General features: G+C 71.3%; 52 protein-coding genes, 2 tRNA genes and 1 pseudogene (1 of these 55 running past the window's edge). 34 read left to right on the forward strand and 21 right to left on the reverse strand.

The window, feature by feature from the left end; genetic code table 11:
- From DC432_RS09035 to DC432_RS09045, 3 genes and pseudogenes are all read left to right on the forward strand, one after another.
- Positions 1–1064, forward strand: a pseudogene (locus DC432_RS09035) (primosomal protein N'); the annotation flags it as partial.
- 60 nt (positions 1065–1124) lie between these two features.
- Positions 1125–2042 carry a methionyl-tRNA formyltransferase gene (gene fmt / locus DC432_RS09040; protein WP_116537615.1) on the forward strand — a complete coding sequence of 306 codons (918 nt, stop codon included), beginning with the start codon at positions 1125–1127 and terminating at the stop codon, positions 2040–2042.
- Positions 2039–3409 carry an RsmB/NOP family class I SAM-dependent RNA methyltransferase gene (locus tag DC432_RS09045; RefSeq protein ID WP_116537616.1) on the forward strand — a complete coding sequence of 457 codons (1371 nt, stop codon included), beginning with the start codon at positions 2039–2041 and terminating at the stop codon, positions 3407–3409. The genes fmt and DC432_RS09045 overlap by 4 nt, the downstream gene beginning before the upstream one ends.
- Positions 3410–3452: 43 nt before the next feature.
- On the opposite strand, the gene DC432_RS09050 is transcribed toward DC432_RS09045, so the two are convergent.
- On the reverse strand, positions 3453–4649 hold the full coding sequence (locus DC432_RS09050; protein ID WP_116537617.1) for a hypothetical protein: 1197 nt from the start codon (positions 4647–4649) through the stop codon (positions 3453–3455).
- 71 nt (positions 4650–4720) lie between these two features.
- Between DC432_RS09050 and rpe the strand changes: the two genes are divergently transcribed.
- The 16 genes from rpe to DC432_RS09130 all read left to right on the forward strand — a co-directional run bounded on the left by rpe (position 4721) and on the right by DC432_RS09130 (position 21226).
- The gene (gene rpe, locus DC432_RS09055; RefSeq protein WP_108320485.1) at positions 4721–5386 is read left to right on the forward strand and encodes a ribulose-phosphate 3-epimerase; all 666 of its coding nucleotides are present in this window, start codon (positions 4721–4723) and stop codon (positions 5384–5386) included.
- A 139-nt stretch (positions 5387–5525) separates the two neighbouring features.
- The gene (locus DC432_RS09060) at positions 5526–5789 is read left to right on the forward strand and encodes a phosphoribosyl-ATP diphosphatase (RefSeq protein ID WP_116537618.1); all 264 of its coding nucleotides are present in this window, start codon (positions 5526–5528) and stop codon (positions 5787–5789) included.
- Positions 5790–5863: 74 nt separating this feature from the next.
- Positions 5864–6706 carry an ATP phosphoribosyltransferase gene (gene hisG, locus DC432_RS09065; protein WP_116537619.1) on the forward strand — a complete coding sequence of 281 codons (843 nt, stop codon included), beginning with the start codon at positions 5864–5866 and terminating at the stop codon, positions 6704–6706.
- Positions 6706–7470, forward strand: a complete 765-nt coding sequence (gene hisF, locus DC432_RS09070; RefSeq protein ID WP_108320482.1) for an imidazole glycerol phosphate synthase subunit HisF — start codon at positions 6706–6708, stop codon at positions 7468–7470. Before hisG ends, hisF begins: the two co-directional genes overlap by 1 nt.
- Positions 7467–7805 carry a phosphoribosyl-AMP cyclohydrolase gene (gene hisI / locus DC432_RS09075; RefSeq protein WP_056231816.1) on the forward strand — a complete coding sequence of 113 codons (339 nt, stop codon included), beginning with the start codon at positions 7467–7469 and terminating at the stop codon, positions 7803–7805. Before hisF ends, hisI begins: the two co-directional genes overlap by 4 nt.
- On the forward strand, positions 7805–8392 hold the full coding sequence (locus DC432_RS09080; protein WP_116537620.1) for a Trp biosynthesis-associated membrane protein: 588 nt from the start codon (positions 7805–7807) through the stop codon (positions 8390–8392). The genes hisI and DC432_RS09080 overlap by 1 nt, the downstream gene beginning before the upstream one ends.
- 241 nt (positions 8393–8633) lie before the next feature.
- Entirely contained in the window at positions 8634–8864 is a 231-nt protein-coding gene (locus tag DC432_RS09085; RefSeq protein WP_108320480.1) for a DUF6704 family protein, read from the forward strand.
- 2 nt (positions 8865–8866) lie between these two features.
- Entirely contained in the window at positions 8867–9643 is a 777-nt protein-coding gene (gene trpC, locus DC432_RS09090; protein WP_116537621.1) for an indole-3-glycerol phosphate synthase TrpC, read from the forward strand.
- On the forward strand, positions 9640–10983 hold the full coding sequence (gene trpB, locus DC432_RS09095) for a tryptophan synthase subunit beta (RefSeq protein WP_116537622.1): 1344 nt from the start codon (positions 9640–9642) through the stop codon (positions 10981–10983). Before trpC ends, trpB begins: the two co-directional genes overlap by 4 nt.
- Positions 10980–11771 (forward strand): tryptophan synthase subunit alpha, encoded by a 792-nt coding sequence (gene trpA / locus DC432_RS09100; RefSeq protein WP_116537623.1) that lies wholly within the window; start codon positions 10980–10982, stop codon positions 11769–11771. Before trpB ends, trpA begins: the two co-directional genes overlap by 4 nt.
- Positions 11772–11781: 10 nt before the next feature.
- On the forward strand, positions 11782–12786 hold the full coding sequence (lgt, locus tag DC432_RS09105) for a prolipoprotein diacylglyceryl transferase (protein WP_116537624.1): 1005 nt from the start codon (positions 11782–11784) through the stop codon (positions 12784–12786).
- A gap of 52 nt (positions 12787–12838) precedes the next feature.
- Positions 12839–17416: a glutamate synthase large subunit gene (gene gltB, locus DC432_RS09110; protein ID WP_116537625.1), complete on the forward strand. Its 4578-nt coding sequence runs from the start codon at positions 12839–12841 to the stop codon at positions 17414–17416.
- Positions 17409–18875 carry a glutamate synthase subunit beta gene (locus DC432_RS09115; protein ID WP_116537626.1) on the forward strand — a complete coding sequence of 489 codons (1467 nt, stop codon included), beginning with the start codon at positions 17409–17411 and terminating at the stop codon, positions 18873–18875. The genes gltB and DC432_RS09115 overlap by 8 nt, the downstream gene beginning before the upstream one ends.
- Before the next feature lie 55 nt (positions 18876–18930).
- Positions 18931–20376 carry a pyruvate kinase gene (gene pyk, locus DC432_RS09120; protein WP_116537627.1) on the forward strand — a complete coding sequence of 482 codons (1446 nt, stop codon included), beginning with the start codon at positions 18931–18933 and terminating at the stop codon, positions 20374–20376.
- An 89-nt stretch (positions 20377–20465) separates the two neighbouring features.
- Positions 20466–20546, forward strand: a tRNA-Leu gene (locus DC432_RS09125).
- Positions 20547–20605: 59 nt separating this feature from the next.
- Complete coding sequence (locus tag DC432_RS09130; RefSeq protein WP_076675473.1) at positions 20606–21226, forward strand: ANTAR domain-containing response regulator; 621 nt, start codon at positions 20606–20608, stop codon at positions 21224–21226.
- A 75-nt stretch (positions 21227–21301) separates the two neighbouring features.
- Here the strand turns inward: DC432_RS09130 and DC432_RS09135 are convergent, their stop codons facing one another.
- Positions 21302–21733, reverse strand: a complete 432-nt coding sequence (locus DC432_RS09135) for a hotdog fold thioesterase (RefSeq protein ID WP_116537628.1) — start codon at positions 21731–21733, stop codon at positions 21302–21304.
- A 59-nt stretch (positions 21734–21792) separates the two neighbouring features.
- On the opposite strand from DC432_RS09135, the gene polA reads away from it, so the two are divergent.
- The 7 genes from polA (at position 21793) to DC432_RS09170 (ending at position 31012) form a co-directional block, all read left to right on the forward strand.
- Positions 21793–24429, forward strand: a complete 2637-nt coding sequence (polA, locus tag DC432_RS09140; RefSeq protein WP_116537629.1) for a DNA polymerase I — start codon at positions 21793–21795, stop codon at positions 24427–24429.
- A 92-nt stretch (positions 24430–24521) separates the two neighbouring features.
- A complete protein-coding gene (locus DC432_RS09145; protein WP_116537630.1) occupies positions 24522–26198 on the forward strand; it encodes a DUF885 domain-containing protein in 1677 nt (558 codons plus the stop codon).
- Positions 26199–26305: 107 nt separating this feature from the next.
- Positions 26306–27376, forward strand: a complete 1071-nt coding sequence (locus DC432_RS09150; protein ID WP_116537631.1) for an LLM class flavin-dependent oxidoreductase — start codon at positions 26306–26308, stop codon at positions 27374–27376.
- A 7-nt stretch (positions 27377–27383) separates the two neighbouring features.
- Positions 27384–28718, forward strand: coding sequence for an MFS transporter (locus DC432_RS09155; protein WP_116537632.1), 1335 nt, complete (start codon positions 27384–27386; stop codon positions 28716–28718).
- A 30-nt stretch (positions 28719–28748) separates the two neighbouring features.
- Positions 28749–29522: an SGNH/GDSL hydrolase family protein gene (locus tag DC432_RS09160; protein ID WP_207770787.1), complete on the forward strand. Its 774-nt coding sequence runs from the start codon at positions 28749–28751 to the stop codon at positions 29520–29522.
- Positions 29519–30034, forward strand: coding sequence for a hypothetical protein (locus tag DC432_RS09165; protein ID WP_116537633.1), 516 nt, complete (start codon positions 29519–29521; stop codon positions 30032–30034). The genes DC432_RS09160 and DC432_RS09165 overlap by 4 nt, the downstream gene beginning before the upstream one ends.
- A 165-nt stretch (positions 30035–30199) precedes the next feature.
- Positions 30200–31012 carry an SDR family NAD(P)-dependent oxidoreductase gene (locus tag DC432_RS09170; RefSeq protein ID WP_116537634.1) on the forward strand — a complete coding sequence of 271 codons (813 nt, stop codon included), beginning with the start codon at positions 30200–30202 and terminating at the stop codon, positions 31010–31012.
- 25 nt (positions 31013–31037) lie between these two features.
- On the opposite strand, the gene DC432_RS09175 is transcribed toward DC432_RS09170, so the two are convergent.
- From DC432_RS09175 to DC432_RS09180, 3 genes are all read right to left on the reverse strand, one after another.
- Positions 31038–31295, reverse strand: a complete 258-nt coding sequence (locus DC432_RS09175; protein ID WP_116537635.1) for a hypothetical protein — start codon at positions 31293–31295, stop codon at positions 31038–31040.
- A 61-nt stretch (positions 31296–31356) separates the two neighbouring features.
- Positions 31357–31557, reverse strand: coding sequence for a hypothetical protein (locus tag DC432_RS16180; RefSeq protein WP_133177907.1), 201 nt, complete (start codon positions 31555–31557; stop codon positions 31357–31359).
- Positions 31558–31706: 149 nt separating this feature from the next.
- Positions 31707–32306, reverse strand: coding sequence for a TetR/AcrR family transcriptional regulator (locus DC432_RS09180; protein WP_116537636.1), 600 nt, complete (start codon positions 32304–32306; stop codon positions 31707–31709).
- Between the two features lie 108 nt (positions 32307–32414).
- Between DC432_RS09180 and DC432_RS09185 the strand changes: the two genes are divergently transcribed.
- The gene (locus DC432_RS09185; protein WP_116537637.1) at positions 32415–33383 is read left to right on the forward strand and encodes an alpha/beta hydrolase family protein; all 969 of its coding nucleotides are present in this window, start codon (positions 32415–32417) and stop codon (positions 33381–33383) included.
- A gap of 127 nt (positions 33384–33510) precedes the next feature.
- Here the strand turns inward: DC432_RS09185 and DC432_RS09190 are convergent, their stop codons facing one another.
- Positions 33511–34284 carry a dienelactone hydrolase family protein gene (locus DC432_RS09190; protein ID WP_243393083.1) on the reverse strand — a complete coding sequence of 258 codons (774 nt, stop codon included), beginning with the start codon at positions 34282–34284 and terminating at the stop codon, positions 33511–33513.
- 164 nt (positions 34285–34448) lie between these two features.
- On the opposite strand from DC432_RS09190, the gene DC432_RS09195 reads away from it, so the two are divergent.
- Both DC432_RS09195 and DC432_RS09200 read left to right on the forward strand, forming a co-directional pair.
- The gene (locus DC432_RS09195) at positions 34449–35378 is read left to right on the forward strand and encodes an AEC family transporter (protein ID WP_116537638.1); all 930 of its coding nucleotides are present in this window, start codon (positions 34449–34451) and stop codon (positions 35376–35378) included.
- 84 nt (positions 35379–35462) lie between these two features.
- Complete coding sequence (locus DC432_RS09200; protein ID WP_116537639.1) at positions 35463–36011, forward strand: HdeD family acid-resistance protein; 549 nt, start codon at positions 35463–35465, stop codon at positions 36009–36011.
- A gap of 49 nt (positions 36012–36060) precedes the next feature.
- Here the strand turns inward: DC432_RS09200 and DC432_RS09205 are convergent, their stop codons facing one another.
- Together DC432_RS09205 and DC432_RS09210 are read right to left on the reverse strand one after the other, a co-directional pair.
- Positions 36061–38031, reverse strand: a complete 1971-nt coding sequence (locus tag DC432_RS09205; protein WP_116537640.1) for an alpha/beta hydrolase family protein — start codon at positions 38029–38031, stop codon at positions 36061–36063.
- Between the two features lie 2 nt (positions 38032–38033).
- On the reverse strand, positions 38034–38798 hold the full coding sequence (locus DC432_RS09210) for an SDR family oxidoreductase (protein WP_108319925.1): 765 nt from the start codon (positions 38796–38798) through the stop codon (positions 38034–38036).
- A 197-nt stretch (positions 38799–38995) separates the two neighbouring features.
- Between DC432_RS09210 and DC432_RS09215 the strand changes: the two genes are divergently transcribed.
- The gene (locus DC432_RS09215) at positions 38996–39808 is read left to right on the forward strand and encodes a glycerophosphodiester phosphodiesterase family protein (protein ID WP_116537641.1); all 813 of its coding nucleotides are present in this window, start codon (positions 38996–38998) and stop codon (positions 39806–39808) included.
- Positions 39809–39901: 93 nt separating this feature from the next.
- Positions 39902–40273: an RNA polymerase-binding protein RbpA gene (locus DC432_RS09220; protein ID WP_108319929.1), complete on the forward strand. Its 372-nt coding sequence runs from the start codon at positions 39902–39904 to the stop codon at positions 40271–40273.
- A 120-nt stretch (positions 40274–40393) separates the two neighbouring features.
- On the opposite strand, the gene lnt is transcribed toward DC432_RS09220, so the two are convergent.
- The 9 genes from lnt to DC432_RS09265 form a co-directional block, all read right to left on the reverse strand.
- On the reverse strand, positions 40394–41968 hold the full coding sequence (lnt, locus tag DC432_RS09225) for an apolipoprotein N-acyltransferase (protein WP_207770788.1): 1575 nt from the start codon (positions 41966–41968) through the stop codon (positions 40394–40396).
- On the reverse strand, positions 41965–44448 hold the full coding sequence (locus DC432_RS09230; RefSeq protein WP_116537642.1) for a DEAD/DEAH box helicase: 2484 nt from the start codon (positions 44446–44448) through the stop codon (positions 41965–41967). The genes lnt and DC432_RS09230 overlap by 4 nt, the downstream gene beginning before the upstream one ends.
- A complete protein-coding gene (gene tatC, locus DC432_RS09235; RefSeq protein WP_116537660.1) occupies positions 44445–45206 on the reverse strand; it encodes a twin-arginine translocase subunit TatC in 762 nt (253 codons plus the stop codon). Before tatC ends, DC432_RS09230 begins: the two co-directional genes overlap by 4 nt.
- Positions 45207–45269: 63 nt before the next feature.
- Entirely contained in the window at positions 45270–45524 is a 255-nt protein-coding gene (tatA, locus tag DC432_RS09240) for a Sec-independent protein translocase subunit TatA (protein ID WP_108319931.1), read from the reverse strand.
- A gap of 85 nt (positions 45525–45609) precedes the next feature.
- Entirely contained in the window at positions 45610–46620 is a 1011-nt protein-coding gene (locus DC432_RS09245; protein ID WP_243393085.1) for a helix-turn-helix transcriptional regulator, read from the reverse strand.
- Complete coding sequence (locus DC432_RS09250) at positions 46617–47609, reverse strand: helix-turn-helix transcriptional regulator (protein WP_116537643.1); 993 nt, start codon at positions 47607–47609, stop codon at positions 46617–46619. The genes DC432_RS09245 and DC432_RS09250 overlap by 4 nt, the downstream gene beginning before the upstream one ends.
- A gap of 114 nt (positions 47610–47723) precedes the next feature.
- Entirely contained in the window at positions 47724–48668 is a 945-nt protein-coding gene (locus DC432_RS09255; protein WP_133177908.1) for an FKBP-type peptidyl-prolyl cis-trans isomerase, read from the reverse strand.
- A gap of 44 nt (positions 48669–48712) precedes the next feature.
- Positions 48713–49735, reverse strand: coding sequence for a tRNA (adenine-N1)-methyltransferase (locus DC432_RS09260; RefSeq protein WP_116537645.1), 1023 nt, complete (start codon positions 49733–49735; stop codon positions 48713–48715).
- Positions 49732–50421, reverse strand: coding sequence for an HAD family hydrolase (locus DC432_RS09265; RefSeq protein ID WP_116537646.1), 690 nt, complete (start codon positions 50419–50421; stop codon positions 49732–49734). The genes DC432_RS09260 and DC432_RS09265 overlap by 4 nt, the downstream gene beginning before the upstream one ends.
- A gap of 116 nt (positions 50422–50537) precedes the next feature.
- Here DC432_RS09265 and DC432_RS09270 point away from each other — a divergent pair, with 116 nt between their 5' ends.
- Positions 50538–51404 (forward strand): PAC2 family protein, encoded by an 867-nt coding sequence (locus DC432_RS09270; RefSeq protein ID WP_116537647.1) that lies wholly within the window; start codon positions 50538–50540, stop codon positions 51402–51404.
- A 106-nt stretch (positions 51405–51510) separates the two neighbouring features.
- Here the strand turns inward: DC432_RS09270 and DC432_RS09275 are convergent, their stop codons facing one another.
- Together DC432_RS09275 and DC432_RS09280 are read right to left on the reverse strand one after the other, a co-directional pair.
- Positions 51511–52359, reverse strand: coding sequence for an undecaprenyl-diphosphate phosphatase (locus tag DC432_RS09275; protein WP_116537648.1), 849 nt, complete (start codon positions 52357–52359; stop codon positions 51511–51513).
- Between the two features lie 8 nt (positions 52360–52367).
- Positions 52368–53669 (reverse strand): M20/M25/M40 family metallo-hydrolase, encoded by a 1302-nt coding sequence (locus DC432_RS09280; RefSeq protein ID WP_116537662.1) that lies wholly within the window; start codon positions 53667–53669, stop codon positions 52368–52370.
- 162 nt (positions 53670–53831) lie between these two features.
- Between DC432_RS09280 and DC432_RS09285 the strand changes: the two genes are divergently transcribed.
- Positions 53832–53917: transfer RNA gene (locus tag DC432_RS09285), tRNA-Leu, on the forward strand.
- 316 nt (positions 53918–54233) lie between these two features.
- Positions 54234–55280, forward strand: a complete 1047-nt coding sequence (locus DC432_RS09290; protein ID WP_116537649.1) for an isopenicillin N synthase family dioxygenase — start codon at positions 54234–54236, stop codon at positions 55278–55280.
- 184 nt (positions 55281–55464) lie between these two features.
- Here DC432_RS09290 and DC432_RS09295 read toward each other — a convergent pair whose 3' ends face one another.
- Together DC432_RS09295 and DC432_RS09300 are read right to left on the reverse strand one after the other, a co-directional pair.
- A complete protein-coding gene (locus tag DC432_RS09295) occupies positions 55465–56544 on the reverse strand; it encodes a VIT1/CCC1 transporter family protein (RefSeq protein ID WP_116537650.1) in 1080 nt (359 codons plus the stop codon).
- 353 nt (positions 56545–56897) lie between these two features.
- Positions 56898–57671, reverse strand: the 3' portion of a protein-coding gene (locus DC432_RS09300; protein WP_108318249.1) for a DEAD/DEAH box helicase. The gene runs 1101 nt beyond the window's last position; only the last 774 of its 1875 coding nucleotides appear in the window; the start codon falls outside the window, past its right edge — the gene reads right to left on this strand; it ends in the stop codon at positions 56898–56900.

Here is a 57671-nt window from a genome sequence, read left to right on the forward strand (position 1 = left end):
CCGACGTGCAGCGGCTGGTCGACGTGGGCTACGTGCGCGACCTCCCCCAGGCGCGCCGACCGAGTCCGCGCGTGGTGCTCAGCGCCACGCGAGAGGGCGAGCAGCGGCAGTCGCGTGTGCCGTCCTCGGCGTTCGCCGCCGCTCGCGAGGCCTTGTCGCAGGGACCGGTGCTGGTGCAGGTCGCGCGCCCCGGCTACGCGCCCTCGCTCGTCTGCGCCGATTGCCGCCGTCCCGCGCGCTGTCAGCACTGCGCGGGTCCTCTGCGCGCGTCCCGGCCCGGAGCCACGCCGGTGTGCGCCTGGTGCGGGCGCAGCGCCCACGCGTGGGCGTGCGGACACTGCGGCTCGGTCAAACTGCGCATGGCCTCCTCGGGCAGCGAGCGCACCGCCGACGAGCTGGGGCGCGCGTTCCCGAACACGCGCGTGATCGTCGCGGACGGCGCGCATCCCGTCGCCGAGGTCGACGCGGCCCCCGCACTCGTTATCGCCACGCGCGGAGCCGAACCCCTCGCGCGCGGGGGATACCGGGCCGTGATCCTGCTCGACGGCGACCGGATGCTGCAGAACGAGGCGCTGCGCATCGGCGAGCACTGCCTGCGGTGGTGGTCGAACGCCGCGGCCCTCGCCGCCCCCGGCGCGCCGGTCCACCTCGTCGGGGTCGCCGGTCCCGTCGCGCGAGCGCTCGCGACCTGGACGCAGCCGGCGTACGCGCGCGCCGAGCTCGCAGACCGTTTCCCCCTGCGGATGCCGCCCGCCGTGCGCGTGGCGAGCGTCGACGGACACGCCCGGAGCGTCGACGCGCTGCTGTCGTCGCTGCGCGAGACGGTCCCCGATCTCGACCCCCTCGCCATCCTCGGCCCGGTCGACACGTCGACCGACCCCGACGCCTCGACCTCGCGCGCCCTGGTCCGTTTCGACTACGCCCACGGTCGCGCCGTCGCCGACGCGCTGCGCGCGGGCGTGATCGCCGATGCCCTGCGCGCCCGCAAGTCGCGCAAGGATCGCGGTCCCCGCCCCCGCAGTACGCTCAGAGTCCGCCTCGACATCCCCGAGCCCGACCTCTGAGCGGGCGAGCAACGATCGCCCCGTCATCACCCGCCCGCTCCTGAGAGCCTGAGGAGAACCATGCGCCTCGTCTTCGCCGGTACACCCGCCGTCGCCGTCCCCTCCCTGCGTCGACTCGCCGCCGGCCGCCACGACCTCGCCGCCGTCGTGACCCGCACCGACGCCCCTCTCGGGCGCAAACGCGTCCTCACCCCGTCGCCGGTCGCCGAGGCTGCAGAAGAGCTCGGCATCCCGGTGCTCAAAGCCGACCGCCTCGACGCCGACGTCACCGCGCAGGTGGGCGCGCTCTCGCCCGATCTGGGCGTCATCGTGGCGTACGGCGGTCTCGTGCGCGAGCCGCTGCTGTCGACGCCGACGCACGGCTGGATCAACCTGCACTTCTCGCTGCTGCCCAAGTGGCGCGGCGCCGCGCCCGTCCAGCGCGCGCTCATCGCCGGAGACGCCGTCACCGGGGCGAGCGTGTTCCAGCTGGTCGCGGCGCTGGACGCCGGCGACGTCTTCGCCGAGGAGCGCTACGAGGTGCCGTCGGGGGCCACCTCGGCCGACGTGCTGGACGACCTCGCGCGCATCGGCGCCCCGCTGCTCGACCGCGTCGTCGACGCGATCGCCGACGGCACCGCTCGGGCCGTCCCGCAAACCGGCGAACCGACGCTCGCCCCCAAGCTCACGCTCGACGACGGCGCTCTCGATCTGTCGCAGGATGCCGCCTCCCTGCTGCATCGCATCGCGGGCGTCACCCCCGAGCCCGGAGCGCACACGACGTTCGACGGCGCCCGGTTCAAGGTGCTGCGGGCCTCGGCCTCGGACGCGCCCCCGATCCCGCCCGGCCGGGTGGTGGCATCCGGCCGCGAGGTCGTCGTCGGCACCGGTACGACGCCCCTGCGGCTCGAGAGCGTGCAGCCGGCGGGTAAAGGGGCGATGAACGCGGGCGACTGGTTCCGCGGCCTGCGCACCGACGAGCCGGTGCTGGGCGCATGAGCGTCCAGGGAGCGCGCGCTGCCGCGTACGAGGTGCTGCGGGCCGTCTCGGGGGACGAGGCGTACGCCAACCTGCTGCTGCCGCACGCGATCGCGCGAGCGGGACTGGATGCCAAGGACGCCGGCCTCGCGACCGAGCTGACGTACGGCACCCTCCGGCGCCGGGGCACCTACGACGCGATCATCGCCGCGGCCGCCGACCGCACCGTCGACCGGATCGACCCGGCCGTCCTGGACGCCCTGCGGTTGGGCGTGCACCAGCTGCTCTCGACCCGTGTCGCCTCGCACGCCGCGGTCAACGAGTCCGTCGAGCTCGCGCGCCGCAACGGCGGCGGCCGAGGGGCCGCGGGCTTCGCGAACGCCGTGCTGCGGCGCGTCTCACGCGACACCCCGGGTCACTGGATGGAACGTATCGCCGCCGCCGCGCGCAGCGACGACGAGCGCATCGGCCTGACGACCTCGCACCCGGTGTGGATCGTCCGCGCGCTCCGTCGCGCGCTCACGGCCGAGGGGCGCGGCGACGAGCTCGCCGCCCTGCTCGAGGCCGACAACATCGCCCCACGGGTGGCGATGATCGCGCTGCCGGGTCTGGCCGACGTCCCCGACGACGCCACCGCCGCCCGGTTCGCCCCCGACGCCTTCACCACCCGCGGGGGAGACCCCGAGGGTCTCATCCGCGAGACGCAGGGCCGCATCCGGGTGCAGGACGAGGGCTCCCAACTGGCCGCCCTCGCGCTCAGCCGCGCCCTGCCCGTCCGCGAGGGCGAGCGCTGGCTCGACCTGTGCGCCGGTCCCGGCGGCAAGACCGCGCTGCTCGCCGCCGAGGCGCTGGCCCACCGCGCGCAGCTGGACGCGAACGAGATCTCGCCGGCGCGCGCGGGTCTCGTACGCCAGGCCGTGGCGGCCGTGCCCCTCGAGGTCGAGGTGAGCGAAGAGGACGGACGCGAGCGCGCGGCCCGCGCCGCGGGGCAGTACGACCGCATCCTCGTCGACGCGCCGTGCACCGGCATCGGCGCGCTGCGCCGGCGGCCCGAGGCGCGGTGGCGCAAGACGCCGTCCGACGTGCCCGACCTCACCGCGCTCCAGCTCGACCTGGTGCTGGCGGCGTTCCAGGCCCTCGCGCCGGGCGGCGTCGTCGCCTACGTCACCTGTTCGCCCCACCTCGCCGAGACCAGCGGCGTGCTGGCCGAGGTCAAGCGCGAACTCGGCGACGCGGTCGAGGAGCTCGACGCGCGCGCCGTGGTTCGCGACATCGCGGTCGACGAGATCGACCTGCCCGCGCAGGCGGACGGGTCGTTGCGGGCGCAGCTGTGGCCGCACCGTCACGGCACCGACGCGATGTCGATCGCCCTGCTGCGCAAGCGCTGATCGTCCGGCGTCGGGAGCCGCCTCGGCGGGCTCGACCGCGCGCTCAGTCCCAGCGCACCAAGGCGGGATCTCTCGAGAAGTCCACGACGGGCGCACCCAGCCGCGGCAGACCGTCGAACGTGCACCCGGTGTAGCGCCGCCCGTCCTTCTCGCAGTCCGCGGTCGCCTCCACCGCGCCGAGGGGGTCCGCGACGACCTGCAGCGGGGCGGGCGCGTACCCGTCGGGTTGCAGGTGCGCGAGCGCGGCCTCCGTCGACCCGGACAACGAGCGGTGGACGGTGCCGTCGACGAGGCGGATGCCGTCGCTCGTCCTGACCGGGAGGTCGAGACCGCACCCGGCGACGAGCGACGTCGCGGCCACGCACGCGTGCACCGCGTCGGCCACCGCGGAGCGGAAGGCCGCCACGCCGGTCTCGGTCAGCTCGGCTCGGACGTCCGCGAACGCGGGCGAGGCCGACCCGGGGTCGGCGAAGGTCTGCACGACGCCCCCGCGCAGCGTGAACGACGGGTTCGTCGAGGCCAGCTCGTACGTCCCGGGGAACAGCACGACGGTGTCCGCGACGACCGCCTGCCCGTTCACCGTCACGGCGAGTCCGTCGGCCGCCGCGGGCACGACGATCTCAAGGGTGCCCCGGCCGAGCCTCCAGGGCTGGCCGGCAGCGGTGCGCACGACCGCGAAGGTGGCCGTCGCGGGGGTCCCGCCGACCGTGAACGTCGCCGTCACGTCGAGGTGCAGCGGGTCGGGTGCGCGCGGGTGGGCACGGGCGACCGAGATGTCGGCGATGGGCGCGCGCTCGTCCGACGCGCGCAGCATCTCGCCGGTGAGGAACGACCGGTCACCCGGCACCTCGGCCAGCTGCGCGAGCGCGGTGGTCGCATCCGCCCGCGCGATCGCGTCCAGGTACGTCGCCACCACGGTCGACGGGTCGGTTCCGACCCGCGGCGCCCCACCGCCCAGCCCCATCGCCCCCAGGCCGAGGAACAACAGGCCCGCGAGGACCACCGTCGCCGCGGCCGTCGCGGCGACGGGTCGCGCGACGGTGAGCCGCGACGAGGCGTGCGGCGACGCCGGTCGAGCCGTTCTCTTCGGGGATGCCGTCGAACCGGCGTCCGGTGACAGCGGAAACCAACGCTCCTTCTCCGCGTCCCAGCCGTACCCGTTGGCCACCCACCGGCCGCGCTCGGCGTCCCAGACGGGGACGGCGCCGCGCGCCGTGCCCGGATCATCGTGTGTCGTCACCGCTCCACCTTGTCCGGTCGCTCCCCGCCACCCCGCCGGAAGCGGCGTGCCATGGACGGGATAATGTGCTCATGTCCGCCCCGCGCATCAACCCCAGCATCCTGGCCGCCGACTTCGTGAACATGGAATCGGAGCTGGCGCGCATCGCCGGTGCGGATTTCGTCCACGTGGACGTCATGGACAACCACTTCGTCCCCAACCTCACCTTCGGGCCGCAGATGGTCACCCGGGTGCAGGAGACCAGCCCCGTGCCGCTGGACGTCCACCTGATGATCGACGACCCCGACCGCTGGGCCCCCGCCTACGCCGAGCTCGGGGCGGCATCCGTCACCTTCCACCTCGAAGCCGCGGCCTCGCCCATCGCGCTCGCCCGACGGCTGCGGTCCATCGGCGCCCGCGCGGGCGTCGCCGTCAAGCCGGGAACCCCCGTCGAGAACCTGTTCGACGCGCTCGACGAGTTCGATCAGATCCTGGTCATGACGGTCGAGCCCGGGTTCGGCGGTCAGTCGTTCATGCCCGAGACCATGCCCAAGCTGCGCGCGCTGGCCGACGAGGCCAAGCGTCGCGGCTCGAGCGTGTGGCTGCAGGTGGACGGCGGCATCGGCGAGTCCACGATCGCGCAGGCCGCCGAGGCGGGGGCCGACACGTTCGTCGCCGGCTCGGCGGTGTTCGGCGCCGACGACCCGGACCGCGCGATCCAGTCGCTCCGCTCCACCGCCGCGCGCCACCGCCACTGACGCGCCGCCCCCATCCTCGATAAACGCCGTCCCTGCGGAGAAACGGCGTCTCGCCGCGTGTCTCGCACGGGACGGCGTTTATCGAGGCAGGGCGGCCCCGCGGACAGCCCCACCCCCGGCGACCCGATACCCTGGAGGGGTGAAGACCTTCGACGACCTGTTCGCGGAACTCAGCGCCAAGGCCGTCGAGCGACCCGAGGGGTCCGGCACCGTCGCCCAGCTCGACGCCGGCGTCCACGCGATCGGCAAGAAGATCGTCGAAGAGGCCGCCGAGGTGTGGATGGCCGCCGAGTACGAGTCCGACGAGGCCGCGGCCGAAGAGATCTCGCAGCTGCTGTACCACCTGCAGACCCTCATGCTCGCGAAGGGCCTGTCGCTCGCAGACGTCTACCGACATCTCTGAGCCGACGACCCTCCCTCGACGCCGCCTCCCCGGTGGCAGCCGCCCACAGCTCACCCCACACGAAAGCCCCCGTCATGCTGCGAATCGCCGTGCCGAACAAGGGGTCGCTCGCCGAGACCGCCGCCGAGATGCTCTCGGAGGCCGGATACACCGGACGTCGCGACTCGAAAGACCTGTACACCGTCGACCCCGTCAACGACGTGGAATTCTTCTACCTGCGTCCGCGTGACATCGCGACCTACGTGGGATCCGGCGCCCTCGACGTCGGCATCACCGGCCGCGACCTGCTGCTGGACGCGCGCATGCCCGGCGCCCACGAGATCGAGTCCCTCGGCTTCGCCGGCTCGACGTTCCGCTTCGCCGGCCGCCCCGGTCGCTTCACCGACGTGCAGGACCTGCAGGGTCTGCGCGTCGCCACCGCCTACCCGGGCCTGGTCGACGCCTTCCTCGACGAGCGGGGCATCGCCGTCGACATCGTGCCGCTCGACGGCGCGGTCGAGTCGGCCGTGCAGCTCGGGGTGGCGGATGCCGTCGCCGACGTCGTCTCGACGGGGACGACGCTGCGCCAGGCGGGCCTCGAGATCTTCGGGCCCGTGCTCCTCGAGAGCGACGCGGTGCTGATCGCCGGTCCCCAGGAGGCGGAGGGCACCGAGACGCTGCTGCGACGCCTGCGGGGCGTCCTCGCCGCGCGCAAGTACGTGCTGATCGACTACGACCTGCCCGCCGCCCTCGTGGAGCAGGCCGTGGCGGTCGCCCCGGGCCTGGAGTCGCCGACGATCTCGCCGCTGCGCGACCCCGAGTGGGTCGCCGTGCGCGTGATGAGCCCGCGTCGTGACGTCAACCAGGTCATGGACGCCCTCTACGCGATCGGCGCGCGCGCGATCCTGGTCACCGAGATCCTCGCCGCGAGGCTCTGATGACCCTCGCGCGCCGCGTCATCCCCTGCCTCGACGTCGCCGCGGGCCGCGTCGTCAAGGGCGTGAACTTCCTCGACCTGCGCGACATGGGCGACCCGGTCGAGCTCGCGAAGCTCTACTTCGACCAAGGCGCGGACGAGGTCACGTTCCTCGACGTCACCGCCACGGTCGACGAGCGCTCCACCACCTACGACGTGGTCCGCCGCACCGCCGAGCAGGTCTTCATCCCGCTCACGGTGGGCGGCGGCGTGCGCTCGAGCGACGACGTCGCACGCCTGCTCGCCGTCGGCGCCGACAAGATCGGCGTCAACTCCGCCGCGATCGCCCGTCCGCAGCTGATCGACGAGATCGCCGACCGCTTCGGCGCGCAGGTGATCGTGCTCTCGCTCGACGTCAAGCGAGCGGCATCCACCCCCTCGGGGTTCGTGGTGACCACGCACGGCGGTCGCACCGAGACGACCCTCGACGCCCTCGAGTGGGCGCGCGAGGCCGTCGAGCGCGGGGCGGGGGAGCTGCTGGTCAACTCGATCGACGCCGACGGCACCAAGCAGGGCTTCGACCTCGAGCTCGTCCGGCTCATGCGGCAGGTCGCGGCGGTGCCGGTGATCGCCTCGGGCGGCGCGGGAGAGCTCTCGCACTTCGCGCCGGCGGTGCAAGCCGGTGCCGACGCGGTGCTCGCGGCATCCGTCTTCCACTCCGGTCAGCTGAGCGTCGGACAGGTCAAGGACGCCATGGCCGCCGAGGGGATCGAGGTGCGCCGATGAGCGTCGATCGCGTGAAGTACGACGCCGACGGCCTGGTGGCCGCGGTGATCCAGCAGTTCGACTCGCGCGAGGTGCTGATGGTGGGGTGGATGGATGCCGAGGCCTTGAACCGCACGCTCACCACCGGCCGCGTGACGTTCTGGTCGCGCTCGCGTCAGGAGTACTGGCGCAAGGGCGACACCTCGGGCCACATCCAGCTCGTCAAGGGCGCGCGCCTGGACTGCGACGGCGACACGCTGCTCATCGAGGTCGACCAGATCGGCGCTGCGTGCCACACGGGCGACCACACCTGCTTCGACGCCGACGACCTGCACCCCGTCGTGGGGGAGCGCTGATGCGACGCGCCCGCTCGACCGCGGTGCTCGCGATGCTCCTCGCCGGAGCGATCGGGGTCATCGCGTCGACGCAGACGTGGATCGACGTCACCCTCGACGACGGCGCCCAGCAGACCCTCGCCGTCCCGGGCGCCGAGGCTCTCCCGGTGCTCACTCCGCTGAGCCTGGCGGCGCTGGCCCTCGGTGCGGCGCTGTCGATCGTCGGCCCGGTCCTGCGCTACGTCTTCGGCGCGCTGGGCGTGCTGATCGCGGCCCTGGTCGGCGTCGGCACCGCGCAGCTGCTCGTCTCGCCGCCCGTGTCGGCCACCGCGGCGACGGTCACCGACGCGACCGGCATCTCGGGGACGGATGCCGTCGGCTCACTCGTGACGGACCTGTCGCTGACCCCGTGGCCGGCGGTGACGCTGCTCGCGCAGCTCGTGCTGGCCGCGGCATCCGTGTTCACCGTCGTGACCGCGCGACGCTGGGCGTCGGGCGCGAGCCGCAAGTACCGCACCGCCACCGAGGCGGGCGCGGACACCGGCCGTCCGCACGACGCGATCGACTCGTGGGACGACCTCTCGCGCGGCGACGACCCCACGGCCTGAGCGGACCGCCACCGCGCGAGAAACGCTCTCCCTCGCGAGACACGGCGCGTCACCGCGTGTTTCGGCACCGAGAGCGTTCCTCGCCGACAAACCGCGTCACGCGACGCGCGAAGCGACGAGGGCGGGTCGCCGTCGGCGACGACATCGCGACATCGAGACGACGGCGGGAGAGCCGGCGCGCGCTTCGATAGACTGGAACCCACGCTTTCCCCCGCGCCCGCGCGCGACTGTTAGGAGCCCCATGAGCAACCCCATCGGCGATCCCGGCCACGGACACTCGCCCGCCGCCTGGACGGCCGTGATCATCATGCTCGTCGCCTTCACGCTCGGCACGCTGTTCTTCTGGCTCGACATGCCGGTGCTGGTGTGGGCGTCGGTCGGTCTGCTCGTCGTGGGTGCGATCGTCGGCTTCGTCATGACCAAGGCCGGCTACGGCGCGAACGGCGCGAAGTCCAACCCGAAGGCCCACTGACCGTGCTGGCCGATCTGACGGCCGGAGCGGTAGAGGACGCCGAGCAGCGTCGACGGACGCGTCCGCTCGCCGACGTCGAGCGCGACGCCCTCGCGCAGACGCCCGCGCGCGACGCCCTGGCGATGCTCGCCCCCGCCGACCGGGTCAAGGTCATCGCCGAGGTCAAGCGCGCGAGCCCCTCGCGCGGCGACCTCGCGTCCATCCCCGACCCCGCTCGGCAGGCCCGCCTGTACGAAGAGGGCGGCGCCTCGGCGATCTCGGTGCTGACCGAGCAGCGCAAGTTCAAGGGCAGCCTGGCCGACCTCGAGGCCGTGCGCGCCGCGGTGAGCGTCCCGGTGCTACGCAAGGACTTCATCGCCACGCCGTACCAGGTGCTCGAGGCCCGCGCCTCGGGCGCCGACCTGGTGCTGCTGATCGTCGCGGCCCTCGAGCAGCAGACGCTCGCCGAGCTGTACGCGCTCGTCACCGAGCTCGGCATGACGGCTCTGGTCGAGACGCACTCGGCCGACGAGCTCGACCGCGCCGCGCAGTTGGGCGCGAAGCTCATCGGCGTCAATGCGCGGAACCTCTCGACCTTCGAGCTCGACCGCGACCTGTTCGGCTCGCTCGTGGACCGTTTTCCCGCGGATGCCGTCAAGATCGCCGAGTCCGCGGTGCTCGCCCCCGCCGACGTCGCCCACTACCGCGCCGCGGGCGCGGACGTGGTGCTCGTGGGCGAGGCCCTCGTGACCGGAGACCCGGTCGCCACCCTTCGCGCGTTCCTCCAGGAGACGTCATGACCACCCTGCCCACGCAGAGCCTTCGCGACCAGAAGGGGCCGTTCTTCGGCGACTTCGGCGGCCGCTACATGCCCGAGTCCCTCATCGCCGCGATCGACGAGCTCACCGCGGTCTACGAGTCGGCCATGGCGGATCCGCAGTTCCAGACCGAGCTGCGCGCGCTCCTGCACGACTACGCCGGGCGCCCGTCGGTGCTGACCGAGGTGCCGCGCTTCGCCGCGCACGCCGGCGGCGCGCGGGTCTTCCTCAAGCGCGAAGACCTCAACCACACGGGGTCGCACAAGATCAACAACGTGCTCGGTCAGGCCCTGCTCACCAAGCGCCTGGGCAAGACCCGCGTCATCGCCGAGACCGGCGCCGGCCAGCACGGCGTCGCGACCGCCACGGCCGCCGCGCTGTTCGGCCTGGACTGCGTCATCTACATGGGCGAGGTCGACACCGAGCGACAGGCGCTCAACGTCGCCCGCATGCGCCTGCTGGGCGCCGAGGTCGTGCCCGTCACCACCGGTTCGCGCACGCTCAAGGACGCCATCAACGAGGCGTACCGCGACTGGGTGGCCTCGGTCGAGACCACCAACTACATCTTCGGCACCGCCGCGGGTCCCCACCCGTTTCCGGCCATGGTGCGCGACTTCCAGAAGATCATCGGCGAAGAGACCCGCGCCGAGTTCCTCGAGCGCCTCGGCCGCCTTCCCGACGCCGTGTTCGCGTGCGTGGGCGGCGGGTCCAACGCGATCGGCATGTTCGACGCGTTCCTCGACGACGAGGGCGTGGCCCTCTACGGCGTCGAGGCCGCCGGCGACGGGGTCGACACCCCCAAGCACGCCGCCTCCATCGGCCGCGGCCGCCCGGGCGTGCTGCACGGCGCGCGCACCTTCGTGCTGCAGGACGAAGACGGTCAGACCACCGAGTCGCACTCGATCTCGGCCGGCCTCGACTACCCGGGCGTCGGTCCCGAGCACGCCTGGCTCGCCGACATCGGCCGCGCGCAGTACATCCCGGCGACCGACGACGAGGCGATGCAGGCCCTGCGTCTGCTCTCGCGCACCGAGGGCATCATCCCGGCGATCGAGTCCGCCCACGCCCTGGCCGGCGCCCTGCGCGTGGGTCGCGAGCTGGGTCCGGATGCCGTCATCGCGATCAACCTGTCCGGTCGCGGCGACAAGGACATGGACACCGCTGCCCGGTATTTCGACCTCTACGACGCCGAGCACGCGCCTGAGACCGTCGAGGGCCGTGCGCAGACGCGTGCGGCCGAGACCGTGGCATCCGCCCCCGGATCGCCCGTCGACGTCACCGCCGCCCCCGATGCGGCCAGCGGTGCGGGGGTCGAGCTGTGACCTCGCGCGTCGCCGCCGCGATCGACGCGGCCCACCGGGACGGACGCGGGGCGTTCGTCGGGTACCTGCCGGCGGGCTTCCCCGACGTGCAGACCAGCATCGAGGCGGCCGTCGCCCTCGCCGAGGCGGGAGCCGACGTCATCGAACTCGGTCCTCCCTACAGCGACCCCGTGATGGACGGCCTGGTGATCCAGGAGGCCACGCAGACGGCGCTGGCCAACGGCTTCCGCATGCGCGACCTGTTCACGATCATCCGCGAGGTCACCGCACGCACCGAGGTGCCCGTCCTGGTGATGACGTACTGGAACCTCGTCGAGCAGTACGGTGTCGACCGCTACGCCGACGAGCTCGTCGCGGCCGGGGGAGCGGGGCTCATCACACCCGACATCACCCCCGACGCCGGAGAAGCGTGGATCTCGGCGAGCGAGCGCACCGGTCTGGACCGCGTTTTCCTCGCCGCCCCCACCTCGTCCGACGAGCGTCTGAAGATGATCGTCGACGCGTCCACCGGCTTCGTGTACACGGTCTCGACCATGGGTATCACCGGAGAACGGGCCGAATTGGATGCCGCCGCCCGCGGCCTGGTGGAGCGTCTGCGCGCGTTCGGAGCCGAGAACGCGTGCGTGGGCATCGGCATCTCGAACGCCGAGCAGGTCGCCGGCGTCGTGGAGTACGCCGACGGCGCGATCGTCGGGACGGCGTTGGTCAAGGCCCTGCGCGACGGCGGCGTCGAAGCGCTCTCCTCGCTGGCGAAGGAGCTGTCCGCGGGCGCGACCAAGCGCGCCTAGACTCGACTGCATGACGTTCGCCCTCTCGAGCGCCGCTTCCGGCGTGCTCGCCAGCATCCCGAGTCCGTCGATCTCCTACGTCGATCTCGGTCCGCTCCGCATCCACTTCTATGCCCTGTGCATCGTCGCGGGCATCATCGTCGCCGTGCTCCTCACGAACGCCCGGCTGACGCGTCGCGGTGCCGAGAAGTGGGTCGTCATCGACATCTGCCTGCTGGCGGTCCCGCTCGCGATCGTCGTCGCGCGCATCTACCACGTGGTCACCCACCTGGGCTTCTACTTCGGGCCGGGCTCGAACCCGTGGAACATCACGCAGCCGGGATCGGTGTGGGCCATCTGGGAGGGCGGCATCGCCATCTACGGCGCGCTCATCGGCGGGGCGATCGGCGCGATCCTCGGATGCCGGTGGACCGGCATCCGCTTCTGGACCTTCGCGGACGCCCTGGCGCCCGGCCTCATCATCGCCCAGGCGATGGGCCGCTTCGGCAACTGGTTCAACCAGGAGCTGTTCGGCCAGCCCACCGACCTGCCGTGGGGACTCGAGATCGCCTCGGGCAACCCGGCGATCCCGGTCGGCCTGCCGGCCGGCACGCTGTTCCACCCGACCTTCCTGTACGAGGTCATCTGGAACCTGCTCGGCGCCGCGGTGATCCTGTACGTCGGAAAGCGCTTCACCCTGCAGTGGGGCAAGCAGTTCGCCATCTACCTCGTCTGGTACAGCGCGGGCCGCGTCGTCTGGGAGTCCATCCGCATCGACCCCAGCGACATCATCCTCGGGCTGCGCACGAACGTCTGGGCCGCGATCTTCGGCGTGATCCTCGGCATCGTCATCTTCGTCGTCCAGTCGCGCCGCCACCTCGGCCTCGAGCCCTCGCCGTACGTGCCGGGGCGCGAGTCCAAGGCTCCGGGGGCTGTAGACTCAGGCGACCCCTCTGACTTCGTCGACGTGAGCGAGCCGCCCGCGACGAGCGACACCGTCGGCACCAGCGCCACAAGCAGCCCCGCCACGAACTAACTCTCTGGGCCGACGTCGTCCCATTCGAAGCATCAACGTGAGGACGGTTGATATGGCTTCCAGCCTGCGCTCCGGCACCGTCGGAGAAGCATTCCCCGCCCGACAGGGAATGTACGACCCGTCGTTCGAGAAAGACGCCTGTGGCCTCGCCATGGTCGCCACTCTCCGCGGCGAAGCCGGTCACGACATCATCGACCTGGCGCTGACGGCGCTGCGCAACCTCGAGCACCGCGGCGCCATCGGCTCCGACGCGGGCACCGGTGACGGCGCGGGCATCCTCACGCAGATGCCCGACGCGTTCCTGCGCGCGGTGGTCGACTTCGACCTGCCGCCGGTGGGGGAGTACGCCGCGGGCATGGTCTTCCTGCCGCTCGGCCACGACGAGCGCACGGCCATGAAGTCGGGCATCGAAGAGCTCGCGCGCCACGAGAACCTCGAGGTGCTCGGCTGGCGCGAGGTGCCCGTCGAGGCCGAGAACCTCGGCAAGCTCGCGTACGACGCCCGCCCGGCGTTCGAGCAGCTCTTCGTCTCGCGCCCCGCGGTGGGCGACCAGCCGGCGCTGTCGGGCATCGCGCTCGACCGGCGCGTGTACCGCCTGCGCAAGCGCGCCCGTCACGAGCTCGAGGCGTACTTCGTGTCGCTGTCGAGCCGGACGCTCGGCTACAAGGGCATGGTCACGACCCTGCAGCTCGAGCCCTTCTACCCCGACCTGTCCGACGAGCGTTTCGCGTCGGAGCTGGCGGTGGTGCACTCGCGCTACTCGACCAACACCTTCCCGTCGTGGCCGCTCGCGCAGCCGCTGCGCATGCTCGCGCACAACGGCGAGATCAACACCGTCAAGGGCAACCGCAACTGGATGCGCGCGCGCCAGTCGCAGCTCGAGTCCGAGCTCATCGGCGACGTTCGCCCCCTGCTGCCCATCTGCACCGAGGGCGCGAGCGACTCGGCCTCGTTCGACGAGGTCCTCGAACTGCTGACGCTCACCGGGCGCAGTCTTCCGCACGCGATCATGATGATGGTCCCCGAGGCCTACGAGAAGCAGGCCACGATCGACCCCGATCTGCGCGCCTTCTACGAGTACCACTCGATGCAGATGGAGCCGTGGGACGGCCCGGCGGCGCTGATCTTCACCGACGGCACCCTGGTGGGCGCGACCCTCGACCGCAACGGGCTGCGCCCCGGCCGCTGGACCGAGACCACCGACGGGCTCGTCGTGATCGGCTCCGAGACCGGCGTCCTCGACTTCGCCCCCGAGCGCATCAAGCGCCGCGGGCGCCTGCAGCCCGGCCGCATGTTCCTCGTCGACACGGCCGAGCGCCGCATCGTCGAAGACGAGGAGATCAAGGCGGGCCTCGCCTCGCTCGAGCCGTGGGGCGAGTGGGTCGACAAGGGCCGGGTCAAGCTCAGCGAGCTGCCCGAGCGCGAGCACATCGTGCACCCCATCGCCTCGATCACGCGCCGTCAGCGCACCTTCGGCTACACCGAAGAAGAGGTGCGCATCCTGCTGACCCCGATGGGCCAGGGCGGCGCCGAGCCGCTGGGCGCCATGGGCAGCGACGCGCCCGTCGCCGTGCTGAGCGACCGACCCCGACTGCTGTTCGACTACTTCTCGCAGCAGTTCGCGCAGGTGACCAACCCGCCGTTGGACTCCATCCGCGAAGAGGTCGTCACCTCCCTGTCTCTGGGCCTGGGTCCCGAGCGCAACCTGCTCGACTGGGGTCCCGACCACACGCGCACCGTGACGCTGGACTTCCCCGTCATCGACAACGACGAGCTCGCCAAGATCCAGCACATCGACACCGCCCTCCCGGGCCGTTCGTCGGTGACGATCCGCGGCCTGTACCGGGTCGAAGCCGGGCACAAGGGTCTGCAGAAGCGCCTCACCCAGATGTGCTCCGAGGTCGACCAGGCGATCGAGGACGGCGCCGAGTTCATCGTGCTCAGCGACCGCGACTCCAACAAGGACCTCGCGCCCATCCCCTCGCTGCTCATGCTCGCCGCGGTGCACCACCACCTCATCCGCAAAGAGACGCGCATGAAGGTGGGTCTCGTCGTCGAAGCCGGCGACGTCCGCGAGGTGCACCACGTCGCCACGCTCATCGGTTACGGCGCGTCGGCGGTCAACCCGTACCTCGCCATGGAGACCGTCGAGTACCTGGTGCGTGCGGGCTTCATCACGAACGTCACGCCCGAGAAGGCCGTCAAGAACCTCATCTACGCGCTCGGCAAGGGCGTCCTCAAGATCATGTCGAAGATGGGCATCTCGACCGTGTCGTCGTACGCCGGCGCCCAGGTGTTCGAGGCCGTCGGCCTGTCGCGCGAGTTCGTGGACGCGTACTTCACCGGTACCGAGAGCAAGCTCGGCGGTGTGGGTCTCGACGTCATCGCCGCCGAGAATGCCGCGCGTCACGAGTACGCCTACCCGCAGGATGCCGCCGCCCGCGCGCACGAGCGCCTGTGGACCGGTGGCGAGTACCAGTGGCGCCGCGACGGCGCCCCCCACCTCTTCAACCCCGACACGGTGTTCCGTCTGCAGCACGCCACGCGCGAGCGCCGCTACGACATCTTCCGCGAGTACACCCAGCTCATCGACGACCAGGCGCACGAGCTCAAGACGCTGCGCGGTCTGTTCGGGCTGCGCACGGGGCAGCGGCCGGCGGTGCCGATCGACGAGGTCGAGCCCGTCTCGGCGATCGTCAAGCGCTTCTCGACGGGTGCGATGAGCTACGGCTCCATCTCGAAAGAGGCGCACGAGGTCCTCGCCGTCGCGATGAACCGCATCGGCGGCAAGAGCAACACCGGCGAGGGCGGAGAAGACGTCGACCGTCTGCTCGACCCCGAGCGCCGCAGTGCGATCAAGCAGGTGGCATCCGGTCGATTCGGCGTCACCAGCCTGTACCTCACCGAGGCCGACGACATCCAGATCAAGCTCGCGCAGGGCGCCAAGCCCGGCGAGGGCGGTCAGCTGCCCCCGACCAAGGTGTACCCGTGGGTGGCGCGTACCCGTCATGCGACCGCCGGCGTGGGACTCATCTCGCCGCCGCCGCACCACGACATCTACTCGATCGAAGACCTCAAGCAGCTGATCTTCGACCTCAAGCGCGCCAACCCCTCGGCCCGCATCCACACCAAGCTGGTGAGCCAGTCGGGTATCGGAGCGGTCGCGGCCGGTGTCGCCAAGGCGCTGAGCGACGTCATCCTGGTCTCGGGTCAGGACGGCGGCACGGGCGCCAGCCCCATGAACTCGCTCAAGCACGCCGGCACCCCGTGGGAGCTGGGCCTGGCCGAGACGCAGCAGACGCTCATGCTGAACGGCATGCGCGACCGCGTCGTCGTGCAGGTCGACGGGCAGATGAAGACCGGTCGCGACGTCGTCATCGGCGCCCTGCTGGGGGCCGAGGAGTTCGGTTTCGCGACCGCGCCCCTCGTCGTCTCGGGCTGCATCATGATGCGCGTCTGCCACCTCGACACCTGCCCGGTTGGTGTGGCGACGCAGAACCCGGTCCTGCGCGAGCGCTTCACCGGCAAGGCCGAGTACATCGTGAACTTCATGGAGTTCATCGCCCAGGAGGTCCGCGAGTACCTCGCCGCCCTCGGCTACCGCTCGATCGACGAGATCGTCGGTCGCACCGAGCTGCTCGATGCGAACGAGGCGATCCAGCACTGGAAGGCGCGCGGGCTCAACCTCGCGCCCATCCTCGAGGGACCGCGCTTCGCCGAGGACGAGCCGCGTCGTCACGGCCGTTCGCAGGACCACGAGCTCGAGGACCACTTCGACGTGCAGCTCATCGAGCGCGCGCAGGACGTCATCGCGCACGGCGGACAGCTGACGATCGACCTTCCGATCCGCAACACCGCCCGCGCCGTCGGGACCATGCTCGGCCACCACGTCACCAAGGCGCACGGCGAGCACGGTCTGCCCGAGAACTCCATCGACGTGCGCCTGACCGGTTCGGCCGGTCAGTCGTTCGGCGCGTTCATGCCCGCGGGCATCACGCTGCGACTCGAGGGCGACTCCAACGACTACGTCGGCAAAGGCCTGTCCGGGGGCACGATCGTCGTGCGCCCGCCGCGCGGCTCGACCTTCGCCGCGAGCGAGAACGTCATCGCCGGCAACGTCATCGGCTACGGCGCCACGCAGGGGCAGATGTTCCTGAACGGCGTCGTGGGGGAGCGGTTCCTCGTGCGCAACTCCGGGGCCACCGCGGTGGTCGAGGGCGTGGGCGACCACGCGCTCGAGTACATGACGGGCGGCCTGGCCGTCATCCTCGGCTCGACGGGCCGCAACCTGGGCGCCGGCATGTCCGGCGGACAGGCGTACGTCTACAAGCTCGACCGCGACCTGGTCAACCGCGAGGCCATGGCATCCGGTGAGCTGGTTCTGGGCGCCCTCGGATCCGGGGATGCCGAGATCCTCCGCGACCTGCTCGAGAAGCACGTCGCAGAGACCGATTCCACGCTGGCCCGTCGTCTGCTCGACGACTTCGAGGCCGAGGTGGACAACTTCGTCCGGGTCCTGCCGCGCGACTACGCCGCCGTGCTGCAGACCCGCCAGGAGGCGGTCACCGAGGGGCTCGACCCCGACGGCGACGTCGTCTGGAAGCGCATTCTGGAGGTGACGGGTGGCTGACCCGAAGGGCTTTCTCAAGACCACGGAGCGCGAGCTCCCGAAGCGTCGACCGGTGCCCGTGCGCATCATGGACTGGAAAGAGGTGTACGAGCCGGGCGATTCGGCCGTCATCAAGCGCCAGGCCGGTCGCTGCATGGACTGCGGCATCCCGTTCTGCCACAAGGGCTGCCCGCTGGGCAACCTGATCCCCGAGTGGAACGACCTGACGTGGCGCGGTGAGGGCCGCGCGGCCATCGAGCGTCTGCACGCGACGAACAACTTCCCCGAGTTCACCGGGCGCCTGTGCCCGGCACCCTGCGAGAGCTCGTGCGTGCTGGGCATCAACCAGCCCGCGGTGACGATCAAGCAGGTCGAGGTCTCGATCATCGACGAGGCGTTCGGCAACGGCTGGGTCGAGCCCGAGCCGCCGGAGCGTCTGACGGGCAAGACCGTCGCGGTGGTCGGCTCCGGCCCCGCGGGTCTGGCGGCGGCGCAGCAGCTCACGCGCGCCGGTCACACGGTCGCCGTCTTCGAGCGCGACGACCGCATCGGCGGACTGCTGCGCTACGGCATCCCGGACTTCAAGATGGAGAAGCGCCACCTCGAGCTGCGCCTGCGGCAGATGCAGGCGGAGGGCACGCGCTTCCGCGCGGGTGTCGAGATCGGCAAGGACGTGTCGTGGAGCGACCTGCGCGCGCGCTACGACGCCGTCGTGGTCGCGACCGGCTCCACGGTGCCGCGCGACCTGCCGATCCCGGGACGTGACCTCGATGGCGTGCACTACGCCATGGAGTACCTCATCGAGGGCAACAAGGCCGTCGCGGGCGACCAGATACCGCACCAGATCACGGCCGAGGGCAAGCACGTCGTCGTCATCGGCGGCGGCGACACCGGTGCCGACTGCATCGGCACCGCGCACCGCCAGGGCGCGCTGAGCGTCACGAACCTCGCGATCGGCAAGCAGCCGCCGTCGGAGCGCCCCGCCGAGCAGCCGTGGCCGATGATGCCGAACCTGTTCGAGATGGCATCCGCCCACGAAGAGGGCGGGGAGCGGACGTTCCTGGCCTCGACGGTGGAGTTCCTGGGCAACGCCGCCGGCGAGGTGCGGGCCCTGCGCGTCGCCGAGACCGAGTACGTCGACGGTCGGCGCGTGCCCAAGAGCGGCACCGAGCGCGAGATCCCCGCCGACCTCGTGCTCATCGCGATGGGCTTCACCGGCCCCGAGCGCGACCTGCTCGAGGAGCAGCTCGGTACGCAGTTCACCGGCCGCGGCAACGTCGAGCGCGACGCGACCTACGCCACCAGCACGCCGGGGGTGTTCGTCGCCGGCGATGCGGGCCGCGGACAGTCCCTCATCGTGTGGGCCATCGCCGAGGGCCGCGCGGCCGCCGCCGAGGTCGACACGTTCCTCATGGGCGAGACGGTGCTGCCGGCACCGGTGCGCCCGACCGATGTCGCCATCGGCCTGCTGCCCGCCTAAGCTGGCAAGGGCCGATCGGCCACTTCCCGAATATCCTCACGGAGCTTGAAAACGGATGAGACGCGCCAAGATCGTCGCAACACTCGGGCCCGCTACGTCGTCGTATGAGATGGTTCGCGCCATCATCGACGCCGGAGTGGACGTCGCCCGCCTGAACCTGAGCCACGGAGACTACTCCGTGCACGACGCGAACTTCGCGAACGTGCGCAAGGCCGCCGAGGACGCCGGTCGCCCGGTCGCCGCCCTCGTCGACCTGCAGGGGCCCAAGATCCGCCTCGGCAAGTTCGAGAACGGTCCCCACGACCTGCTGCCCGGCGACATCTTCAAGATCACCGTCGAAGAGATCCTCGGCACCAAGGAGATCGTCGGCACGACGTTCAAGGGCCTGCCCCAGGACGTCCGCCCCGGTGACTTCCTGCTCATCGACGACGGCAAGGTGCGCGTCGAGGTCGTCGAGACCGACGGCACCGTCGTCACCACCCGCGTCATCGTGGGCGGCCCGGTCTCGAACAACAAGGGCATCAACCTGCCCGGTGTGGCCGTGAACGTCCCCGCCCTGAGCGAGAAGGACGAGTCCGACCTGCGCTGGGGCCTCAAGGCCGGAGCCGACCTCATCGCCCTGTCCTTCGTGCGCGACGCGGAGGACATCGAGCGCGTCCACGAGATCATGGCCGAAGAGGGACGCTACGTCCCCGTCATCGCCAAGATCGAGAAGCCGCAGGCGGTCGACAACCTCGAAGAGATCATCGACGCGTTCGACGGCATCATGGTCGCCCGCGGCGACCTCGGCGTCGAACTGCCGCTGGAGGCCGTGCCGATCGTGCAGAAGCGCGCGGTCGAGCTCGCCCGCCGCATGGCCAAGCCCGTCATCGTCGCGACGCAGATGCTCGAGTCGATGATCACCAACCCGGTGCCCACCCGCGCCGAGACCTCCGACGTCGCCAACGCCGTCCTCGACGGCGCGGACGCCGTCATGCTCTCGGGCGAGACCAGCGTCGGCACCTACCCGGTCGTCGTGGTCGAGACGATGGCGCGCATCGTGGAGTCCACCGAGGAGCACGGCCTGGAGCGCATCGCGCCGCTCACCAACAAGCCGCGCACCCAGGGCGGCGCGATCACGCTGGCCGCCGTCGAGGTCGCCGACTTCGTGGATGCCAAGTACCTCTGCGTGTTCACCGAGTCCGGCGACTCGGCGCGTCGCATGTCGCGCCTGCGCTCGACGATCCCGATGATCGCGTTCACGCCCGAGCCCGGTATCCGCCGTCGCCTGGCGCTGACGTGGGGCGTGCGCTCGACCCTCGTCGAGCACGTGTCGCACACCGACAAGATGTTCCTGCAGGTCGACGACTACCTGCTCGCCAACGACCTGGCCAAGGTCGGCGACAAGGTCGTCGTCATCTCCGGTTCCCCTCCCGGAATCGCCGGCTCGACGAACGACCTGCGCGTGCACCGCGTGGGCGACGCCGTCCACGGTGCGGCTCCGGGCTACCAGGAGGCCTGAACCCCCACGACGCGCGCCGGGTCCGCCCGGCGCGCGTCGTCGCGTGCGGCGACCGCGCTCGCGCGCGGGTAACCTGGACTGCGACACTTGCCGGTGTGGCGGAATGGCAGACGCGGGGCACTCAAAATGCTCTGTCGAAAGACGTGTGGGTTCGAGTCCCACCACCGGTACGCCCTCTCGCATCCCCGTTCTCCCGGGGACGCGCTCATCCACGTCCTAGGATGGTCTCGTGACTGATCAAGAAGCCGCTCCGGCCACCGCGCCCACTGCTCCGCGCCGCGTCGTCGTCGCAGAGGACGAGTCGCTCATCCGCCTCGACATCGTCGAGATCCTCCGCGACAACGGCTTCGACGTCGTGGGAGAAGCAGGAGACGGCGAGACGGCGGTGCAGCTGGCCACCGAGCTGCGCCCCGATCTGGTGATCATGGACGTCAAGATGCCGCAGCTCGACGGCATCAGCGCCGCCGAGAAGCTCAGCAAGAACCACATCGCCCCCGTCGTGCTGCTCACCGCGTTCAGCCAGAAGGAGCTCGTGGAGCGCGCGAGCGAGGCCGGCGCCCTGGCGTACGTCGTCAAGCCGTTCACCCCGAACGACCTGCTCCCCGCGATCGAGATCGCCCTCGCCCGGTACGAGCAGATCATCACGCTCGAGGCCGAGGTCGCCGACATGGTCGAGCGCTTCGAGACCCGCAAGCTCGTCGACCGGGCCAAGGGCCTGCTCAACGAGAAGATGGGCCTGAGCGAGCCCGAGGCCTTCCGCTGGATCCAGAAGGCGTCGATGGACCGCCGTCTGACCATGCAGGACGTCGCCAAGGCGATCATCGAGCAGCTCGCCCCCAAGAAGGGCTGAGCACCGCGATTTTCGAGAACGGGATGCCACTTCGGTGGCATCCCGTTGTCGTTGCGGCACGGGGCCCGGCGGCGATCAGGCCGCGGGGGCGTCCTTGATCATGTTCGTGATGCGGATCGTCGAGCACCGACGGCCCTGCTCGTCGGACACGGCGATCTCGTGCACCGTGAGCGATCGGCCCAGGTGGATCGGCGTGCACACGCCCGTGACGATGCCCGACGTCGCCGAACGCGTGTGCGTGGCGTTGATGTCGATGCCGACGGCGAGCTTTCCGGATCCGGCGTAGAGATTCGCCGCCATCGAACCGAGCGACTCGCCGAGCACGACGTACGCACCGCCGTGCAGCAGGCCGACCGGTTGGGTGTTCCCCTCGACGGGCATGGTCGCGACGCTGCGCTCGACCGAGAACTCGACCCACTCGATGCCCATCTTCTCGGCGAGGGCGCCCATACCGCGCTCGCGCGCCCAGTCGAGGCCGCTGGTGGTGTCGGGGGTCGTGGAGCTCATCGTCGCCTTCGTGGAGCCGGGGCCGGGGGAGTGTCCGTGGTCCTCGTTAGGCTGGAGGGGTGACGGATGCCGAAAAGCCTACTCTCCTCGTCGTCGACGGCCACTCGCTGGCCTATCGGGCGTTCTACGCCCTGCCGGTCGACAACTTCTCGACGAAGGACGGCCAGCACACCAACGGCATCTACGGCTTCCTGTCGATGTTCGTCAACCTCGTCAAGGCCGAGAAGCCGACCCACCTCGCCGTCGCCTTCGACACGTCGCGGCAGTCGTTCCGCACCCGCGAGTACACCGAGTACAAGGCCAATCGCAGCGAGTCGCCGGCCGAGTTCAAGGGGCAGATCCCGCTGCTGCAGGAGTGCCTCGAGGCGATGGGCGTCCTCGTCCTGAAGAAAGAGGACTTCGAGGCCGACGACATCCTCGCCACCCTCGCCACCCAGGGCGAGCAGCAGGGCTTCACGGTGCTGGTCTGCTCGGGCGATCGCGACACCATCCAGCTCGTCACCGACGACATCACGCTGCTGTATCCGAACGTGCAGGGCGTTTCGCAGCTCAAGCGCTACGACACCGACGCCGTGGTCGAGAAGTACGGCCTGCCGCCGGCGCAGTACCCCGAGATCGCCGCGCTGGTCGGCGAGACGAGCGACAATCTGCCGGGCGTGCCCAAGGTCGGCGAGAAGACCGCCGTCAAGTGGCTCACGCAGTGGGGCTCGCTCGAGGCGCTGCTCGACAACGCCGACAAGATCACCGGCGTCGTGGGCAACAACCTGCGCGAGCACCTCGACGCCGTCAAGCGCAACCGCGCGCTCAACCGACTGCTGCGCGACGTGGAGCTGCCCGTCGGTCCCGGCGATCTCGCGGTGAAGCCCCTCGACGGCCAGGCCGTGCGCGACATCTTCGCGCGGCTCGAGTTCCGCACGCTGCTGCCGCGCGTCTTCGACGCGTTCGGCGCCGACGGGGGCGTCGTCGAAGAGGCACGTCCCACCGCGAAGGCCCCCGCCCCGGCGCGGCTCGACGCCGCGGCCCTGGCCGCGTGGGCCGCCGACCAGAAGGCCGAGGTCGGCGTCACGATCGCCCTCGCCGGAGCCACGCCGACGGCGGTCGGCCTGGCGAGCGCCGACGCCGCGGTCGAGGCCGAGTGGTCCCCGGCCGTGCGCGACGCCCTGGCCGGGTGGTTGGCATCCGATGCCCCCAAGGTGTTCGCCGATGCCAAGCCCCAGATCAAGGCGCTCGCGCGCGAGGGCGTCGCCGTGGGCGGCGTGGCCTTCGACGTGATCCTCGCCGGGTGGCTCGTGCGCCCGAGCTTCCCCGACAAGACGCTCGGCGACCTGGTCGAGCGCTCCCTCGACGAGAAGCTTCCCGTGTCGGATCCGACGCAGCTCGTCCCCGAGACCGAGGGGGCGACCCCCGCGCAGCTGTCGTGGTTCACCCGGCGCGTCGCCGACGCGCAACGTGCCGAGATGCCCGACACGGTCGCCTCGGTGCTCGACGACATCGAGCTGCCGACGCTCACGGCGCTGGCCGACATGGAGCTCGCCGGAGTCGCCGTGTCGCACGAGAAGCTCTCGGGCTTCTCGGCCGAGCTCGGTGCGCGCGCCGACGCCCTCGCGCGCGACGCGTACGCGGCGATCGGCCACGAGGTCAACCTCGGTTCGCCCAAGCAGCTGCAAGAGGTGCTGTTCGACGAACTGCAGCTGCCCAAGACCCGCAAGACCAAGAGCGGTTACACCACGGATGCCGCCGCCCTCGCCGACCTGCAAGAGAGCACCGATCATCCGTTCCTCGACCTGCTGCTGCGTCACCGCGAGGCGACCAAGCTCAAGCAGATCATCGACGCGCTCGACACCGCGGCGGGGCCCGACGGTCGCATCCACACGACGTACGTGCAGACCGGCAGCCAGACCGGTCGTCTGTCCAGCACCGACCCCAACCTGCAGAACATCCCGATCCGCACCGAGGAAAGCCGTCGTATCCGCGCCGCGTTCGAGGTCGGCGAGGGGTACGAGACGCTGCTGACCGCCGATTACTCGCAGATCGAGATGCGCATCATGGCGCATCTCTCGGGCGACCCGGGGCTCATCGAGGCGTTCAATTCGGGCGAGGACCTGCACCGCTTCGTCGGCGCGCGCGTGTTCGGCGTCGAGCCGCAGGACGTCACGCCCGCGATGCGCACCAAGGTCAAGGCGATGTCGTACGGACTGGTCTACGGCCTGTCGGCCTTCGGTCTGTCCAAGCAGCTGCGCATCGAGCAGTCCGAGGCCAAGAAGCTGATGCTCGAGTACTTCGCGCGGTTCGGCGCGGTGCGCGACTACCTGCGCGGTTCGGTCGAGCAGGCGCGTCAGGACGGCTACACCGAGACCATCTTCGGTCGCCGCCGCCCGTTCCCCGACCTCACGAGCATGAACCGCGTCCTGCGCGAGAACGCCGAGCGCGCGGCCCTGAACGCGCCCATCCAGGGCAGCGCCGCCGACATCATGAAGGTGGCGCTGTTCCGCATCCGCGACGAGCTCGCCGCCGCCGACCTGCGCTCGCGGGTGCTGCTGCAGATTCACGACGAACTCGTCGTCGAGGTGGCTGCGGGCGAGTGGGATGCCGTCGAGCGGATCGTCCGCGCGCGCATGGCCGACGCGGCCGATCTGTCCGTCCCGCTCGACGTGCAGATCGGTCGCGGCGGCGACTGGGACGAAGCCGGGCACTGAGTCGCCCCGCGCGACTGCTCCCCAGCCGGCCGATCGCGTCGTCGGCGGGGGAGCGGGGTGCGCCGTCGCCGCGGGGTGCCTAGGCTCGGAGGATGACTGACGCATCTCGCACTCCCACGCCGATCGACACGATCGCCGACGCGTGGGTGGACACCCTGGCCGAGCGCGAGCCGACGCTGGCGACGTATATCGGCCGGTTTGAGCACAACGGCCGCTTCGGCGACTACAGCCCCGAGGGCGCCGAAGCCCTGATCGGCGACGCCCGTTCCACCAAGGCCGCCCTCGAGGCCGCCGAGCCGGTCGACGCGATCGACACCGTCACCAAGATGGACCTCGTGCGCGAGCTCGACCTGATGATCGAGCAGCACGAGGCCAAGACCCACCTGCGCGACCTGAACGTCATCGCCTCGCCCGCGCAGGACATCCGCTCGACCTTCGACCTCATGCCCACCTCGACGGTCGAGGACTGGGCGACGATCGCCGAGCGCATGAAGGCGCTGCCCGCGGCGATCGACGGATACGTCGAGACCCTGCGCCGCGGTATCGCCGAGGGCGTCGTCCCCGCCCGCCGACAGGTGAGCGAGGTCATCACGCAGATCGCCCGCTACACCTCGGACACGGGCTTCTTCGCCGAGTTCGTCGGCGACGCCGCCCCCGACGAGGGGCAGTTGCCGGCATCCCTCGCCCGCGACCTGGCCGAGAACTCCAACGCCGCCCGTCTCGCCTACGACGGGCTCGCGGCCTTCCTCTCGAGCGAGCTCGCCCCCGCCGCGGGCGACGTCGACGCCGTCGGACGCGAGATGTACGCGCTGCACTCCCGCCGGTTCCTGGGCGCCGAGATCGACCTCGACGAGACCTACGACTGGGGCGTCGAGGAGCTCTCGCGAATGGTCGCCGAGCAGGAAGCGATCGCGAACGAGATCCTCCCGGGCTCCAGCGTCGAGGAGGCGGTGGCGTTCTTCGAGAAGGACGAATCGCGCAAGCTCCGCGGCACCCAGGCCCTCCAGGAATGGATGCAGCGCACCAGCGACAAGGCCGTCGAGGAGCTCGGGCGCACCCACTTCGACATCGCCGAGCCCATCCGCCGCCTCGAGTGCATGATCGCGCCGACCAACGAGGGCGGTATCTACTACACCGGGCCCACCGACGACTTCTCGCGCCCGGGCCGCATGTGGTGGTCGGTGCCCGAGGGCGTCGACACCTTCGACACCTGGCGCGAGCTGACCACCGTGTACCACGAGGGTGTTCCGGGGCATCACCTGCAAATCGCCCAGGCCGTCTACAACCGCGCCGAGCTCAACTCGTGGCGCCGCCTGCTCGCGGGTACGAGCGGTCACGCCGAGGGGTGGGCGCTGTACGCCGAGCGTCTGATGGAGCAGCTGGGCTACCTCGACGACCCCGCCGACCGTCTCGGCATGCTCGACGGTCAGCGCATGCGCGCCGCGCGCGTGGTGCTCGACATCGGCGTGCACCTGCAGAAGCCGCGCCTGGACGGCACCGGCACCTGGGACCACGACTACGCCCTCGCGTTCATGCTGAAGAACGTCAACATGAGCGAGGAGTTCGTACGTTTCGAGGTCAACCGGTACCTCGGCTGGCCGGGGCAGGCGCCGTCGTACAAGGTCGGGCAGCGCATCTGGGAGCAGGTGCGCGACGAGAAGCAGGAGCGCCGGGGCGCCGACTTCTCGATGAAGCAGTTCCACACGCGCGCGCTGGACATCGGTGGCGTCGGACTCGACACGCTGCGCGCCGCGCTGGCATCCGTCTGAGACCTCAGGGGGCGTCGCGCGAGCGGCGCCCCCTGTGTGCGGGCGCCGATGCGGGGGAATACCCGGGACTCGCGTAAAGTTCATTCATCCGAATGCAAGGAGACCCCATGGCTGATCAGACCATCGAGCTCGGACTCGACACCTTCGGAGACATCTCGCGCGGCCCCGACGGCACGCTGCTGAGCGACGCCCAGACCATCCGCAACGTCGTCGACCAGGCGGTGCTCGCCGACGAGGTCGGCCTGTCGTTCTTCGGCGTGGGGGAGCACCACCGCAAGGACTTCGCGGTCACCAGCCCCGAGATCGTGCTGGCCGCCGCGGCCGCCCGAACGAAGAACATCCACCTCGGCACCGCCGTGACGGTCCTCTCGAGCGACGACCCCGTCCGCGTGTACGAGCGTTTCGCCACGCTCGACGCCGTGTCGAACGGTCGCGCCGAGGTCATCCTCGGGCGCGGGTCGTTCATCGAGTCGTTCCCGCTGTTCGGCTACGACCTGAGCGACTACGAGCAGCTGTTCGAAGAGAAGCTCGAGCTGTTCTCGCTGCTTCTCGACGAGAAGCCCGTCACGTGGGCCGGGCGCACCCGCGCCGCCCTGACGGACGCCGACGTGTACCCGAAGACCGAGAACGGCCTCACAGCCTGGGTCGGCGTGGGCGGCTCGCCCGAGTCGGTCGTGCGCACCGCGCGCTACGGCTACGGTCTCGTCCTGGCGATCATCGGCGGCTCGGCGGCGCGATTCCGCCCCTACGCCGACCTGTACCGCCGCTCGCTCGCCGAGCTCGGCAAACCGCAGATGCCCATCTCGGTGCACTCGCCCGGCCACGTCGCCGAGACCGACGAGCAGGCGTGGGACGAGGCGTTCGAGGGCGTCGCCGAGCTGAACAACACCATCGGCCGCGAGCGCGGCTGGCCCGAGTACAACCGCATGCGATTCCAGCACGATGTGGGCCCCGAGGGGTCGATGTACGTCGGTTCGCCCGAGACGGTGGCCCGCAAGATCGCGACGACCATGCGCGCTCTCGGCAATTCGCGCTTCCAGATGAAGATCGCGAGCGGATCGATCTCGCACGACCGTCTGCTGTCGAGCATCGAGCTGTACGGCACCCGGGTGCGTCCCCTCGTCGAAGAGATGCTGGCCGACGTCCCCTCCGACGGCGACCTCGCCGGCATCCGGTGACACCCCGGTGAGCACCCGCACCGACACCGTCCGCGTGTCCGACCGCCTCGACGCCCTGCCGTTCACCCGCCGGCACGGCAGGATCCTGGGCGGCTCGGGACTGGGCTGGGCCCTGGATGCCATGGACGTCGGGCTCATCTCGTTCGTCATCGCCGCGCTGAGCGTGCAGTGGCGACTGGCCCCGGCCGAGGCGTCGTGGATCGCGTCGGCGGGGTTCGCGGGCATGGCGATCGGGGCGAGCGTGGGCGGGCTGCTCGCGGACCGGTTCGGTCGACGGCACGTGTTCGCGCTGACGCTGCTGGTGTACGGCCTCGCGACGGGCGCGAGCGCACTGGTCGGGGGTCTCGCGGCCCTGCTGGTGCTGCGCTTCGTGGTGGGTCTCGGTCTCGGCGCCGAACTGCCGGTCGCCTCGACCTACGTGAGCGAGTTCGCCCCGGCCCGGATGCGCGGTCGCCTGATCGTTTTCCTCGAGGCGTTCTGGGCCGTGGGGTGGACGGCGGCGGCGCTCATCGGCTTCCTCGTCGTGCCGTCCTCGGCCGATGGCTGGCGGTGGGCCTTCGCGCTCGGCGCGATCCCCGCGGTCTACGCGCTCATCGTGCGGTGGGGGCTTCCCGAGTCGCCGCGGTGGCTCGCCTCACGCGGGCGCAACGCCGAGGCCATCGTGATCGTGCGCGACCTCGAAGCCGCCGCCGGGCGCATCGCCCTCGAGGCGTCGACCGAGGGGGTCCCGGCATCCGCTCCCGCCCCTCGTCCGCGTGTGAGCGCCCTGTGGGCCCCGGCTCTGCGGGCGCGCACGGCGAGCCTTTGGGTGCTGTGGTTCTGCGTCAACTTCTCGTACTACGGGGCGTTCATCTGGATCCCCACGATCCTGGTGAGCCAGGGCTACGACCTCGTGCGCTCCTTCGGCTTCACGCTCATCATCACGCTGGCCCAGCTGCCGGGGTACGCCGTCGCGGCCTGGCTGATCGAGGCCTGGGGCCGACGCGCGACGCTCGCGACGTTCCTCGCGGGATCGGCGGTGGCCGCGGTGCTGTTCGGTACGGCATCCGGCGAGGTCGCCGTGATCGCGGCGGGAATGGCGCTGTCGTTCTTCAACCTGGGCGCGTGGGGGGCTCTCTACGCCGCGACCCCCGAGACGTACCCCACGGCCCTGCGGGCGACCGGTGCGGGCTGGGCCGCGGGCGTCGGCCGCATCGCGTCGATCCTCGCCCCGCTCGCGGTGCCGCCCCTGCTCGGGTTCGGGGGAGCGCCCCTGCTGTTCGTGGTGTTCGCGGCCTTCTTCGCGGTCGCCGTCGTGGCGGCGCTGTTCCTGCGCGAGCAGCGCGGCAGGTCGTTGACCTAGGACCCCTATCGCCGCGCGTAGGCTCGAGGCATGGCATCCGTGCGCTTCGTCGCCATCGGCGACTCGTTCACCGAGGGAGTCGGCGACGAGCTCCCCGACGGCACCGTCCGCGGCTGGGCCGACCTGGCCGCGCAGGGATGGGCGGATGCCGCGGGCGAGCCGATCGAGTATGCGAACCTCGCCATCCGCGGCAAGCTCATCCAGCCGATCGTCGAGCAGCAGCTCGAGCCGGCGCTGGCGCTGAAGCCGACCCACCTGTCGTTCAACGGCGGCGGCAACGACATGCTGCGTCCGCGGACGGGCATCGAGCGCATCGTCGACCTGTTCGATCACGTCGTGCGCCGCTGCGACGAAGAGGGCGTGCAGCTGATCGTCCTGTCGGGCGCCAATCCGTCGGCGGGACTTCCGCTCGGCAAGCTCATCGAAGCGCGCGGTGACCGCCTGTCGCATGCGGTAGAGAAGCGCCTCGAGCAGCGGCCCGATGTGCTCACGGCGTACAACTGGTTCGATCGCGAGCTGGCGGGCGGGGAGTTCTGGTCGGTGGACCGCCTGCACATGAACGCCCGGGGGCACCACCGCGTCGCGGCCCGCGTCATCGAGTCCGTCGGTCTCACCGCCCCGGCACCGTGGTGGCACCTGCGCGAGATCCCCGAGACCGAGCGACTGAAAGGCACCGCGTACTACCGCGAGCACGTGGGCCCGTGGGTGCGTCGACGCCTCACCCGCACCTCGTCCGGCGACGACCGGCACGCGAAGTTCGGCGGCGGGTGGGTGGAGCTGACTCCGCACGCGGAGTCGCTGTGAACCGACGCGCGGTCGCCCTCACACTCGCTTTCGCGGTCGCCGCCACCGTCACGGGGTGCGCGATCGATGACGCCTCTCGTCCGACGACGGATACGGCCGCTCCGACGCCGAGCACCTCGGCGTCGTATGCCTGCCCGGTCGTCGAGGGCGTGCAGCTGCCGCCCGAGTGCGCGCCGTACGATCCGGACGCCGCGATGGCGGCGAACGATCGGTATCGCGACCGGATGGCGATCGACGACGAGGCGCGCGCGGCCGCAGAGGAGATCTCGCCCGATGTCGTCGCCGCGCTGACAGCGGCGGCGGCCGAGGGGGCGCTGTCGACCGAGAAGGCGGTGGACGCGCTGACCGGGGCGGGCGCCCTGACGCCGCAGGTCCGCGCCGAGGCCGGGCGAGTGCTCTTCGGGGCGGCGGGACCGAAGGGGGGCTGCCTCTTCGGTGAGGTGAGCGGGACCACCGTCTCGGTCGAGGTCGGCGGCTACATCCTCGACGGCGGGTGCCTTCCGGCTCAGTGACCGGTACGGGCAGCGGTCCCGCTGGCCGGGCAGACATCGACCCGCCTCCGAGAGCCGTGCGGTGCGGGCCGTTCCGGATGCGGGGCGAATGACATCCCGACCCCGCCCCGGTTCAGGGGACGACCCGCACACCGCACGCATGGCTCGCGGGAGCACAATGGGCGCATGACTCTCGCGATCGTCACCGGCACCTCCAGCGGCATCGGCCTGCACACGGCCATCGGACTCGCCCGGCAGGGGGTGACGGTGATCGCCACGGTCCGCAACGCTTCCCGCGCCGACGCCCTGCGCGCGGCGGCCGCGGAGGCGGGGGTCGACCTCGACATCCGGTCGCTGGACGTGACGGATGCCGCGGCGGCGGCCGCGCTGATCGCCGACGCCGGCCCGGTCGACATCCTCGTGAACAACGCCGGCCGCGGCGCGGTGGGCACGCTCGAGCAGCTCAGCGACGCCGACCTGCAGGAGCAGCTCGAGACGAACTATCTCTCGGTCGCGCGTCTGACCCGCCTGGTGCTGCCCGGCATGCGCGAGCGGGGGAGGGGACGCATCGTCACCGTGACCAGCGTCGGGGGAGCGGTGGGGCAGCCTTTCGCCGATGCGTACTGCGCCGCGAAGTTCGCGGTCGAGGGGCTGATGCAGTCGCTCGCTCCCGTCGTCGCGCCGTTCGGCGTCGATGTCGCGATCGTGGAGCCCGCGGCCGTCGCCTCGTCGTTCACCGATTCGGTGCATCGCGCCCCCGCCGGACCCTACGCCGTGCAGCAGCAGGCCTATCTGGATCGGGCGGCGACGTCGTTCGCGTCGGCGCAGTCGGCGCAGGATGCCGCGCAAACCGTCGTCGAGGCGGCCACCACCGCGGACCCGAGATTCCGGTGGCAGACGTCGGAGGCGGCGGTGCGGTTCGCCGGGTTGTCCCTGGGCGATCTCGACGGCTCGCGGGTCCTGGGCGTGACCTCGGAATGGGTCGAGCCGGGGGAGTGAGCCTGCGGCGTCTCGCCGCCGGTCTTCACCGCCCGTTGACGCCACCGCCGGGCACGGCCTCGGAGATGATCGCGCGATGCAGACGCTCAGTGGCGACCTTCAGCGTCGCCGCCCACCCGATGACGGTGCCGCGGTGCTCGACCCGATAGCGCGGACCGTCCTCGGTGCGGCGGAGCTCGATCGTGCCGGCGACAACGTGGCGCGCGTCGCGCATGACCCAGTGCGCGGGCGGCTCTTCGCGGGCCAGCAGCTGAGGGTGCCAGCGCGGGCCTTCGGTGTCCATGCGGCTATTGTCGAACAGATGTTCGAACAGCGCAAACCCTCGCGGGCTGCGACGATGTCGATCACGACCCGTCGCGGCGGCGCAGCGGGCTCGAGCGGCCACCGCGCAGAGCGACGGCGCAGATCAGCAGCGTCACGGGTGTCACGAAGCCGACGGTCGCCGCGAGCGCGAGGCTCTCGCTGAGTTCGAGGACGACGTCGGCGAGGACGACGTCGATGAGCAGCAGGCCGACGACCACAAACGCGACACCGGGTCTCTTCACGTGTCGATTCTCGTCGCGGCCCGAGAGGCCGCGACAGGGGTGGAACGGACCGCCGATTGCCGGCCCCGATGGAAGTGAACTGACATAATGTGCATTATCGGCTATAGGTCCGAAGCCACCTGCGCGCGACGAGCACACCCCGCACGACCTCAGGAACGATGGCGAAGGAAGCCGGTGACGAGCCTCTGCACGAGCTCGTCGGCGTCGTAGAGGGGGTCTTCGGCTGCACCGATGCAGAGGTTCCCGATTCCCTTCAAGAGGGTGTACCCACTCACGTTCCGCGTCTCGACGCGATGCCCCTCGGCATCCCGGGCCGCCTCGAGGAGCAGTCCGCACACCGGAACGAGGCGATCGACGAAGGACTGATGCAGTGCACCCGGATCCGTACCGTCGCCGCGCAGGGCATCCGCGAGCCCGTGCTTCGTGACGAGGAAGTCCACGAACATCGCCACCCACGCGCGAAGCGCCGTCTCCGCGTTCGCGCTCTCTCGCAGGAGTCGCGGGCCGGCCTCCGCGCAGGCGTCGACTTGGTGTCGGTACACGGCGACGACCAATTCCGCACGCGTCGGGAAATGACGGTAGATGGTCCCGATCCCCACGCCTGCACGCGCCGCGATTTCGCGAACCGGCGCGTTGACGCCGGATGCCACGAAGACGTCGGCGGCCGCGTCCAGCAATCCCTGGCGGTCCTGCTGAGGTCGTCCGACGGAGCGCTTGTCGCCTGAGCGACCGGTAGGCGTGCTGCTCACAGCGACCTTCTTTCTTGACGGGCTTGCGTTTCGGAACGCTGCTCCGTAATGTTTCGGATCGGCGCTCCGCAATCAGTATCCCAGACGCGCCGCACGAAAGGACCCCCGATGCCCACTCCCCTGCTCCCCGCTCTCGACGCGATCGTGGGCGCCGGCACACCTGTCGTCTCGGTCGCTCCCGTCACCCTGTCCGCTCCGGGGCGGCCGCTGCCCCTAGTGGTCCGCGTTTCCGCGCCGGTCAGCGGTGGCCACCTCCCCGTGGTCGTGTTCTCGCACGGCAACGGGTGGAACCTCGACGGGTACGCCCCTCTGACGGCTTTCTGGGCTTCCCGGGGCTTCGTCGTCGTGCAGCCCACGCACCTCGACTCCCGCCGGAACGCGTTCGGCTTCGACCATCCCGTGTTCCCCCGCATCTGGACGGAGCGCGTCGCCGATGTCACGCGCATCCTGGACCAGCTCGACGTCATCGAGGCGGCGGTGCCGGGTCTGACCGGACGGACGGACCGGTCGCGGATCGCCGTGGCCGGGCACTCGTGGGGTGCGCAGACCGCGCAGTCCCTTCTCGGTGCGCGCATCGTCGATGAGAGCGGCCATCTCACCGGTGCCGATTTCGCGGATGATCGCATCTCGGCGGGGATACTTCTCGCCGCCACGGGGATCGGCGGCGACGACCTCCACCCCTTCGCGCAGGCGAACTTCCCCTTCATGCGACCATCGTTCCGTGAACTGACCACTCCCGCGCTCGTCGTCGCCGGCGATCGCGACCAGTCGAAGATGTCGCGCCGCGGACCCGACTGGTTCACCGACGTCTACGAATACAGCCCCGGAGCGACCGACCTGCTGACCCTGTTCGGCGCCGAGCACAGCCTCGGGGGCATCGTCGGATACGAGGTCGCCGAAACCACCGACGAAGACCCCGACCGGGTCGCCGCCCTCCAGCGCCTCAGCGTCGCGTACCTCCGCACCGCGCTGCAGATCGATGAGTCGAGTTGGAGCCTCGCCCGCAACGCCTTCTCGATCAGCGGGGACGACATGGGAGTCATCATCAGCAAGGAACACGCCGAATCGATCTCGTGAGCGATGGGCCCGCTCCCGGCCGACAGGCGGAACCACGGGAGCTTCGGGACGACCTGCGGCGTCGCTCTCCCGCGCCCGCACGCCCCAGGACTGAGGCGGAGGCGAGGCCGCGCCGGCGCCCCGCGCCCTACCCGAACACCTCCGCGAGGAACGCCTTCATCGCCGCCCAGCTGCGCCGCTCGGCGCGGGCGTCGAACAGCGCGCCCTGCTCGGGCGCATCGGCATCCGGAAGCGTGAACGCGTGCATCGCGTTCGCGTACGAGACGAGCTGCCAGTCCACGGCGGGTGCCGTGCGCAGGTCGTTCTCGAACGCGAGCATCGCGTCGTCGGGGGCGACCGGGTCGGCCGCGCCGTGGAGCACGAGGACCTTCGCCGTGATGTGCGCCGCCTCGCCCTCGGGCCCGGTCAGCAGGCCGCCGTGGAAGCTGACGACGGCGTCGACGTCGGCGCCGGTGCGGGCCAGCTCGAGCACCGACGACCCGCCGAAGCAGTAGCCGATCGCCGCGGTGCGCCCAGGATCGACCGACGGCTCCTCGCGCATGCGGGCGAACGCGGCGGTCAGGCGCGTCCGCCACAGCGGACGGTCCCGGTAGAACCCGCCGGCGACCGCGGCCGCCTCGTCGGGACCCGGACGCACGTCGGCGCCGTAGACGTCCGCGGCGAAGGCCACGTAACCGAGGCGCGCGAGCATGTCGCACCGCATCCGCACGTAGTCGGTGACGCCGAGCCAGTCGTGCACGACGAGGATCCCGGGATGCCGTCCCTCACCGCCCGGGCGGGCGATGTATCCGCGGAAGGCGACGCCGTCCGCCGCGTAGTCGAGGTCGTGCGAGACGATCCCGTCGGCGGGGACGGGTTCGCGGTCGAGGATGGCGGTGAGGTTCGGGGCGTACGCGGTCACGAGGGTCTCCAGGATCAGCCGGGGGTGTGCTTCGGACACTAGACCGCCCCGGCCGCCGCGGGGCCGCTTCGCGGCGAACCCACAAGGCGTCCGAGCCGTCCGCTGGGCACCGCTACGCTCGTATCGATGACTCCCCCGCGCACTCCCCGACGAATGCTCGGCTCGTGAGCGGTATCCTCACTGGTTTCGCCGTCGTCGGTCTGGCCGTCGTGGTGGGCTACGTCATCGCCCGCATCGACCTGCTGGGCCCCCACGCGCGGCACGTCCTCAGCCGGCTCACCTTCTACGTGCTGTCGCCGTTCCTGCTGTTCACGGTGCTGGCCAAGGCCGACGTGGCGACGCTGTTCTCGGCGCTGCTGCCGGTGTCGATGATCACCGCCGCGGTCATCATCGGCATGTACGTGCTGGTCTCGGCGCTGATCCTGCGGCGCCCGGTCGGCGAGACCGTCATCGGCGCACTGTCGGCCGGACAGGTCAACAGCAACAACATCGGCATCCCGATCTCGCTCTACATGCTGGGCAACGCGGCGTTCTCGGCTCCCGTCATCCTGTTCCAGCTGCTCGTGCTCATGCCCATCGCGCTGACGATCCTGGATGCCGCGACCTCCGGCTCGCGGAACGTCGGACGCATCCTGCTGCAGACGGCGAAGAACCCCATGCTCATCGGGTCGGCGCTGGGGGTCGTCGTCGCGCTGCTCGACGTCGAGCTCCCCCCGATCGTGTTCGATCCGCTGCACCTGATCGCCGGAGCGTGCGTGCCGGTGCTGCTGATGTCGTACGGCATGTCGTTGTACGGCCAGCGTGTGCTCACCGAGCCGGGGCGGCGCATCGACGTCGTCATCGCGTCGGTGCTGAAACTGGTGGCCATGCCGGCGCTGGCCTTCGCCGTGGCGACGCTGTTCGCCCTGCCCGCGGATCAGGTGTTCGTCGTCGTGGTGCTGGCCGCGCTGCCCACCGCGCAGAACGTCTTCAACTTCGCGCAGCGCTACGGCGTCGGCGAGATCCTCTCGCGCGACGTGGTCTTCATCTCGACGGTGGGGTGCTTGCCGGTGCTGTTCGGGGTGGCGTTGCTGGTCCCCCACTCCCCCGTGTGACCGCTCGTTCCGTCCCGCTCGCGAAGCCTCAGCCTCGGGTCTAGGGTGAGGATTGCTCCCAGCAATCGCACAGGAAGGCTCGCCATGTCCACGTCCACAACCAATCCGGCCATCGGAGCCCTGCGCACCGCGCTCGGCATCAGCGGCGCCCTGTCGCTCGTCATCGGCCTGCTCATCCTGATATGGCCGGGCCGCACCGCCCAGGTCGCCGTCGGCATCATCGCCGTCTACGTCATCATCGCGGGACTGGTCAACATCGGCATCGGCCTGTTCTGGCGCTCGGGCTGGGCCCGCATCGGCCACATCGCCCTGGGCGTGCTGTTCATCCTCGCGGGCGTGTTCTCGTTCGCCAACCTGCCCGCCACCGCCGCGTGGCTGGGGGTCTTCATCGGCACGCTGGTCGGCATCCTGTGGATCATCGAGGGCGTCGTCTCGCTCACCACCGTCGGCCACGGCTCGAAGGCCCGCGCGTGGACGATCTTCTTCGCGATCGTCAGCATCGTCGCCGGTGTCGTGCTGCTGTTCTCGCCGCTGCTCGGCGCGGTGACGCTGTTCCTGCTGATCGGCTTCTCGCTGATCGTGCTGGGCGTGTTCCAGATCGTACGCGCGATCCAGTTCGGCAAGGTCGCGTGACAGCTCGGAAAGAGGGGCCGGATGCCGTGGCATCCGGCCCCTCCGTCATTCACCCGATCGGCAGGTACCGATCCCACCACTCGAGCACCGCGTCGAAACGCTGCACCCGGTGCTGCGGGCGACCGGCGCGCGTGAGCTCGTGGTCTTCGCCGGGGAAGACCAGCATCTCGGCGTCGACGCCGTTGCGCTTCAGCGCCGCGTAGTACCGCGTGGCCTGTTCGAGCGGGCAGCGGAAGTCGAGCTCGGAGTGCAGCACCAGCGTCGGCGTCCGAACCCGGTCGACGACGGCCATCGGGCTCTGAGCCGCGACCAGCATCGGGTCGGTGCCCACGTACTCGTCGCCGAAGAACGAGCCGATGTCGCTCGTGCCGGGAAAGGCCGCGGGGTCGAGGAAGCCGCGCTCCACGATCGCCCCGGCGAAGCGGTGGTCGTGCGCGATGATCCACGCGGTCATGTACCCGCCGTAGGAGCCGCCCATGACGCCCGCCCGCCGCGCGTCCAGGCGCGGATCGGCCGCGACGACGCCGTCGAAGAAGTCCATGACATCGAAGAAGTCGAGAGTGCCCATGCGGTGGCGGATCGACCGCCCGTGCGCGCGGCCGTACCCGGCGCTCCCCCGCGGGTTGCTGTAGACAACCGCGTAACCCGCGTCGACGAGCACCTGCGTCTCGTCGAAGAGGTGCACGCCGTACGAGGCGTAGGGTCCGCCGTGGATCTGCAGGATGACCGGGAACGGCCCCTCGCCCTCGGGGGTCGCGACCCAGCCGTGCACGGGGTAGCCGTCGCGCCCGGTGATCTCGTGCTCGACCGGCACGACGACGCCGCGCGCGCGGGACGCGGCGCCGAAGTCGGTCAGCGACCTCACCTCGCGCCCCTCGATCACGACGAGCTCGCCGAAGGACTCCGGAGCGGCGACGGATGCCACGACCCGCCCCTTCGCCACGGCATGGCCGCCGACCTCGAGATCGCCGCCGAGCACCGTGGTCACCGCGCCGGCCCGCGTGACCCGGAGCAGACGCACGCGGCCGCGGGAGCGATCCTGCACCAGCACGTCGTCGCCGGCGAACGACAGGTGACTGCCCACCTCGCCCAGGTCGATCGTCTCGGGGTCGCTCAGCGGGCGCGGGCCGTCGGCCTCGAGCGCGAACAGCGCGACACCGGGCGCGACGAAGTCGAGCCCTCCGTCGCCGACGTCGTTCGCCAGGACGAACACCGCGCCGTCGGGGGCGACGTCGACCGACGCCACCGAGAGGTTCTGCGCCACCCCGAGGACCTCGCGGTGCGCGCCGCCGTCGACGGCGATCGCGACCACCCGGTCGCGCAGGTCGCGCCGCGCGGTCTCGACGGTCTCGGGCACGCTGAGCAGCTCGGTTCCGTCGGCCGTCCAGACCACGCCGTTCCACCCCGTCGCGCCGTGCGTCAGCGCGACGGCGGGAGCCGCGACGACCGTCCTCTCGATCGCGTCGAGGGCGGGCGCGGGCTCGTAGAACGGCTCCGCGTCGGTCGCGGGCGCGTCGACGACGAAGACGTGGGCGGGGCGGTCGAGGTAGCCCAGCCCGTTCGCGTTCCAGCGGATGCCGGTGATGCGGCGCGGCGGCTCGGCCGCGGCATCCCGTCCCTCCACCGTTCCGTAGCGACCCGGTTCGGGCACGCGCGCCGTGAAGGCGAGGCGCGCGCCGTCGGGCGACCACGAGAAGTCCGTCACTCCCCCGGGTTGGTCGGTCGCCTGCACCGGCTCGCCGCCGGAGACGTCGACCACGAACAGCTGCGCACGACCCTTCGCGTCCGGCCGCAGGAAAGCGACCGTCTCGTCATCGGGCGAGAGCCGGGGAGAGCGATCCGCCACCCCGCGCGTGAGGCGGCGCGGGCGCCCCGCGGGCAGGTCGACCCGCCAGAGCTGTCCCACCGCGCGGTCGGCGGCGAGATCGGGGCGCGACGTCGCGAAGACCGCGAACGCCGCGTCCGACGAGATCGCGGGCCGACCGACCCCGATCAGAGTCTCGATGTCGGTCGGCCGCATGCTCACTCGCCTCCGAACGAACCCGTGTCTCCGACGAGTCGGGTGTTGTCCGCCGGAACCGGGTCGACGGCGGCGCGAGCCACCTCGGCGGCGAACTCGGCCACGTTGTAGAGCTTTCCGGCGTCCTCGCGGCGAGCCGAGATCGCCCCCGGGTTGGCGCGCTCGAGCAGCGTCGCGGTGATGGTGCCCTCGATCATGTCGCCCGACACGATGGTGAAGCCGATGCCGCGCTCCTCGAGAGCCGGGATCTTCTCGCGCAGGGCGTCCTCGCCCGCGCGCTTGGACAGCGCGACCGGCTCGTACTCGGGCATGGTCGGCGTGGTGCGGATGAAGTGCGCCTGGTGGCTGGTGACGAAGACCACGCGGGCCTCGTCCTTCAGCAGGGGCAGGGCGGTCTCGAGCACGTTGACCTGCGCGTCGCGGTTGAGCAGCAGCGCGTAGTCCTCGGCCATGCCGGACTCCATGCCGCCCGAGGCGTTGAGCACGAGGATGTCGAGGCCGCCGAAGGTGCGCTCGACCTCGTCGAACATCGCCTTCACCGACTCGGGGTCGGTGAGGTCGGCGCCGACCACGAGCGCCTCGACGCCCAGCTCGCGCAGCTGCGCGGCGAGCTTCTCGGCGCGCGGGGCCTTGTTGCGGAAGTTGATGACGACGTTGGCGCCGGCCTCGGCGAAGTAACGGACGGTGTCGGCGCCGATGCCGCGCGACGAGCCGGTGACGAGGGCGGTCTTGCCGCTCAGCGAGCCGGACGGGAGGGTCTGGGACACGGGGTTCTCCTGACGATTCGGGGATCGGATGCCGCCGGCCGATCCGGGCGCACACGACAAGACCCCAGCCTAGCGATCGCCCTCTCGTCCGCATCGGCAGCGCGCAGTCGCGGGTGGTTCCCGCACGCCGTCGGCGGAGCTGTCGAGGCCCCTCGCACCACGGCACCGCGTGCTAGCGTCGCCGCGGAGGTCCGACCATGAACGCACCGTCCGCTTCGCGGCATCCCTACCTCTCCCCCGACGCCCCGCGGGTGCTCGCGCACCGCGGACTGGTGACCGAGGATGCCGCAGCCCAGGGCGTGGTCGAGAACTCCTTCGCCGCGGTGGCCGAGGCGCACGCCGCCGGTGCCGCCTACGTGGAGTCCGACTGCCACGTGACCGCCGACGGCGAGGTCGTGCTGTTCCACGACGACGACCTGCAACGCGTGGCGGGCGACGCCCGCCGGATCGCGGACGTGCGCCTGCACGAGCTCGAGGAGCTCATGGCCGGCCGTGGCGGCCTCGTCACGCTCGGCCAGGCGCTCGAGGCCTTTCCGGACGTGCGCTTCAACCTGGACGTCAAGGCAGAAGCGGCGGCCGAGGGGGTCGGTCGCCTCGTCGCGCCGCACGCCCACCGCGTGCTCGTGACGAGCTTCTCGGACGAGCGCCGACGGGCCGCCCTCGCGGCGGCGTTCGCGGCGGGAGCCGAGATCCGCCCCGCCACCTCGCCCGGTTCGGCCACCGTGGCGCGCCTGGTAGCCCTCGTCGCGCTGCGGCAGGGGCGGCGCGTCAAGGCGGCGCTCGAGGGGCTCGACGCCCTGCAGGTGCCCGAACGCCAAGGCCCGCTGCCGGTCGCGACCCGCGGGCTCATCCGGGCCGCGCACGCCGCCGGTGTCGAGGTGCACGTGTGGACCGTGAACGACGAGGCCGACATGCAGAGGCTGCTCGATCGGGGCGTCGACGGGCTGGTCACCGACCGCGCCGACACCGCCCTCGCCCTGGTGAACGACCGGCGAACGAGCGCTGACTGAGCATCGTCTGTGAAAGGCGCTCAGACGCGCACGGTTCGAATAAAGCGCACAGGTGCGGACGTTATACATGGGGACCGACGAGAGGACCACACAATGGCAGACCGCAGTCTCCGCGGCATCCGACTCGGCGCCCAGAGCCTCCAGAGCGAAGACGGCGTCGTGTTCCACGACCGTGCACAACACACCTACACCTGCAGCACCTGCGGACGCGACACCGTCCTGACGTTCGCTGCGGACGCCGAGGTCCCCGAGGCCTGGGAGTGCCGCACGTGCGGCGCAGAGGCCCTGCTGCGCATCGGCGACGGCACCGCGACCGTCGACCACTCCGGCGACAAGGCCGCCCGCACGCACTGGGACATGCTCCTGGAGCGTCGCACCATCCCCGAGCTCGAGGAGCTGCTCGAAGAGCGCCTCGCCTTCGTCCGCGCCCGTCGTGGCGCCGGGAACGAGAAGCTCAGCGCCTGACCGACGAGAGTCGAAGACCTGGACGCCGGCCCCGAGGGGCCGGCGTCTTCGTCGTTGCGGGCCGCGTCGGGGGATCGGCGCGTCAACGGGCGACGCCCGCGCAGCGCCTGCGGAGCCGGCTCAGCGCGCCGCGCGTCGACGCCCGCGCACCGCGGCGAGCACACCCGCCGCGAGCAGACCGGCCAGGCTCCCCCACCCGAGCACGATCTTGATCGCGGGCCCGAGGACGACGGCGGGGGTCAGTCCCGTGCGCAGCGGCACGTCGGTGAGCATGTGCCCCGCCGTGTCGATGGGCAGGGCGTCGAGCGTGGCGCCGTCGGGGGCGATGACCTGGCTCGTCCCCACCGTCGACAGGTTCACCACCGACCGCCCGGTCTCGATCGCGCGCATCTGCGCGAAGGCGAGCTGCTGCAGGTTCTCGTCGGTTCCGCGGAAGTCGGCGTTGTTCGTCTGGAACATGTAGACCTCGGCGCCGGCGTCGGCGCCGTCCCACACGACGTCGTCGTAGATGACGTCGAAGCAGATCGCCAGGCCCACGCCCACGCCGTCCAGATCGATCAGCGGGCTCGCCGTGCCCGGGGTGTACTCGCGGCCGATCAGGCCGATGAGGTCGGGGGCGAACGGTTCCCAGAACGCCCGGTCGGGAACGTATTCGCCGAAGGGGACGGGATGCCGCTTGTCGTACGTCGACCCCGCCTGCCCCTCGGGCGTCCACAGCAGCGACGAGTTGAACAGCTCGCTCCCCCGCTCGGTCACCGCCGAGATGAGCAGCGGCGCGTCGACGCGGCGCGACAGCTCCTGCAGCACGGCCGAGGTCGACGCGTTCGCGGTGGGGTCGGAGTCGACGCCCCCCTCGGGCCAGAGCAGCACGTCCATGCGCTGCCCGAAGAGCGGGGCGGATGCCGTCAGCTGCGCGTTCAGCACGGCTCCGCGCGTCTTCTGGTCGAAGTAGCCCGCGGGCCCGTTGCCCTGCACGGCGCCGACGCGCAGCGACCCCGCGTCGGCGGTGGGGAACTGCGGCACGACCAGCAGCACGATGAGCAGCACGGCCGCGGGGATCGCCCCGGTCGCGCGCCGGAAGGCGCCCCCGCGCACGACCTCGACGAGCAGCGCGCACAGGAGCACGACGAGGAACGACAGCCCCGACATGCCGACCCACGAGGCGACCTCGGCGAACGGACCGTTGACCTGCGAGACCCCGATGCGCCCCCACGGGAACCCGCCGTAGGGCCACGACCCGACGATCTGCTCGCGCAGCGTCCACAGCCCCGCCACCAGAGCGGGCAGCAGCACCAGGCGCCCCGCGCGCCCGGGGGCGACGCGTGGCATCCACCGGTACGCCAGGGCGATCGGCACCGCGAACACGGCCGTCAGCAGCGACTCGAGCACCGACAGCGCCGCCCACGGGACGGGTCCGAGATAGCGCGCCGTGAAGAGCAGGTTGACCGAGAAGAAGGCCAACCCGAACAGCAGCCCGATCAGCACCGCAGACCAGAAGCGCCGCCCCACCAGCACCACGAGGGCCAGGACCGTCGCCGGGAACGCCATCGGCCACCACGCCAGGGCTGGATACGCGGTCACCATCAGCAGACCCGCCACGACCGACAGGGGAGCCGCGAAAGCGAGCCGCACCAGCGGGCGCCCCGCCGGCACCACGGGCGTGCGGTCCGCGGCGGTGGTCACTCCGCCGCTCATGCCGACGTGTACGCGACGATGCCGCGGCGCACGGCATCCAGGGCCGTCCGCGCGGTCTTGGCCAGCTTGGGCTCGGCGACGAGCGAGATCTGATCGAGAAGATCGATGGTCTGCTTGGCCCAGCGGACGAAGTCGCCCGCCGCCATGTCGGCGAGCGTCAGCACCGTGTCCAGCGGCAGACCGCGGGCCCAGGCGTGCATCGCGGGCGCCAGTCCCGGCGCCGGCGACTCCGAACCGGGCAGGCGGTGGTCGCGCTCGAGGTCGTCGAGCTCCTGCCAGAGGGTGTGCGTGGCGTCCAGGGCGCCGCGGAAAGCCCCGCGCGGAAGACCGCGCTCCCCCGGTCCGGCCTCGTCGCGCCGCGGCTCGTACACCAGGCAGCACGCCAGCGCCGCGAGCGAGGGGGCGTCCAGCGCCTCCCACAGGCCCTGCCGCAGCGACTCGGCCACGAGCAGATCCCGTTCGCCGTAGATGCGACGCATCGTGCGACCGGCGCGGGTGAGCACCGTGGTGCCGTCGTCTTCGATCGCCACGTACTCCAGCGTCGCCAGCACCTCGACGACCCGGTCGAACACGCGCGCGACCGTTCCGGTGCGCTGGTCGATCTGCTGGCGGGTCTTGTCGGTGGTGCGCTTGAGCTTCCAGTACCGCTCCGCCCAGCGCGCGTGCGCCTCGCGGTCGGGGCAGTTGTGGCAAGGATGCCGCTGCATCCGCTTGCGGAGCGACTGGATCTGCTGCTGCCGCTCGTCGCGCAGGCGGCGCGGGGCCGTGGCGTCGCGACGGTTGATCTTCTCGAGGTCGCTCAGCTCGCGCCGGATCGTGGAGTACTCGCGGAAGTCCCCGCGATCGCACGTCATGGCCTGCTCGTACCCGGCGAGGGACTCCTCGGCATCCTTCACCTGACGAGCGAGACCGACCACGGAGCGGTCGGCCTGGAACTGCGCGAACGAGGACTCGAGGATCTCGCGCGCGCGGCCGCGGCCGAACTGGTCGATCAGGTTCACGGCCATGTTGTACGTGGGCCGGAAGCTCGAGTTGAGCGGGTAGGTGCGGCGCGAGGCGAGGGCGGCCACGGATTGCGGGTCGAGGCCCTCGGTGAACTGGACGACCGCGTGGCCCTCGACGTCGATGCCGCGGCGGCCGGCGCGGCCGGTGAGCTGGGTGTACTCCCCGGACGTGATGGCGACGCGCGCCTCGCCGTTGAACTTCTCGAGCTTCTCGAGCACGACGGTGCGCGCGGGCATGTTGATGCCCAGGGCGAGGGTTTCGGTGGCGAAGACGACCTTGACGAGCTTGCGGCGGAACAGCTCCTCGACGACCTCTTTGAAGGCCGGCAGCAGTCCCGCGTGGTGCGCCGCGACGCCCCTCTCGAGGTTGTCGCGCCACTCCCAGAAGTGCAGGATCGCCAGATCCTCGTCTTTGAGGGTGAAGGTCATCTCGTCGACGATCTGACGGATGTCCTCGCGCTCCTCGGCCGAGGTCAGCCGCACGTTGGCACGTCGTAGCTGCTGCACCGCCGCGTCGCACCCGGCGCGACTGAAGATGAAGAAGATGGCCGGGAGCAGGTGGCTGCGCTGCAGCAGCTCGACGACTTCGGGCCGGTCGATGCGCTCGATGCGCGGGCCGTGCGAGGCGCGGACGGGCTTGTGGCCACCGCGTCGCTGGTGGGCGTGGCGCGGGCCGCCGGCGTGCCGTTGCGAGCGGTACTCCTGGGCGCGGCGGTTGTTGTCGTACCCGCCGGCGTTGCCACCGCGGATGCGCAGCAGTTCTTGATTGACCTGCGCGGTCGCCACCCCCGCGCGGTCGTCGAAGAGCGGCAGCAGGTCACCGCGCACGAGCACGTGCTGCTCGAGCGGCACGGGCCTGGTCTCGGACACGATCACCTCGGTGTCGCCCCGCACGGTGTCGAGCCAATCGCCGAACTCCTCGGCGTTCGACACGGTCGCCGACAGCGACACGAGCTTGACCGAGGGCGGCAGGTGGATGATGACCTCTTCCCACACCGCACCGCGGAAGCGGTCGGCCAGGTAGTGCACCTCGTCCATCACCACGAACCGCAGTCCGCGCAGCGCCGGCGAATCGGCGTAGAGCATGTTGCGCAGGACCTCGGTGGTCATCACGACGATGCGCGCCGAGGCGTTGATGTTCGTGTCGCCGGTGAGCAGTCCGACCTCGTCGTCGCCGTAGACCTCTTGCAGCTCGTGGAACTTCTGGTTCGACAGCGCCTTGATGGGCGTGGTGTAGAACGCCTTGTCACCCGGCTCGAGCATCGCCAGGTGGATCGCGAACTCGCCGACGATGGTCTTGCCGGCGCCGGTGGGCGCGGCCACGAGCACGCTCCGCCCGTCCTCGAGGGCATGGCATCCGGCGATCTGGAACTCGTCGAGCTCGAACCGCTGCATCTCGGCGAAGTCGGCCGTGTGCGGGTGCGACGTGCGGGCACGGGCGCGGGCGAAACGCTCCGCGGGACTCGGGGAGCTCACGCGATGGGCCCCGAGGGCATCTCCGACGCGGCCGCCTGACGCGCGCGACGGCGGTCGAACAGCATCGACACCCCGGCCGCGGCGAAGAAGAGCACCACCAGGATGCCGGCGAGCATCACCATGCTGACGATGTCGGCCGCCGGGGTGGCCAGGGCGGCGAACACGGTCGCGATGAGGATGGCCACGCGCCAGCCCTTCAGGATCGCCATGCCGCTCATGACGCCCGCGACGTTCAGCGCGACCAGGAACACCGGCAGCACGAACGAGACGCCCACGACGATGAGCAGCTTGAAGACGAAGTCGTAGTAGTCGGTGGCGTTGTAGAAGTTGACGCCGCCGTCGGGGGTGAAGCCCCACATGAGTTCGATCACGTGGGGGACGATCAGCAGGCCCACCCAGCAGCCGACGAAGAACAGCGGCACCGCGGATGCCACGAACCCGACGGTGTAGCGGATCTCTTTGCGCGTGAGCCCGGGCATGATGAACGCCCAGATCTGCCAGAGCCACACCGGCGCCGACAGGAAGATGCCGATCGAGAAGGCGATGCGCATGCGCAGGTCGAACGCCGAGGTCACCGACGTGAAGTTGAGCGCCGAGAAGTCGTCTCCTCGCCGCGCGGCGATCTCGCGGATCGGCTCGGTGATGAGGTGGATGATCGGGTCGGTGATGATGAACGCGATCACCATGCCGACGATGAGCGCCGCGGCCGCGATCATCAGGCGCTTGCGCAGCTCGACGAGATGCGCGCCGATGGACATGCGCTTGTCGCGCCGCGGCCCCTCGGGCACGTCGATGCGCGGCGGCCCTGCCGTCGCCACGGCTTAGACGGTGGGGTCGGTCGACCTGCGCGGTTCGGGCGCGGCGGTCGACGCGGTGCCGGGCTCGGTGGGGCGCGGCGACTCGGAGGACTGCGCGGCGACCTCGTCGTCGCGCTTCATCTCCTTCATCTCGCTCTTGAACACGCGAGCGGACTGCCCCATGCTCTTGGCGAGCGCGGGGAGCTTGGCGGCACCGAACAGCAGCAGGATGACCGCGAGGACGACCAGAAGGTGCCATCCGGTGAGGTTGCCGAGCATGAGGACTCCTCGTCGTTGTCGGGAGACTTCAGTCTAACCCGCGTGCCTCCCCCACGCTCCGGCGCGCGGATCGGTGGGCGAATCCTCAGCCGACGTCGGTGTACTGGGCGAGACCGGCGGCGGCCCACGCGGCCGCGGCGCGTCGCGCCCCCCGGGGCTCGAGCAGCTCGACCTCGCCGCCGCGGCGCGCGGCCAGGCGTTTGAGGCTCTGCTCGTCGGCGAGGCGCAGGGAGGCCACGGCGGTGCCGTCGCCCTCGGTCTCGACCTCGGCGCGTTCGAGGTAGTCCGACAGCAGCGGAGCGACCGCGACGGGGAAGCGGAAGCGCGCGACGACCTCGTCGTCGCTCGGTGCGAACAGCTCGGGCACCGGGTCGGTGCCGTGGACCGCGGCGATGGCGGTCAGCGCAGGATCGCTCACCCGGTCGAGGTGGAAGGTGCGGACCGCCTGACGCAGGTGGTCCCACCCCTGCAGGTACCACTGGTCGTCGGCGATGTGCACCTTGATCGGGTCGACCGTGCGGGTCGCGGGGGCCGCCCCCGGCGCGCGGTAGGTGAAGGTGACCGCGACCCGCTCGCGCAGGGCGCGGTCGACGACGTCGCGCACCCCGTCGACCGGGCCCGGGGCGACGATCACGGCCGGCGGAGCCGCAGCCGCGCCGCGCGCGAGCTTCTCGAGCAGGCCGGTCACGAGCGGGCTGTCGCCGAAGCGCGGCAGACTGCGCGCGAGCTGCAGGCCGGCCAGCAGGGCCGCCGCCTCACGCGCGGTCAGGCGCGGAGAGCGCTCGAGCCCCACGGTGTTGGTGATGGCGATGACGTCGTCGCGGTCGAGCAGATCCCAGTCGATGTCGAACAGGTCGTGCGGCAGCTGCCAATAGCCCCGCTCCCCCGGCAGGCCGATGACGGTCAGACGCTCGACCATCGCGCGCATCTCGGCGGGCGCCACGTCGAAGTCGGCGGCCGCCTCGGTCACCGAGACCTCGCCCTTGCCGAGCAGGTAGGGCACCAGCTGCAGCAGCAGCGCGGCCCGGTCGAGAGCGGCGACGGGTCGTTCGTTTCCCGCCGTCTTCGGAGGGATGCCGGGGATCTCGGCGCTCACGCGACGCCCCCGTGGACGGCGACCGTGGCCCGCAGACGCCGCACGACCTCGTCGCGCAGGTCATCGGGCGCGACGACGCGCACCTCGGGGCCGTACGAGGCGAGCTCGTCGGCGAAGACGTGCAGGTCGACGTACGGCACGAGCAGGCCCTGCGGCGCCTGCTGCGCGCGGCGCGCGAGCCGCAGCGACGCCTCGGTGCCGGGGTGCACCTCGAGCAGCGCCCGTTGCCGGTCGGCGACGGCGCGCAGTCCCGCGAGGGCCCGGTCGCCGGCGCCCTCGCGCAGGGCGGGCGCGAATTTCTCGCGGCGCAGGGTGACGTCGCCGACGATGCGCGAGAGCAGGAAGGTGCGCTCGGCATCCATGTTCAGATCGAAACCGAACACGTGCCAGCGCGCTTCGTACTCGACGAGCGCGAGAGGCCGCACGCGTCGCTCGCGCGGCTGCGCCTCACCCGGACGCAGGTACACGAAGGTCACGACGCGGCACTCCTCGATCGCGCGCTGGAGCGCGGCGAACGAGGCGTCGCGGACGCGGATGCGCGGCGCGTAGCCGATGATGGGCTCGTCGACGGGGATGCCGAGGGCCCGGATCTTGCGCAGGCCGCTGCGCGCGTCGGTCGAGAGCGATTCGCTGCCCCAGACGCCGCCGGCGACGTTGAGCAGCGCGATCTCGGCGGGACTGAACGAGATGTCGTCCGGCAGGGCGTACTCGGCCGTGGGAACGCGATAGCGCGCCTCGCGCAGATCGTCGGGATCGGCGCGATTGCCGATCGTCTCGATGGGCACCCCCAGACCGCGGAGGTTCTCTTTGTCGCGCTCGAACATCTTCTCGAGCGCATCCTTGGACGCGCCCGCCTCGAGTTGCTCGCGATAGCCCGTGACCGACGAGAGGATCGTGTCCTTGGTCAGGCCCTGCTCGGTCGCCATGAGCGCGACGACGAGGTTCACCAGTCGCTCCTCGGGAGCGCTTCGGGACGCGGTGGCGGGCACCCGCCCATCCTAGGCCGGGGTGGAGCCCACCCCGCGGACGAGCACGCCACCGCCGGGAGCGGCGGACCTGGGCTCAGCCGAAGAGGCCGGACCGTCGGACGGAACCGCCGGGACTCAGCCGACGACGCCGAGGATGTCGACGACGTACGCCAGAGCGGTGTCGGCCGGGGCCTGCAGCGCCTGCTGGTCGGCCTGGGTCTGGTCGGCGGGGACGACGACCAGCACCTGCGAGCCCACCGTCTGACCCTCGATCGCCGAGGCGAGCGCCGGAGGCAGGGCCGAGACGGTGGCCTGGCCGGGCGAGCCGTTCTTCCACGTCGAGGCGAACGTGGTCTTGGCACCCCACGCGACGCCCTGCACGTGGATGACCACCGAGGAGTCGGCGGTGACGACGTCGCCGTCGCCCTTCTTGATCGTCTGCGAGCGCTGCTCGGTGGGGGCGTCGCCGGCGGGGATGACGATGCCGGGCTGGCCGTCGGGGGCCCGGACGACCGAGGGCATGCCCGAGTCGGCGTTGTACTGGTCGGCACCGTCGGCCGCGGGCAGGAAGACCTTGCGCACGTCGAACACGAACACCGCGCCGTCGCCCTCGTTCACGCCGAGCGCCTGCGCGCCCTGGGCGCCGAGGTCGGAGCCGGGGATGGCCACGGCGACGCGCGAGCCCTCGGCGACGCAGTCCAGCAGGGGGGCGATGGAGGGGATCGCCTGCGTCAGGCGCGGCAGCGGCGTCGCGGTCGCCTCGTCGCCGTAGGGCGTGGCGACGAGCTGCTCGCCCGTCGCGGCGTCGAGGACCGTGACGTCAACGAGCGCCAGCTGCTTCTCGCTCGTGATGCGCTGCCCGTCACCCGCGATGAGGGTCTGCGTGCCCGCCTGCTGCGGGACGAACGGCGATCGCACCGACACCGTGGGCGCGGAGCCGAAGTCGCCCGTGGCGTCGACCACCGAGGCGATCGAGCTGTCGGTGGGCGTCGGGCACGACGAGGCGGCGGATGCCGAGCACCCGACGAGGCCCATTCCGGCCAGAGCGGTCACGGCAACGAGAGCGGGGAGTCTGCGCACCGGAACAGTTTAGGTGCACTCGCTGTGCGCTCCCGCCGCGCGGGCTATGACGCCGGGTCGTCCTCGGGGCGCGCCGCGGCCCCGGCGACGGACTGGCGCACGCCTTCGGCCGACTTCTGCGCCTCGCGCACGCGCTTGCGCAGGTTCTTGTCGGTGATCTCGCGATCGCCCACGGCGCCCGGGGTCCACAGCTCCACGTCCTCGTCGCCGTAGCTCGACTTCGACGCGCGACGCTTGACCTCGGGCGGGATCGCCCCGGGCGCCAGGCGTCGCGCCGTGATGAGGAAGCCCGTGTGCGCGACCATGCGGTGATCGGGGCGCACGGCGAGTCCCTCGACGTGCCACCCGCGCACCATGGTCTCGCTGGCATCCGGTTCGGTGAACAGCCCCGTCGCGCGGATGTACTCGGCGACGCGGCTCAGCTGCGTGGCGGTGGCGATGTAGCAGAGCACCACGCCGCCGGGCGTGAGCGCGTCGGCCACGGCGTCGATGCACTCCCAGGGCGCCAGCATGTCGAGCACGACACGGTCGACGGATGCCGGGGCCACGGCATCCGGCAGGCTCTCGACGAGGTCGCCGACGACGACCTGCCACGTCGCGGGCTGCTCGCCGTGGAAGGTCTCGACGTTCGCGCGGGCCACGTCGGCGAACTCCTCGCGACGCTCGAACGACAGCAGACGACCGCTCGGACCGATCGCGCGCAGCAGCCACAGCGACAGGGCTCCCGAGCCGACACCGGCCTCGACGACCGTCGCCCCCGGGAAGACGTCGGCCTGCGCGAGGATCTGCGCGGCGTCCTTGGGGTAGACGATCGCCGCCCCGCGCGGCATCGACATGACGAAGTCGCGCAGCAGCGGGCGCACGGCCAGGTAGTCGTGACCGGAGCTGTTCGTCACGACGCTGCCGTCGGGCTGGTCCACGAGGAGGGAGTGCTTGAGTACGCCGTTGTGGGTGTGGAGTTCACCGCCCTCGCGCAGCGTGATCGTGTGCATACGGCCCTTGGGGCCGGTCAGCTGGACGCGGTCGCCGATGCGGAAGGGGCCGCTCAGGTGGGGGGTCTCGCTCATCGGGTGACCTGTGTCTCGTCGATACGGGCGGAAGCGTGCAGCGCACGCAGGTCTGCGGTGGTGCGTCCCTCGAGGCTCGGCCAGAGGGCGTGGGCGCCGACGCCCTCGAGCGGCACCATGAGAGGAACCCCGAGAGAGACCGCGCCGCTGGCGATCGCCGAGCGCAGTCCGTTCGGGCTGTCTTCGATCGCGACGGCGTCGCGGATGTCGACACCCAGCTCGCGCGCCGCCTGCAGGTACGGGTCGGGGTGCGGCTTGGGCTTGTCGACGTCGTCGCCGGCGACCACCAGGTCGAAGGCGGGGAAGTCGATCAGATCGGCGACCGACAGCGCCATGCGGCGCATCGACATCGTCACCAGCGCCGTCTTGACGCCGTGGGCACGCAGGTCGGCCAGCAGCTCGCGCGCACCGGGGCGGAAGGGCACGCCCGTCACGGCGAGCTGGCGCAGCACCTCGTCGGTCAGGTGCGCGATGATCTCGTCGACTCCCCACGGCACGCCCGCGTTCTGCAGCAGGCGGGCGGAGTCCTCAAGGGCGAGTCCCACCATGCCGAGCGCCTGCTCGTGGGACCAGCTGCCCCCGAAGCGCTCCACGAGCGGAACCTCGGCGGCCATCCAGTAGGGCTCGGTGTCGACGAGGGTGCCGTCCATGTCCCAGAGGACGGCGGCGGGGGCGGGGGAAGTCATCGGTCCATCCTATTCGGGGGCGTCGGTCCGCCCCGCCCGGGCCCGGGGCGCTCCGGCCGCGCATTCCCGGGTGCGCCTATCCTGGAGGTCAGCCCCGACGGGGCAGAGGAGGTTGCGTGGACGCACTGGGTCGCCGGATCATCGTCGCCGCTTTCGACGGCTGGAACGACGCCGGAGAAGCCGCGTCGGCGGCAGCGTCCATGCTGCGCGCCGACGTCGAGTACGAGGTCGTCCACACCGTCGATCCGGAGCTGTACTTCGACTACCAGTACACGCGCCCGCAGGTGGGTGTGGATGCCGAGGGCCGCCGCACCCTGACCTGGCCCGAGGCGCGACTGCTGCGCCCCGTCGTGCGCAGCGATGACGCCGAGATCTGGCTGCTCGTCGGCGTCGAACCCGCCCGCGCCTGGCAGGCCTTCGCCGCCGAGTTCATCGACGTCGCCCTGCGCGAGGACGTCTCGGGTTTCGTCGCCCTCGGCTCGATGATGTCGGACGTTCCGCACACGCGCCCCATCTCGGTCTTCGCCGGCAGCGACAACGACGCCGTCCGTCAGTCCCTGGGCCTCGAGCGCAGTCTGTACGAGGGGCCCGTCGGCATCCTGAGCGCGATCGGCTACGCGGCCGAGCAGGTCGGCATCCCCACCGCGAGCCTGTGGGCCAGCGTTCCCCACTACGTCGCCGGCCACACCCCTTCGCCCAAGGCCACCCTCGCGCTGCTCGACAAGCTCGAGACCATCACCGGCATCGCGGTGCCGCGCGGTGAACTGGATGCCGAGGCCCGGCAGTGGGAGGCCTCGATCGACGCGGCCGCCGCCGACGACGAGGAGATGAGCGACTACATCCGTCAGCTCGAGCAGACCCGCGACACGTGGGATTCGCCCGAGGCGTCCGGAGACGCCATCGCCCAGGAGTTCGAGCGCTACCTGCGCCGCGGCGGCGACGGCCCCGCGAAGCCCGGGCGGGACGACCCGCCCCGCCGCTGAACTCCTCGGAGACCCGGTCCCTTCGACAGGCTCAGGAACCTCCGGCGCCCTGGAACACGTGACGGCGCCATCCCCGCAGGGACGGCGCCGTCACGGCATCCATGGATCAGCCGGCGATGATCGTCGACTCCGCCGGCACGACGCCCGTCAGCAGCAGGACGATGATGACCAGGCCGAGCACCACGCGGTAGACCACGAACGGCAGGAAGCTGCCGCGCTTGAGGTACTGCATGAGGAACGCGATCACCAGGTAGCCGACGACGAATGCGATGATCGTCGCGATGGCCGTCTCGCCCAGGCTGTAGGGGCCGGTGCCCTCGTCGAAGCTCTTGTAGAGCTCGAACAGACCGCTCGCGAAGACCGCGGGCACCGCGAGCAGGAACGAGTACTCCGCCGCCGCGGTGCGCTTGTATCCCAGCGCCCGGCCGAGCGTGGTGGTCGCACCCGAGCGCGAGACGCCCGGGACCAGGGCGAGCGCCTGGGCGAAACCGTAGGCGATGCCGTGCGGGTACGTCAGGTCGTCCAGGTCGCGCCGACGGGCGCCGTAGCGGTCGGCGAGACCCAGCAGGATGCCGAAGACGATCAGCACCACCGCGGTGATCCACAGGCTGCGGAAGTTGTCGCGGATGAGACTCTGCAGCAGCACGCCGAGCAGCGCGATCGGGATCGTGCCGATGATGACGAGCCAGCCCATGCGGGCGTCGGGGTCGTTGCGCGGCACCTTGCCGCTCAGCGAGAGGAACCACCGCGAGATGACGCGGGCGATCTTCTTGCGGAAGTAGATCAGCACCGCCAGCTCGGTACCGATCTGGGTGATGGCGGTGAAGGTCGCGCCGGGATCGGTCTGCGACGGCAGGAACTCGCCCACGATGCGCAGGTGGGCGCTGGACGAGATCGGGAGGAATTCGGTGAGGCCCTGAACGAGCCCGAGGATGATGACCTCGAAGATGTGCATGCGGTCCTTCAGTACGTCCGGAGGAGGTCGGCGAGAACACGTCGACCGAACTCGAGCGCGTCGACGGGGACGCGCTCGTCGACACCGTGGAACATCCCGGTGAAGTCGAGATCGGCGGGAAGTCGCAGCGGCGCGAATCCGTAGCCGGAGATACCGAGGGTCGAGAGGGCCTTGTTGTCGGTGCCGCCGCCCATCAGGTACGGAACGACCGGCACACCCGGGTCGTGCCGACCGAGCTGCGCGACCATCGCGTCGACCAGGTCGCCCGAGAACGGCACCTCGAGGCCGATGTCCTGGTGCACGATCTCGATGTCGACCCCGTCGCCGACGATGCGGCGGATGTCGGCGAGGGCGGCCTGCTCGGTGCCCGGCAGCACGCGCACGTCGATGAGCGCCTCGGCCCGGTCGGGGATGACGTTGTGCTTGTACCCGGCGGTCAGCCCCGTGGGGTTCGTCGTGGTGCGCAGGGTGGAACGGATGAAGCTGGATGCCGCGCCGGTGCGCAGGGCGAGCGCGTCGGGATCGCCCGCGTCGTCGCCCGTGATCTCGGCCAGGCCCGCCAGCAGCTTCGACGTGGTGTCGGTCAGGCGGATGGGCCACTCGGTGCGACCGAGGGCGGCCACGGCCTGCGCGAGGCGCGTCACCGCGTTGTCGGGGTGCAGGCCGCTGCCGTGTCCCGCGCGTCCGCGGGCGACGAGCTTGATCCAGATCAGGGCCTTCTCGCCCACCTGCAAGAGGTAGGCGCGGCGGTCGCCGACCGCGATGGAGTAGCCGCCGACCTCGCTGATCGCCTCGGTGGCGCCGGCGAACCACTCCGGTCGGTCCGCGACCACGCGCGCCGAGCCCTCGACGCCGCCGTTCTCCTCGTCGGCGAAGAACGTCACGATCACGTCGCGCTCGGGCTGCTCCCCCGCGCGCAGCACGTCGGCCACGGCGGTGAGGATCATGGCATCCATGTCCTTCATGTCGACGGCTCCGCGGCCCCACAGGATGCCGTCGCGGATCTCGCCGGCGAAGGGGGCGACGCTCCAGTCCTCGGCCACGGCGGGCACGACGTCGAGGTGTCCGTGCAGGATGAGCGCGGGCTTGTCGCGATCGCGCCCGGGGACGCGCGCGCAGACGTTGGTGCGGCGCTCGACGGGCTCGTAGTAGTCGGCGTCGAGACCGAGCTGCTCGAGGTACGCGCCGACGTACTCGGCGGCCTCTCGCTCGCCGTTGGCGCGGCCCCCTCCGTAGTTCGAGGTGTCGAACCGGATGAGGTCGGACGCGATGCGGGCGACCTCGGGGACGTCGGTTTCGCGCTCGGGCATGCGCACTACGGTACCTTCACGCGCGGCGCTCCCCCGCCCCGTGTCGCCCCGCGTCGCCGTGACGGCGGGGCGGGACGCGCCCGGGGTGCTCCGCCGGTTCGAGCGGGCGCCGCCGGCGTGGTAATGTCGTTCCTCGTTGCGAAAGCAGCGATTCACCCAGATGCGCGGGTGGCGGAATAGGTAGACGCGCTAGCTTGAGGTGCTAGTGCCCTTTAACGGGCGTGGGGGTTCAAGTCCCCCCTCGCGCACAGAATGAGAAAGACCCCCGGGGTTCATCCCCGGGGGTCTTTCTCATTGCGGGCGGGAGCGGGAGGATGATGAACCCGTTCTGGGTTGGGCCCACGCCGCCGGAGGCTCCGCGCGCCGCGAAGCGGCGTGTGGAGGGGCGGTGGGGAAAGTCCCCCCTCGCGCACAGAATGAGAAAGACCCCCGGGGTTCATCCCCGGGGGTCTTTTCGTTCCGGCCGGGGTGCGCGAGCCGGCCCGCGGGTCGTGACGCCGCCGAAACACCGGCGTGACACGGTCGGCCTAGCGTCGGAGCGTCCCCGTCAGAACGGATCGCCCGATGGCTCGCTTCCACGTCCCCACGATCGACATCTCCGCCTGGGTCGGCCCGGGTTCGCCCGACGCCCGCGCGGCCGTGGTGGCCGCCGTCGACCATGCCTGCCGCACGGTCGGCTTCCTGCAGGTGGTGGGGCATGGCATCCCGGATGCCGTCATCGGCGACCTCGAGACGGGCCTCGACGCGTTCTTCGCGCTACCGCTGGCCGAGAAGAAGCGCTTCGTGCGGCCGAGCGGCGAGAACCGCGGGTACAGCCCGCCCAAGAGCGAGTCGCTGAGCTACAGCCTGGGGGTGGACCCCGTGACGCGCATGAACGACTTCTTCGAGGCGTTCAACGTGGGCACGTCGTGGCGCGAGTACCCGGGCACCTCGGCGACGGCCGAGGACTACGCCGAGAACACCTGGCCGACCGGGGTCGATGCCTTCGCTCCGGCCGTGCAGACCTACTTCGACGAGGCGCGACGGGTGGCGCAGACGCTCACGCGCATCTTCGCGGCCGCGCTGCGCGTGCCGGACGACTTCTTCGACGACCTGACGGATCACTCGATCGACGTGCTGCGCATGAACAACTACGCCCTGCCGCCCGGATCGATCGAGCTCGGCGCCGAGCTGACCGGCATGGGCGAGCACACCGACTTCGGCCTGGTGACGGTGCTGTGGGCCGACCGGGTGGCCGGGCTGCAGGTGCTCGGGGCGGACGGGTCGTGGAACGACGTGTCGCCCGCCGAGGGCGCGCTGCTGGTCAACCTGGGTGACGTGGCCGCGCGGCTGACGAACGACAAGTGGCTGTCGACACTGCACCGCGTCAAGCCGCCCGTGGTCGACGGCACGATCGAGCGGCGACGCTCGGCGGCGTTCTTCCACGACGGCAACGCGGATGCCGTGATCGCCCCGCTGCCCGGGTTCGTGACGGACGAGGCCCCCGCGCTGTACGAGCCGGTCACCGTCCGCGAGCACATCACGGCCAAGCTCGCCGGCTCGCGCGCCGGTCGGCGCAATGACGCCGCGGTGCGCGAGGCCGCGCGGGTCGTCGCGGCGAGCCGAGGCTGACCGGCGGGACGAGGCGTACCGACGCGGGAGACGCGCCGCACGCACCGTGGCCGCCCGCGTGCCGTCGGCGACTGCGGTCGCCGGTGACGTCACGGAGCCGCCCCTGCGAGAGAGGCGGCTCCGTACGTGCGGCGGGCGTCGGGGGCGGGCGGCGGCGGGCGTCGGCGGGCGTCGGGGGCGGGCGTCAGGCGGCGGACACGCCGAACAGCAGGCCCAGTACGTACGTCACGGCGGCGGCACCGAAGCCGATAGCGAGCTGACGCAGACCGCGCTTGAGCGGCGAGGTGCCCGAGAGCAGACCGACCATCGCACCGGTCGCCATCAGGGCGACGCCCACCAGGGCGAGGGCGAGGGCGACGGCGCCGAAGCCCGACAGGCCGAAGATCCAGGGCAGCACCGGGATGATCGCGCCCGAGGCGAAGAACAGGAAGCTCGAGATCGCCGCGCCCCACGCGCTGCCGACGACCTCGTGCGAGGACTCCCCCGGCGCCGCGGCGGCCGGGGCGGTGCCGGCCTGCGCGGCGGTGACGACCTCGCGGGCCTTGTCGAGCGCCTCGTCGGCGCTCATCCCGCGGGTGCGGTAGACGAGCGCGAGCTCGTTGGCATCCAGGTCCAGGTGGGGCAGGGCGGAGTCGGCGAAGTCGCTCTCTTCGGTCGCCTCGAGCAGCTCGCGCTGGGAGCGCACCGAGACGAACTCCCCCGCCCCCATCGACAGCGCGCCCGCGAGCAGGCCCGCGATGCCGCTGAACAGGACGAAGCTCGGGGCGACGCCCGTGGCGCCGACGCCCATCACGAGCGCGAGGTTCGACACGAGGCCGTCGTTGGCGCCGAACACCGCGGCGCGGAAGGTGCCCGACAGGCGCCGACGGCCGCGGGCGGCCAGACCGCGCACGACCTCGTGGTGCACGCGCTCGTCGGCGGCCATCGCCGCGGTCGCGTAGGGCTCGTCGGCGTAGGGCGAGCGCGCCTCGGCATTCTGGGCCAGCGCGAGGACGAAGATCGAGCCGAAGCGGCGGGCCATCCACGCCAGCAGGCGCGTGCCGATGCCGGGCGAGGGCAAGCGCTTCGGGGTCTCGCCGAGCAGCTCGATCCAGTGCTGCTCGTGGCGGCCCTCGGCGTCGGCGAGGGCGAGCAGGATGTCGCGGTCCTCGCCGGTGCGACGCGAGGCGAGCTCGCGGTACACGCGCGCCTCGGCGCGTTCGTCGACGAGATAGCGCGCCCAGCGACGGCGGTCGCGGGCGGTGGGTGTGGCGAGGTTCGTCACGGGTCTCCTTCAGGTCGTCCCCCACCGTAATGAGGCCGGTCCCCTCCCCCGGGCGCGTCGATCGATACTGACAGCATTTCGGGTCTCCGAACCCCGGAACGACGCGGATGCCACGACTCCCGTGCCAGCATTTCGGCACCGCGAAAGCGGGTCGCGAGGCGGCGGTCGGCGGCGTCGTCGGGGCGGCGGCGGGCGGCTGCGGCGGGGTCGGCGCCGTGCAATGGCGGCGGCGGCGGGCTGCGAGACAGCATCCTGCTGACAAGTCGGTTGCAGGATGTCGCCGAGTTGTCAGCGGCATGCAGTCTCGCGATCACAGCGCGTCGCGGGCCGGGACAGCGCGGGACGCGGGCGGGTCAGGAGCGGACGCGCTTGCGCAGCAGGTCGATACGCGCCTGCAGCTGGGTCACGGTGGCGTGCGACACGGCCGGACCGCCGCACAGGCGACGCAGCTCGGCGTGCACGAGACCGTGCGGCTCGCCGGTCTGGCGGGCGTACAGGCCGACCATGGTGTTCAGCAGCTGCCGCTGCTCTTTGAGGGTGCGGTGCAGGGGACCGGGCAGCCCGCCCTCGTCGACCGAGGGCGGCTCGACGCCGTTCTCCTTCTCGCTCGCCTCGCGCGAGGAGCGGTGGCGCGACTGCCGCGTCGCCCGCGACATCAGCACCTCGTGCACCTGCTCGGGCTCGAGAAGACCCGGGATGCCGAGGAACTCCTCTTCTTCGATGGTCCCGGGCACGGCGAGCTGACCGAACTCCTGCCCGTCGAACATCACGCGGTCGAAGTGCGCGAGCGAGCCGAGCGCCTGATACTCGAACTCCTGCTCGAGTGCGTCGGACGCCTTGTCCTCGCGCTCGGCGGCATCCATCATGTCTTCTTCGGCGTTCCACTGGTCGTCCGCGTCGCTGTCGCGGTCGAGCGCGTGCTCGCGCTGCGCCTCCATCTCGCCGGCGAGGGCGAGAAGCTGCGGGACGTTGGGGAGGAACACGCTCGCCGTCTCACCCCGGCGGCGGGCGCGGACGAAGCGGCCGATGGCCTGCGCGAAGAACAGGGGGGTCGAGGCGCTCGTGGCGTAGACGCCGACGGCGAGGCGCGGGACGTCCACGCCCTCGGACACCATGCGCACGGCCAC

The organism is Microbacterium testaceum (genome assembly GCF_003075375.1).
GTDB lineage: Bacteria > Actinomycetota > Actinomycetes > Actinomycetales > Microbacteriaceae > Microbacterium > Microbacterium testaceum_E.

Coding starts and splice junctions, on each gene's coding strand:
- fmt (WP_116537615.1), top strand. CDS start 1,125: ATGCGCCTCGTCTTCGCCGGTACACCCGCCGTCGCCGTCCCCTCCCTG.
- DC432_RS09045 (WP_116537616.1), top strand. CDS start 2,039: ATGAGCGTCCAGGGAGCGCGCGCTGCCGCGTACGAGGTGCTGCGGGCC.
- rpe (WP_108320485.1), top strand. CDS start 4,721: ATGTCCGCCCCGCGCATCAACCCCAGCATCCTGGCCGCCGACTTCGTG.
- hisG (WP_116537619.1), top strand. CDS start 5,864: ATGCTGCGAATCGCCGTGCCGAACAAGGGGTCGCTCGCCGAGACCGCC.
- hisF (WP_108320482.1), top strand. CDS start 6,706: ATGACCCTCGCGCGCCGCGTCATCCCCTGCCTCGACGTCGCCGCGGGC.
- hisI (WP_056231816.1), top strand. CDS start 7,467: ATGAGCGTCGATCGCGTGAAGTACGACGCCGACGGCCTGGTGGCCGCG.
- DC432_RS09080 (WP_116537620.1), top strand. CDS start 7,805: ATGCGACGCGCCCGCTCGACCGCGGTGCTCGCGATGCTCCTCGCCGGA.
- DC432_RS09085 (WP_108320480.1), top strand. CDS start 8,634: ATGAGCAACCCCATCGGCGATCCCGGCCACGGACACTCGCCCGCCGCC.
- trpB (WP_116537622.1), top strand. CDS start 9,640: ATGACCACCCTGCCCACGCAGAGCCTTCGCGACCAGAAGGGGCCGTTC.
- lgt (WP_116537624.1), top strand. CDS start 11,782: ATGACGTTCGCCCTCTCGAGCGCCGCTTCCGGCGTGCTCGCCAGCATC.
- gltB (WP_116537625.1), top strand. CDS start 12,839: ATGGCTTCCAGCCTGCGCTCCGGCACCGTCGGAGAAGCATTCCCCGCC.
- pyk (WP_116537627.1), top strand. CDS start 18,931: ATGAGACGCGCCAAGATCGTCGCAACACTCGGGCCCGCTACGTCGTCG.
- DC432_RS09135 (WP_116537628.1), bottom strand. CDS start 21,733: ATGAGCTCCACGACCCCCGACACCACCAGCGGCCTCGACTGGGCGCGC.
- DC432_RS09145 (WP_116537630.1), top strand. CDS start 24,522: ATGACTGACGCATCTCGCACTCCCACGCCGATCGACACGATCGCCGAC.
- DC432_RS09150 (WP_116537631.1), top strand. CDS start 26,306: ATGGCTGATCAGACCATCGAGCTCGGACTCGACACCTTCGGAGACATC.
- DC432_RS09160 (WP_207770787.1), top strand. CDS start 28,749: ATGGCATCCGTGCGCTTCGTCGCCATCGGCGACTCGTTCACCGAGGGA.
- DC432_RS09170 (WP_116537634.1), top strand. CDS start 30,200: ATGACTCTCGCGATCGTCACCGGCACCTCCAGCGGCATCGGCCTGCAC.
- DC432_RS09175 (WP_116537635.1), bottom strand. CDS start 31,295: ATGGACACCGAAGGCCCGCGCTGGCACCCTCAGCTGCTGGCCCGCGAA.
- DC432_RS09185 (WP_116537637.1), top strand. CDS start 32,415: ATGCCCACTCCCCTGCTCCCCGCTCTCGACGCGATCGTGGGCGCCGGC.
- DC432_RS09200 (WP_116537639.1), top strand. CDS start 35,463: ATGTCCACGTCCACAACCAATCCGGCCATCGGAGCCCTGCGCACCGCG.
- DC432_RS09205 (WP_116537640.1), bottom strand. CDS start 38,031: ATGCGGCCGACCGACATCGAGACTCTGATCGGGGTCGGTCGGCCCGCG.
- DC432_RS09215 (WP_116537641.1), top strand. CDS start 38,996: ATGAACGCACCGTCCGCTTCGCGGCATCCCTACCTCTCCCCCGACGCC.
- DC432_RS09220 (WP_108319929.1), top strand. CDS start 39,902: ATGGCAGACCGCAGTCTCCGCGGCATCCGACTCGGCGCCCAGAGCCTC.
- lnt (WP_207770788.1), bottom strand. CDS start 41,968: ATGAGCGGCGGAGTGACCACCGCCGCGGACCGCACGCCCGTGGTGCCG.
- tatC (WP_116537660.1), bottom strand. CDS start 45,206: ATGTCCATCGGCGCGCATCTCGTCGAGCTGCGCAAGCGCCTGATGATC.
- tatA (WP_108319931.1), bottom strand. CDS start 45,524: ATGCTCGGCAACCTCACCGGATGGCACCTTCTGGTCGTCCTCGCGGTC.
- DC432_RS09260 (WP_116537645.1), bottom strand. CDS start 49,735: ATGAGCGAGACCCCCCACCTGAGCGGCCCCTTCCGCATCGGCGACCGC.
- DC432_RS09265 (WP_116537646.1), bottom strand. CDS start 50,421: ATGACTTCCCCCGCCCCCGCCGCCGTCCTCTGGGACATGGACGGCACC.
- DC432_RS09275 (WP_116537648.1), bottom strand. CDS start 52,359: ATGCACATCTTCGAGGTCATCATCCTCGGGCTCGTTCAGGGCCTCACC.
- DC432_RS09280 (WP_116537662.1), bottom strand. CDS start 53,669: ATGCCCGAGCGCGAAACCGACGTCCCCGAGGTCGCCCGCATCGCGTCC.
- DC432_RS09290 (WP_116537649.1), top strand. CDS start 54,234: ATGGCTCGCTTCCACGTCCCCACGATCGACATCTCCGCCTGGGTCGGC.